This window comes from Caulobacter zeae (genome assembly GCF_002858925.1).
Lineage (GTDB): Bacteria > Pseudomonadota > Alphaproteobacteria > Caulobacterales > Caulobacteraceae > Caulobacter > Caulobacter zeae.
Genome location: NZ_PJRS01000042.1, coordinates 1 through 49,661, shown reverse-complemented (window position 1 = coordinate 49,661; position 49,661 = coordinate 1). Strand labels below are relative to the sequence as shown.

At 69.3% G+C, this 49,661-nt stretch carries 46 protein-coding genes, 1 pseudogene and 1 riboswitch; of the genes and pseudogenes, 26 read left to right on the top strand and 21 right to left on the bottom strand.

The window, feature by feature from the left end; genetic code table 11:
* Window positions 1-111, bottom strand: a 111-nt coding sequence (locus SGCZBJ_RS20665; protein WP_133149302.1) for a biotin carboxylase N-terminal domain-containing protein, incomplete at its 3' end; no start/stop codon positions are given.
* A 273-nt stretch (window positions 112-384) separates the two neighbouring features.
* On the opposite strand from SGCZBJ_RS20665, the gene SGCZBJ_RS20660 reads away from it, so the two are divergent.
* Together SGCZBJ_RS20660 and SGCZBJ_RS20655 are read left to right on the top strand one after the other, a co-directional pair.
* Complete coding sequence (locus tag SGCZBJ_RS20660) at window positions 385-4,170, top strand: LamG-like jellyroll fold domain-containing protein (protein WP_101719820.1); 3,786 nt, start codon at window positions 385-387, stop codon at window positions 4,168-4,170.
* The gene (locus SGCZBJ_RS20655) at window positions 4,167-4,625 is read left to right on the top strand and encodes a GlcG/HbpS family heme-binding protein (protein WP_101719819.1); all 459 of its coding nucleotides are present in this window, start codon (window positions 4,167-4,169) and stop codon (window positions 4,623-4,625) included. The genes SGCZBJ_RS20660 and SGCZBJ_RS20655 overlap by 4 nt, the downstream gene beginning before the upstream one ends.
* A 103-nt stretch (window positions 4,626-4,728) precedes the next feature.
* Here SGCZBJ_RS20655 and SGCZBJ_RS20650 read toward each other — a convergent pair whose 3' ends face one another.
* Entirely contained in the window at window positions 4,729-5,307 is a 579-nt protein-coding gene (locus SGCZBJ_RS20650; protein WP_101719818.1) for a type 1 glutamine amidotransferase family protein, read from the bottom strand.
* A complete protein-coding gene (locus SGCZBJ_RS20645; RefSeq protein WP_058349561.1) occupies window positions 5,307-5,627 on the bottom strand; it encodes a heavy metal-binding domain-containing protein in 321 nt (106 codons plus the stop codon). The genes SGCZBJ_RS20650 and SGCZBJ_RS20645 overlap by 1 nt, the downstream gene beginning before the upstream one ends.
* A gap of 66 nt (window positions 5,628-5,693) precedes the next feature.
* On the opposite strand from SGCZBJ_RS20645, the gene msrB reads away from it, so the two are divergent.
* On the top strand, window positions 5,694-6,173 hold the full coding sequence (gene msrB, locus SGCZBJ_RS20640) for a peptide-methionine (R)-S-oxide reductase MsrB (protein WP_101719817.1): 480 nt from the start codon (window positions 5,694-5,696) through the stop codon (window positions 6,171-6,173).
* A 266-nt stretch (window positions 6,174-6,439) separates the two neighbouring features.
* Here msrB and SGCZBJ_RS20635 read toward each other — a convergent pair whose 3' ends face one another.
* The 5 genes from SGCZBJ_RS20635 to thiC form a co-directional block, all read right to left on the bottom strand.
* The gene (locus SGCZBJ_RS20635; protein ID WP_101719816.1) at window positions 6,440-6,832 is read right to left on the bottom strand and encodes a hypothetical protein; all 393 of its coding nucleotides are present in this window, start codon (window positions 6,830-6,832) and stop codon (window positions 6,440-6,442) included.
* 69 nt (window positions 6,833-6,901) lie between these two features.
* The gene (locus SGCZBJ_RS20630; RefSeq protein WP_101719815.1) at window positions 6,902-7,303 is read right to left on the bottom strand and encodes a hypothetical protein; all 402 of its coding nucleotides are present in this window, start codon (window positions 7,301-7,303) and stop codon (window positions 6,902-6,904) included.
* Window positions 7,304-7,350: 47 nt separating this feature from the next.
* Window positions 7,351-7,704, bottom strand: coding sequence for a DUF1428 domain-containing protein (locus SGCZBJ_RS20625; protein WP_101719814.1), 354 nt, complete (start codon window positions 7,702-7,704; stop codon window positions 7,351-7,353).
* An 81-nt stretch (window positions 7,705-7,785) separates the two neighbouring features.
* Entirely contained in the window at window positions 7,786-9,132 is a 1,347-nt protein-coding gene (locus tag SGCZBJ_RS20620; RefSeq protein ID WP_101719813.1) for a S41 family peptidase, read from the bottom strand.
* 73 nt (window positions 9,133-9,205) lie between these two features.
* Entirely contained in the window at window positions 9,206-11,044 is a 1,839-nt protein-coding gene (thiC, locus tag SGCZBJ_RS20615) for a phosphomethylpyrimidine synthase ThiC (RefSeq protein ID WP_101719812.1), read from the bottom strand.
* A gap of 74 nt (window positions 11,045-11,118) precedes the next feature.
* Window positions 11,119-11,224, bottom strand: a riboswitch (TPP riboswitch).
* A 126-nt stretch (window positions 11,225-11,350) separates the two neighbouring features.
* Between thiC and SGCZBJ_RS20610 the strand changes: the two genes are divergently transcribed.
* Entirely contained in the window at window positions 11,351-12,109 is a 759-nt protein-coding gene (locus SGCZBJ_RS20610) for a hypothetical protein (protein WP_205685438.1), read from the top strand.
* A 3-nt stretch (window positions 12,110-12,112) separates the two neighbouring features.
* Here the strand turns inward: SGCZBJ_RS20610 and ypfJ are convergent, their stop codons facing one another.
* The 3 genes from ypfJ to SGCZBJ_RS20595 are packed head-to-tail and all read right to left on the bottom strand — an operon-like array spanning window position 12,113 to window position 14,026.
* The gene (gene ypfJ, locus SGCZBJ_RS20605; protein ID WP_101719810.1) at window positions 12,113-12,961 is read right to left on the bottom strand and encodes a KPN_02809 family neutral zinc metallopeptidase; all 849 of its coding nucleotides are present in this window, start codon (window positions 12,959-12,961) and stop codon (window positions 12,113-12,115) included.
* Window positions 12,962-12,975: 14 nt separating this feature from the next.
* On the bottom strand, window positions 12,976-13,365 hold the full coding sequence (locus SGCZBJ_RS20600) for a hypothetical protein (RefSeq protein WP_101719809.1): 390 nt from the start codon (window positions 13,363-13,365) through the stop codon (window positions 12,976-12,978).
* A gap of 43 nt (window positions 13,366-13,408) precedes the next feature.
* Window positions 13,409-14,026: a tetratricopeptide repeat protein gene (locus SGCZBJ_RS20595; protein WP_240621597.1), complete on the bottom strand. Its 618-nt coding sequence runs from the start codon at window positions 14,024-14,026 to the stop codon at window positions 13,409-13,411.
* A gap of 216 nt (window positions 14,027-14,242) precedes the next feature.
* Here SGCZBJ_RS20595 and cuyA point away from each other — a divergent pair, with 216 nt between their 5' ends.
* Entirely contained in the window at window positions 14,243-15,244 is a 1,002-nt protein-coding gene (gene cuyA / locus SGCZBJ_RS20590; protein WP_101719808.1) for a D-cysteate sulfo-lyase, read from the top strand.
* Window positions 15,245-15,373: 129 nt separating this feature from the next.
* Window positions 15,374-16,036 carry a cysteate racemase gene (cuyB, locus tag SGCZBJ_RS20585; RefSeq protein ID WP_101719807.1) on the top strand — a complete coding sequence of 221 codons (663 nt, stop codon included), beginning with the start codon at window positions 15,374-15,376 and terminating at the stop codon, window positions 16,034-16,036.
* Window positions 16,037-16,181: 145 nt separating this feature from the next.
* Here cuyB and SGCZBJ_RS20580 read toward each other — a convergent pair whose 3' ends face one another.
* Window positions 16,182-18,128, bottom strand: a complete 1,947-nt coding sequence (locus SGCZBJ_RS20580) for a transglycosylase domain-containing protein (RefSeq protein ID WP_240621596.1) — start codon at window positions 18,126-18,128, stop codon at window positions 16,182-16,184.
* Between the two features lie 97 nt (window positions 18,129-18,225).
* Here SGCZBJ_RS20580 and SGCZBJ_RS26585 point away from each other — a divergent pair.
* A pseudogene (locus SGCZBJ_RS26585) lies at window positions 18,226-18,367 on the top strand (hypothetical protein); the annotation flags it as partial.
* On the opposite strand, the gene SGCZBJ_RS20575 reads toward SGCZBJ_RS26585, so the two are convergent.
* Window positions 18,348-19,370, bottom strand: a complete 1,023-nt coding sequence (locus tag SGCZBJ_RS20575; RefSeq protein WP_101719806.1) for a sensor histidine kinase — start codon at window positions 19,368-19,370, stop codon at window positions 18,348-18,350. The pseudogene SGCZBJ_RS26585 and the gene SGCZBJ_RS20575 overlap by 20 nt on opposite strands.
* Window positions 19,371-19,454: 84 nt before the next feature.
* Window positions 19,455-19,634, bottom strand: coding sequence for a hypothetical protein (locus SGCZBJ_RS20570; RefSeq protein WP_101719805.1), 180 nt, complete (start codon window positions 19,632-19,634; stop codon window positions 19,455-19,457).
* 501 nt (window positions 19,635-20,135) lie between these two features.
* Here SGCZBJ_RS20570 and SGCZBJ_RS20565 point away from each other — a divergent pair.
* Window positions 20,136-21,773: a pectate lyase gene (locus SGCZBJ_RS20565; RefSeq protein ID WP_101719804.1), complete on the top strand. Its 1,638-nt coding sequence runs from the start codon at window positions 20,136-20,138 to the stop codon at window positions 21,771-21,773.
* Window positions 21,774-21,886: 113 nt separating this feature from the next.
* Here the strand turns inward: SGCZBJ_RS20565 and SGCZBJ_RS20560 are convergent, their stop codons facing one another.
* Window positions 21,887-23,395, bottom strand: coding sequence for a DUF885 domain-containing protein (locus tag SGCZBJ_RS20560; RefSeq protein WP_101719803.1), 1,509 nt, complete (start codon window positions 23,393-23,395; stop codon window positions 21,887-21,889).
* A gap of 57 nt (window positions 23,396-23,452) precedes the next feature.
* Window positions 23,453-23,773 carry an ArsR/SmtB family transcription factor gene (locus SGCZBJ_RS20555; protein ID WP_101719802.1) on the bottom strand — a complete coding sequence of 107 codons (321 nt, stop codon included), beginning with the start codon at window positions 23,771-23,773 and terminating at the stop codon, window positions 23,453-23,455.
* Window positions 23,774-23,857: 84 nt separating this feature from the next.
* Between SGCZBJ_RS20555 and SGCZBJ_RS20550 the strand changes: the two genes are divergently transcribed.
* The 3 genes from SGCZBJ_RS20550 to SGCZBJ_RS20540 all read left to right on the top strand — a co-directional run bounded on the left by SGCZBJ_RS20550 (window position 23,858) and on the right by SGCZBJ_RS20540 (window position 27,030).
* Window positions 23,858-24,205 carry a putative quinol monooxygenase gene (locus SGCZBJ_RS20550; protein ID WP_101719801.1) on the top strand — a complete coding sequence of 116 codons (348 nt, stop codon included), beginning with the start codon at window positions 23,858-23,860 and terminating at the stop codon, window positions 24,203-24,205.
* A gap of 284 nt (window positions 24,206-24,489) precedes the next feature.
* Complete coding sequence (locus SGCZBJ_RS20545) at window positions 24,490-25,068, top strand: hypothetical protein (RefSeq protein ID WP_101719800.1); 579 nt, start codon at window positions 24,490-24,492, stop codon at window positions 25,066-25,068.
* A gap of 132 nt (window positions 25,069-25,200) precedes the next feature.
* The gene (locus SGCZBJ_RS20540) at window positions 25,201-27,030 is read left to right on the top strand and encodes a glycoside hydrolase family 9 protein (protein WP_205685437.1); all 1,830 of its coding nucleotides are present in this window, start codon (window positions 25,201-25,203) and stop codon (window positions 27,028-27,030) included.
* Here the strand turns inward: SGCZBJ_RS20540 and SGCZBJ_RS20535 are convergent.
* On the bottom strand, window positions 27,027-27,428 hold the full coding sequence (locus SGCZBJ_RS20535) for a MerC domain-containing protein (protein ID WP_101719798.1): 402 nt from the start codon (window positions 27,426-27,428) through the stop codon (window positions 27,027-27,029). The two genes, SGCZBJ_RS20540 and SGCZBJ_RS20535, sit on opposite strands and share 4 nt — an antisense overlap.
* A gap of 293 nt (window positions 27,429-27,721) precedes the next feature.
* Between SGCZBJ_RS20535 and SGCZBJ_RS20530 the strand changes: the two genes are divergently transcribed.
* A complete protein-coding gene (locus SGCZBJ_RS20530; RefSeq protein WP_101719797.1) occupies window positions 27,722-29,185 on the top strand; it encodes a catalase in 1,464 nt (487 codons plus the stop codon).
* 70 nt (window positions 29,186-29,255) lie between these two features.
* Here SGCZBJ_RS20530 and efp read toward each other — a convergent pair whose 3' ends face one another.
* On the bottom strand, window positions 29,256-29,822 hold the full coding sequence (efp, locus tag SGCZBJ_RS20525) for an elongation factor P (protein WP_101719796.1): 567 nt from the start codon (window positions 29,820-29,822) through the stop codon (window positions 29,256-29,258).
* 135 nt (window positions 29,823-29,957) lie between these two features.
* Between efp and epmA the strand changes: the two genes are divergently transcribed.
* The 3 genes from epmA to SGCZBJ_RS20510 all read left to right on the top strand — a co-directional run bounded on the left by epmA (window position 29,958) and on the right by SGCZBJ_RS20510 (window position 31,896).
* Window positions 29,958-31,010: an EF-P lysine aminoacylase EpmA gene (epmA, locus tag SGCZBJ_RS20520; protein WP_101719795.1), complete on the top strand. Its 1,053-nt coding sequence runs from the start codon at window positions 29,958-29,960 to the stop codon at window positions 31,008-31,010.
* A gap of 4 nt (window positions 31,011-31,014) precedes the next feature.
* The gene (locus SGCZBJ_RS20515; RefSeq protein ID WP_101719794.1) at window positions 31,015-31,386 is read left to right on the top strand and encodes a hypothetical protein; all 372 of its coding nucleotides are present in this window, start codon (window positions 31,015-31,017) and stop codon (window positions 31,384-31,386) included.
* Between the two features lie 69 nt (window positions 31,387-31,455).
* Window positions 31,456-31,896 (top strand): VOC family protein, encoded by a 441-nt coding sequence (locus SGCZBJ_RS20510; protein ID WP_101719793.1) that lies wholly within the window; start codon window positions 31,456-31,458, stop codon window positions 31,894-31,896.
* A gap of 179 nt (window positions 31,897-32,075) precedes the next feature.
* On the opposite strand, the gene SGCZBJ_RS20505 is transcribed toward SGCZBJ_RS20510, so the two are convergent.
* Window positions 32,076-32,951, bottom strand: a complete 876-nt coding sequence (locus tag SGCZBJ_RS20505) for a LysR substrate-binding domain-containing protein (RefSeq protein ID WP_101719792.1) — start codon at window positions 32,949-32,951, stop codon at window positions 32,076-32,078.
* Between the two features lie 128 nt (window positions 32,952-33,079).
* On the opposite strand from SGCZBJ_RS20505, the gene SGCZBJ_RS26395 reads away from it, so the two are divergent.
* The 8 genes from SGCZBJ_RS26395 (at window position 33,080) to SGCZBJ_RS20470 (ending at window position 44,888) form a co-directional block, all read left to right on the top strand.
* Window positions 33,080-33,205, top strand: a complete 126-nt coding sequence (locus SGCZBJ_RS26395; RefSeq protein ID WP_276308972.1) for a hypothetical protein — start codon at window positions 33,080-33,082, stop codon at window positions 33,203-33,205.
* Window positions 33,206-33,335: 130 nt separating this feature from the next.
* Window positions 33,336-34,379 (top strand): lysine-2,3-aminomutase-like protein, encoded by a 1,044-nt coding sequence (locus tag SGCZBJ_RS20500; protein ID WP_420808182.1) that lies wholly within the window; start codon window positions 33,336-33,338, stop codon window positions 34,377-34,379.
* A gap of 4 nt (window positions 34,380-34,383) precedes the next feature.
* On the top strand, window positions 34,384-35,145 hold the full coding sequence (locus SGCZBJ_RS20495; RefSeq protein WP_101719791.1) for a pseudouridine synthase: 762 nt from the start codon (window positions 34,384-34,386) through the stop codon (window positions 35,143-35,145).
* A 276-nt stretch (window positions 35,146-35,421) separates the two neighbouring features.
* Window positions 35,422-35,658, top strand: coding sequence for a BA14K family protein (locus SGCZBJ_RS20490; RefSeq protein ID WP_101719790.1), 237 nt, complete (start codon window positions 35,422-35,424; stop codon window positions 35,656-35,658).
* Window positions 35,659-35,797: 139 nt separating this feature from the next.
* Entirely contained in the window at window positions 35,798-37,123 is a 1,326-nt protein-coding gene (locus tag SGCZBJ_RS20485) for an MdtA/MuxA family multidrug efflux RND transporter periplasmic adaptor subunit (RefSeq protein WP_101719789.1), read from the top strand.
* Window positions 37,124-37,138: 15 nt separating this feature from the next.
* Window positions 37,139-40,261 carry a multidrug efflux RND transporter permease subunit gene (locus SGCZBJ_RS20480; protein ID WP_101719788.1) on the top strand — a complete coding sequence of 1,041 codons (3,123 nt, stop codon included), beginning with the start codon at window positions 37,139-37,141 and terminating at the stop codon, window positions 40,259-40,261.
* Window positions 40,258-43,458, top strand: a complete 3,201-nt coding sequence (locus SGCZBJ_RS20475) for an efflux RND transporter permease subunit (protein WP_101719787.1) — start codon at window positions 40,258-40,260, stop codon at window positions 43,456-43,458. The genes SGCZBJ_RS20480 and SGCZBJ_RS20475 overlap by 4 nt, the downstream gene beginning before the upstream one ends.
* Window positions 43,455-44,888, top strand: coding sequence for an efflux transporter outer membrane subunit (locus tag SGCZBJ_RS20470; protein ID WP_101719786.1), 1,434 nt, complete (start codon window positions 43,455-43,457; stop codon window positions 44,886-44,888). The genes SGCZBJ_RS20475 and SGCZBJ_RS20470 overlap by 4 nt, the downstream gene beginning before the upstream one ends.
* A 114-nt stretch (window positions 44,889-45,002) precedes the next feature.
* On the opposite strand, the gene SGCZBJ_RS20465 is transcribed toward SGCZBJ_RS20470, so the two are convergent.
* Window positions 45,003-45,404 carry a CZB domain-containing protein gene (locus SGCZBJ_RS20465; RefSeq protein WP_240621595.1) on the bottom strand — a complete coding sequence of 134 codons (402 nt, stop codon included), beginning with the start codon at window positions 45,402-45,404 and terminating at the stop codon, window positions 45,003-45,005.
* A 184-nt stretch (window positions 45,405-45,588) separates the two neighbouring features.
* Here SGCZBJ_RS20465 and SGCZBJ_RS20460 point away from each other — a divergent pair, with 184 nt between their 5' ends.
* Window positions 45,589-45,855: a FecR/PupR family sigma factor regulator gene (locus SGCZBJ_RS20460; protein ID WP_101719785.1), complete on the top strand. Its 267-nt coding sequence runs from the start codon at window positions 45,589-45,591 to the stop codon at window positions 45,853-45,855.
* Between the two features lie 124 nt (window positions 45,856-45,979).
* On the opposite strand, the gene SGCZBJ_RS20455 is transcribed toward SGCZBJ_RS20460, so the two are convergent.
* Window positions 45,980-48,979, bottom strand: a complete 3,000-nt coding sequence (locus SGCZBJ_RS20455) for a TonB-dependent receptor domain-containing protein (RefSeq protein WP_101719784.1) — start codon at window positions 48,977-48,979, stop codon at window positions 45,980-45,982.
* 227 nt (window positions 48,980-49,206) lie between these two features.
* Here SGCZBJ_RS20455 and SGCZBJ_RS20450 point away from each other — a divergent pair, with 227 nt between their 5' ends.
* Entirely contained in the window at window positions 49,207-49,413 is a 207-nt protein-coding gene (locus SGCZBJ_RS20450) for a hypothetical protein (RefSeq protein WP_058346819.1), read from the top strand.
* A gap of 137 nt (window positions 49,414-49,550) precedes the next feature.
* Window positions 49,551-49,661, top strand: a 111-nt coding sequence (locus SGCZBJ_RS26245; RefSeq protein ID WP_240621511.1) for a hypothetical protein, incomplete at its 3' end; no start/stop codon positions are given.

The window sequence follows — 49,661 nt, the reverse complement described above, 5'->3', positions numbered from 1 at the left end:
GGCGTCGGCGTCCGAATAGACCACCACCGTGGCGATCCCCAGCCGACGGCACGTCTTGATCACCCGCACCGCGATCTCGCCCCGGTTGGCGATCAGGATCTTGTTGAACATGCGGTCCGTCCCCTGGTGATCTGTCTTTCTAAATCCTCCCCTTTTGGGGGAGGTGGCCTGGAAGGCCGGAGGGGGTCAGCACCGCCTTCGGCGGGCCCCCTCAGTCGGCTTCGTCGACAGCTCCCCCAAAGGGGGAGCATCTTCGCGCCGCGCACGCCCTTCCGTAAGGCGTATCAGGCCAAGGCCGGTTTGCAACGCGGGCCGCTCGCGCTAAAAGCGTCGCAGGAACCATGACACCGGTTTCCAATAAGAACGACTAGGGAGTGAAGCGTAGTGAAATCGGCGCTTTTTCTGGCTTCGGCCTTCTCGGTTCTCGCCGCCGCCGGCGCGGCCAGTGCGGCCGCCCCCGCCGAACCCGCCCTCCTCTTCCACGTTTCCGGCGACAAGGGCCTGAAGGCCGACTACGCCGCCGGCGACGCGATCCCCAACTTCGCCGACAAGGTGGCGGTGATCCCGGCCGGCAAGGCCGGCCCCGCCCTCTCGGCCCAGGACGACGGGATCCTGGCCTGGAACGCACCGGGCAACATCCAGGCCCAGCGCGGCACGCTGTCGTTCTTCTGGCGCTCGGGCTATCCGGTCGGCGTCGCGCCCTTCGTGATCTTCCGCGTTGGCTACGCCGACCACACCAGCTGGGACATGGCGTTCCTGCGCATCGACTGGAACGGCCACGGCTTCGACGCCTTCGTCACCGACAACGGCCTGGCCCGCACCCGCGTCTCGTTCAAGCTGGACAAGCCGCCGGCCGCCGACGCCTGGACGCACCTGGCCTTCACCTGGGACGAGCAGACCGGGGTGCAGCTGTTCGTCGACGGCAAGCCTGTGGCCAAGAAGGAGGCCAAGAGAGTCTATGACGCGGGCCTGGACCAGTTCGGCATCGCCGGCCGGGTGATCGCTCCGCACCAGGTGCAGAGCCGCTACAACTTCCTGCGCGGCGGCGACCTGGACGAGATCCGCGTCTACGACCGCGCTCTGGACGCCGCCGGCGTCGCCGCCCTGGCCCGCAACGAGGCGCTCCCCGCCGCCGCCCCGGCGCCGACGCTGGACGATCCTGCCACGCGCGCGGCCTGGCGCCTGCGCCATGGCTGGACGGGCGAGGCCCCGCCCCTGCTGACCGATCCGGCCACCCGCATCCGCAAGGTCGAGTTCACCGACGCCAAGGACATCAAGGAATGGATGTGGCGGGCCAATGACGGCATCCCCGAGACCACCTGGCCCGGCGTCTACAACCGCTCGCGCCTGGAAGGCCGCGACGACTATTTCCCGCTGCCGGACTGGAACACCTATGTCGAGGGCGGCAAGGCGCTGACCCTGGCCCTGCCTGACGAGCCGATCAGCCGCCTGGAGATCCAGGGCACGGCCTATGGCGACCTGACCTGGGCGGCGAAAGCCGGCGACAAGGGGACGAAGATCAGCGTGCGCCCCAAGGACCTGTATCGATCGGTGACCGCCCTGGCCCAGCCGCTGAAGGGCGGCGTGCTGACCTTCACCAACACCGACCAGGAAACCCCGATCCAAGAGCTCTGGGCCTATGACGTCAGCGCCGGCAAGGAGCCCGACGGCGTCTTCAAGATGAACTACACGGTCCGCGCCGAGGTGGCGCCGGACTATCTGAACCTCTCCGACCTCAACGCCTATGTCGCCGGACGCTTCCCGGCCGGCGAGCGGGCGACGGTGGTGGCGATCCCCGACGCGGCCCCGCAGCGCAAGCGCCCGGCCGCCGACCTTTCCGCGCCCGGCCTGCCGATCGTCCACGTGATGATCCCGTCGGGCTTCGGCGACGCCCCGGCCGCGCAAGCCCTGGCCCGCAACTGGGCCTATGGCTGGGAGAACGCCCGCGACGGCCTGGACGGGATCGCGCTGGACATCCCCGCCCTGCCGGGCGCGGCAGGCGCGGTCATCCCGCTGAACATCCAGGTCAAGGACCCGATCTGGCCGGGCCGCAACATGATCGACGTCTCGGTCTCGGTGAAGGCCGGGCAGGCCCGCACCCTGTGGCTCGACCTGCGCGACCGCACCCTGACCGCCGACAGCCTGTACCTGACCATCGCCGCCGACAGCGCCGAGTTCGGACCCAAGGCCCTGAACGGCGCCAAGGTGCGGCTGGTGTTCAAGGCCCGCGAGGAGGCCAGGGCCGAGCACGTGGCCGACCGCTTCAACCAGGTGAAGGACAACTGGGCCTTCCTGGTGGAGGAGCACACCACCTCCAAGCGCCAGGGTCTCTATCGCCGGCTCTACGCCGACATCTCCGACCTGCTGCGCGTGGATCCCGACCACAAGGAAGGCCGCGAATACTGGGGCGACATCACCTATGGCAGCCAGGGCTGGCCGGCCTTCGAGCAGCCCAAGGCGCCCGCGGGCGTCCCGCTGTGGGCCTTCCGGCAGACCGAAGACCTCAAGCGGGTGGCCAGGTTCATCAACTGGTGGATCGACGAGCGCCAGGTCCCCTACGGCGACTTCGGCGGCGGCCTGTCGGACGACACCGACCTTCTACAACAGTGGCCGGGCCTGGCCTTGATGGGCGTCGATCCCGACAAGGTGAAGGGCTCGCTGAACCTGCTGACCGACGCGGTCTATCGCAACGGCATGTTCACGAACGGCCTGTCGACCATCGCCACCGACGAGCTGCACGCCTACGAGGAGGGCATCAACTCCAACAGCGAGGCGATGTATCTCGACTACGGCGACCCGCTGGCCGTCGAGCGGCTGTTCACGACGGTCAAGGCCCTGCCGGGGATCATCGATCGCAACCCGGCCGGCCACATCCACTTCAACACCAACTGGTACAGTGGTTCGATCTCGTACCGCGAAGGCCCTTGGGAGTGGCAGAAGCCCTACTCGTTCGGCGTCGTGCACCCGGCGATCCTGATCGGCGACTACAACCGCGACCAGACCGCCCGCGACATCGTGCTGGGCCTGGCCGACGGCTACCTGGCGCACGTGAAGCCGGACGGCTCCTATCCCAACGAGATCAACTGGCGCACCGACGCCGAGCGCGGCGGCACGGTGCTGCAAGGCTCGGGCGCGGGCGGGCCGTTCCAGATCTTCTGGCAGGCCTGGCGCTGGACGGGCGACGCCAAATACCTGGCCCCGATCCAGTGGCGGATCGGCAAGAACGGGATCAAGTCGCTGAACGATCTCAACGACAACGCCCTGTCGATGCTGAACCTGGGCGACGCCAACAAGGACGCCATCGTCAAGTCGGCCGCCAAGGGCGGAGCGATGGAGCGCTTCGCCGCCTGGGGCCTGACCGGCGACAAGACCTGGCTCGAAAAGGCCTATGCCGACGAGATCCAGTGGGCCGACCAGCACATGTACATGCACACCGAGGGCCACTGGTGGTCGGACCGGGTGGAGATCCCGTCCGACGTGCTGCAACGCTCGCGCCTGGGCGGCATCGCCAACAAGCGCGGCCAGATGACGCCGGGCCACCTGGTCAGCTGGCGCTTCGAGAACGGGGCGAAAGGCGAGGACGTGGCGATCCTGGTCAAGGACGGAACGGCCAAGGGCTTCAAGGTCGTGGCCTACAACCTGTCGGACAAGCCGGTGAGCGCGACCATGACCGGCTGGATGGTCGCGCCGGGCCAGTGGACGCTGACGCAAGGCGTCGACACCACCGGCGACGACGCGATCGACGGCGCGGGCGAGACGCGGCAGGTGGCCTTCGAGCGCACCAAGGGCGTGACCGTCGTGTTGCAACCGGGCCAGACCATGATCATCGACATGGCCCTGGCGACGCCGGGCGACGATCCTGCCCAGCGCGCCGACCTGGGCATCGGTCGCGGCGACGTGACGGTGAAGGGCTCGGCGATCACGGCCAAGGTGCACAGCCTGGGCGCCCAGGACGCGACGGCCTCGAAGCTGGAGCTGGTCGACGGCTCGGGCAAGGTGCTGGCCAGCGCCGCCGTGCCGGCCCTGGCCGCGCCGAAGGACCTGCTGCCCAAGGTCCATACCGCCCGCCTGAAGATCCCGGCCGGCGCCAAGCCGTCGGAACTGCGGCTGCGCATCGTCAGCGACCAGCCGCAGATCACTGCTCTCAACGACGAGGTGAAGCTGCCATGATCCGTATCGCACTGATCGCCGCCAGCCTGCTGGCGGCCTCCACCGCCTGGGCGGCCGAGCCCTACGGCCGCAACGTCACGCTGAGGGAGGCGAAAGCCGTGGCCGCCGCCGCCGAGGCCGAGGCCCTGAAGACCGGCGTGGCCGTGACCATCACGGTGGTCGAGCCGAACGGGCAGCCGGTGCTGGTCTGGAAGATGGACGGGGCCTCGTACTCGGCTCCCGAGGTCTCGCGCCGCAAGGCTGAGACCGCCACCGCCTATCGCCGGCCGACCAAGGCGTTCCAGGACGCGGTGAAGGGCGGCAACCTCAACGCCATCTCCAACGGCGCCCTGGCCATCGAGGGCGGCGAGCTGCTGCTGGTCGATGGCAGGATCGTCGGAGCGGTCGGCGTGGCCGGCGCCACGCCCGAGCAGGACGGCGTCCTGGCCCGGGCGGGCGCGGCGGCGGTGAAGTGAATGAGTTCCTCGTCCTTCGACAAGCTCAGGATGAGGAACTCAAACCTGCCTCGGCAATCACCCTCATCCTGAGCCCGTCGAAGGACGAGGGTGACGCAGGGCCTCAGCCCTCGCCGAACTCGCGGGCGAACATCGCCACATAGCCGTCGAGGCGCTCCGAAGCCTCGGGCGCGATCAGCCGGGTGACCTCGGCCGAGAAGGTGACCGGCGCCGAGCCGGCGGCGGTGACGATCCTGCCGTCGACCACCGCGCGGGGGCTTTCGACATAGCCCTCGGCGCCGGCGTAGCCGGGGGCCTGCTCGGCCAGCCAGTACTTGCCGTTTGAGGTGTGGGCCTTGCCCGCCAGCAGGCCGGCCTTGGCCAGGGCGATGGTCGCCCCGCAGATGCCGGCGACGATCTTGCCGTCGGCATGGGCCTGACGCAGCAGGCTGAACACCGCGTCGTTCTCGTAACCCTGCCAGGCCTCCGAGCCGATCAGCAGATAGGCGTCGGCGTCCGACAGCACCGGATCGTCGAACCGGTAGTCGGCGGCGGCCAGGATCCCGCCGATCGAGGTCTCCGGATCACCGCCTGGGGTGGCGATCTCGATCTGGACGCCGAAATATTCACGCAAGGACGCCAGCACGGGACCGGCTTCCCAGTCGGCCCAGCCGGGCTGGAGGAAGGCGACGGCGATCGTCATCAGCGCAGCTTCACGGCGGTGCCGGCGGCGGTGACCATCAGCATGCCGTTGTCGGCGCCGAGTGCCTCGTAGTCGAGATCCACGCCCACCACGGCGTCGGCGCCCTGGCGGCGGGCCTCGTCGATCATTTCCTGCAGGGCGATGTCGCGGGCCTCGCGCAGGGCCTTCTCATAGCCCCCGGCGCGGCCGCCGATGATGTTGGTGATGCCGGCGAACAGGTCGCGGAAGATGTGCGCGCCGATGATCGCCTCGCCCGAGACGACGCCCAGGGTGGCCACGGTCTCGCGCTCGGCGACGTACGGAGTGGTCGAGGTGATCATGCGGTTCCCGTCCCTTGATGCGGCCTGCCCTACCGGCGGGCCGTGCGAGCCCCTAGATTGGCATGCATGACCCAAGCCGCCACCCTCTCTTCCACAGGTTTCGACCTGACCCCGCCCACCGAAGCCGAGCGCGAGCGCCTGGAAGGCGACCTGACCGCCGAGGAAGCGCGCGTGCTGCTGCACCATGGCACCGAGGCGCCGTTCTGCGGCGGCCTGCTGGGCGAGAAAAGCCCCGGCGTCTACGGCTGCCGGCTGTGCGGCCTGCCGCTGTTCAAGCACGAGACCAAGTTCGAGAGCGGCACCGGCTGGCCCAGCTTCTACGCGCCGTTCGACGAGGACCACGTCAAGGCCGTGCGCGACACCTCCTACGGCATGGTCCGCATCGAGACCCGCTGCGCCCGCTGCGACAGCCACCAGGGCCACGTCTTCCCCGACGGCCCGGCCCCGACGCGGCTGCGTTACTGCATCAACTCGGTGTCGTTGCAGTTCGTGAAGGCCGGCGATCCCCTGCCCGACCCTCTGCACCGCGGTGATCGCCTGCCCTGACGCACAGCAAAGCTTTCCCCGAAGGAAATTCGACCCTCGGTGGAAAAAATGGATTGCTCGACACAACTATAAAGAGCACATTCGATCCGACGCCGCAGGTGCGGCGACTCGCTCGGGCGACGTCCCCTAGGCGTATGTCCGAACCGCCTGCGCACAACCTCCGGCAGGGTTGCAGCGCTCCATGGCGGACGCGTCGGGAGGAGGCCCCTTCCCCCCAACCTTCTCCCGACGCGAACCCGTTTTCCTGAAATCGAAAACGCCGAAAGTCAGGACGAGACGGCGGGCCCGTAGGCGACATAGCCGCGCTCGACCATCCGGCGCAGGGCCTCATAGGCGGCGGAAAGCTCGTCATAGGCCAGACGCAGGGCCGCCAGCTTCTCGACCTCGGCGGCGTCGGGCGCGCGGCCCGACTGGCTGATAGCCAGCGCCATCGCTGCCCAGCGCGCCCGGGCCTGGGCCGTGGTCACGGCCAGCTTCTGGAAATGGCCGGCGTCGAGCCGCCCCAGGGCCTGGGCCATGATCTCACGATTGGAGATGAAGGCGGTGTAGTCGATCTGCTCGAGGTGGCCGCGCAGGCGGCGCTGCTCCTGAGGATCGATGTCCTGCGGTTCGAAGTGATCGCTGAACCGACGGGTGCTGGACGTGACGGTGGACGACATGACGGCCTCCCTGACCGCATCGCGCATGCCGGAGAGTCTGCGCCCGAGGCCTTAAGCGGACCTTACACCTCAATCGGGCGTCAGCAGACCCTGCAACCCGACGATCATGGCGATGATCCCGAAGACCGCCAGGACGAGGCCCGCGCCCTGCGCGCCGCTGGCCGGCAGCTCGCCGGTTCCGCCCAACCTACGGGCCAATGCGCCGGCCCGCAGGCGGTCCCACAATAGCAGGACGCCGACGGCGATACCGACGATCTCGAAGTGGAAGACGTGCGGCCCCGAGACCAAGTGCACGATCAGGAAATAGCCGCCGCAGACCAGGGCCGCGATCCCGACGATCCAGCCGAACGGCGCCAGGCGCGCGGCGAACCGTCCCAGGTCGTCGCCCGCCCTGGGCAGCAGTGCCAGCAGGCCGATCGCCAGCAGGAAGCCGCCGACGAGATTGCAGAGGTCGAGGATCAGTTCGAGCATGGGCGTGGAATGCCGGCCGGGTCGCCGGCGTTCCACGGCCGGGGGTTTCAGCGCTCGACGATGGCCTCGAAGCCGCCGAAGATCATGCGCTTTCCGTCGAAGGGCATGTCGTTCATGTACGGCTTGAGACGCTCGTCCTCCATGACCTTGGCCATCACCTCGTCGCGCTTGGCCTTGCTGTCGTAGGTGATCCACGAGAACACGGTGACCTCGTCGTCTTTCAGCTGGACGGCGCGGGGGAACGAGGTCAGCTCGCCGTAGGGCACGTCGTCGGCGATGGCCTCGACGTAGGACAGCGCGCCGAGCTCCATCCAGATCGTGCCGGCCAGCGTGGCCATCTCCTTGTAGCGCTCGACATTGGCCTTGGGCACGGCGACCACGAAACCGTCGACATAGGTCATGGGATCCTCCCTTGGATCGTTGTTGCGCCCCTTAGGACGTTTCAACGCGGCAGGAGCCGACAGGGGCGCCGCGAAAAAGTTTCAGCGCCCGCCGATCAGACCCAGCAGGCGGTCCAGCCCCCTGGCGTGGCCTTGCGGGTCATTGGGCGGAAAGACCGGCAGCGGAACCTGCGGGGCGATCCCCTGCCCTTCCACCACCTGGCCGCCGGCGTCGCGATGCAGCTCGGCCGGCAGGGCAAAGCGCCAGCCGTTCGGCAGCGGCTTCTGCAACTGGTCCGACAGCGCCCCGCGCGTCGTCTCGCCCGCCTGTCGCACATTGGGCAGGGCCCGCATCGACAGCGTGAAGGTCTCGCCGGCGCTGACCGTGACCTGGCTGGTCAGCAGCCAGACAGGGCCGAGATAGCGCGGCCGCTCGGACGGCGTGATCAGCAGCGGCTGCGCTACGCCGTCGCCGCCGACCACGACCTTCGAGCCGACCTCGCGCCGACGATCGGCGAAGCGTGCGGCGATCCGGCGGGCGATCACGTCATAGCCGCCGCGATTGTCGCTGACGTCGACGATCACCGCCCTGGCGCCGGCGAAGGCGACCACGGCCTCGTCCAGCGTGGCGTCGAGCAGCGCCGTGTCGTCGTCGCCGGCCAGGGGATCGAAGCCGCCCATGGAGGTCAGGGCCAGATAGCCGACCTCGCCCTTGCGGCCCCACAGGATCCGCCCGCCGGCCGCCTCGCGCACGCCCGGCTGCGCGGCCAGCACCTGCGCCCGCCAGGCCCTTGTCCAGGCCGCCTCGCCGCCCGGAGCGGCCTTGGCCCGCATCACCGCCGCCGCCTCGCCGAACCGTCGGGTGCGCATTTGGCCGTCGACGACGCCGTCGAGCTCCACATGGGCGTCGTCGATCCCGCGCAGCAGCACGGCCAACGCCTTCCACAGCGCCGCGTCGTCCGGCGCGTCGCCCAAGACGGCGAAGGCGTCGCGCCGCCGAGCGGTCCAGTCGAGACCGCGTTCCTGGGAGAGCGGGTAATAGGCGGCGAAGGTGTTAGCGACCGCGGCCAGGGTCCGTTGCGGCGTCCACGGTCGGACGTCGGCGCAAGCGGCCGGCAGGGCCTTCAGCCGATCGAACCGATAGACCGTGCCGTCGGCCTCTCCGGCCGTCTCGATGGCGGCGCCGACTGGCCGCCACAGCTTCAGCACGCCGTCGGGATCAGCCTCGGCGCGGGGGTCGCGCCAGCAATCCTCGCCGGCCAGATGGTATAGGCTGGGTCCAGAAGCGTCGAACCGCACGACCCAGCCATAGCCGCGTGAGCGCCAGACGCCTTGAAGGGGTTTGGCGACGACCTCTTCCGTCATCGTAGGTCGCATGGCCGGCTCGGCCCGGACGGGCGAAGCCGGCGATGCGGCGGCCAAGGCGGCGGCGAACAGGAACGACCTCATTCGCCCACCTTGAGTCGACCGCAGCTTCAGCATCAAGACGGCCGGCGAGAACAAGCCTCGCCGGCCGCGATCATCACTCCGTCTTCAGGTAGATCTCAGACCCCCGTTCTCGGAACTTCTCGCTCATTTCGGCCATGCCCAGTTCGGCCGTGTTCGGCGCCTGGGCGGCGGCGAAGTCGCGGACTTCCTGGCTGATCTTCATCGAGCAGAACTTCGGGCCGCACATCGAGCAGAAGTGCGCGGTCTTGTGCGCCTCCTTGGGCAGGGTCTCGTCGTGGAAGGCCTGGGCGGTCTCGGGGTCGAGGCCGAGGTTGAACTGGTCTTCCCAGCGGAACTCGAACCGCGCCCGGCTGATGGCGTCGTCGCGCATCGAGGCGCCCGGGTGCCCCTTGGCCAGGTCGGCGGCGTGGGCGGCCAGCTTGTAGGTGACCACGCCGACCTTGACGTCGTTGCGGTCGGGCAGGCCCAGGTGCTCCTTGGGCGTGACGTAGCAGAGCATCGCCGTGCCGAACCAGCCGATCATGGCCGCCCCGATCGCCGAGGTGATGTGGTCGTAGCCAGGGGCGATGTCCGTCGTCAACGGACCGAGGGTGTAGAAGGGGGCCTCGTGGCAGTGCTTGAGCTGCTCTTCCATATTGGCCTTGATCTTGTGCATGGCCACGTGGCCCGGCCCTTCGATCATCACCTGCACGCCGTGGTTCCAGGCCACCTTGGTCAGTTCGCCCAGGGTGCGCAGTTCGGAGAACTGGGCCTCGTCGTTGGCGTCGGCGGTCGAGCCCGGACGCAGGCCGTCGCCGAGGCTGAACGACACGTCGTAGGCGCGCATGATCTCGCAGATCTCGTCGAAGCGCTCGTAGAGGAAGTTCTCCTTGTGGTGGGCCAGGCACCACTTGGCCATGATCGAGCCGCCGCGCGAGACGATGCCGGTCACGCGCTTGGCGGTCATCGGGACGAACGGGAGGCGCACGCCGGCGTGGATCGTGAAGTAGTCGACGCCCTGCTCGGCCTGCTCGATCAGGGTGTCGCGGAAGACTTCCCAGTTCAGGTCCTCGGCGACGCCGCCGACCTTCTCCAGCGCCTGGTAGATCGGCACGGTGCCGATCGGCACGGCGCTGTTGCGGATGATCCAGTCGCGGATGTTGTGGATGTTGCGGCCCGTCGACAGGTCCATGACCGTGTCGGCGCCCCAGCGGGTGGCCCAGACCATCTTGTCGACTTCCTCGGCGACGGTGCCGAGCACGGCCGAGTTGCCGATGTTGGCGTTGATCTTGACCAGGAAGTTGCGGCCGATGGCCATCGGCTCCAGTTCGCCGTGGTTGATGTTGGCCGGGATGATGGCGCGGCCGCGGGCCACTTCCTGGCGCACGAACTCGGGCGTCACGAAGTCGGGGATGCTGGCGCCGAAGTCCTCGCCGTCGCGCACGCAGGGGCGGGTCTGTTCGCGGCGCAGGTTCTCGCGGATGGCGACGTATTCCATCTCGGCGGTGATGATCCCGGCCCGGGCGTATTCCAGCTGGGTGACCAGCTTGCCTTGCGTTCCGCGGAAGATCTTGCGGCCGTTGTCGGGGAACTGCGGGGCCAGGTGCTTGCCCTGGGCGAAGCCGTTGTCCTCGGGCTTCACCTCGCGCGGGTTGGCCACCACCTCGACGTCGCCGCGGGCGACGACCCAGGCGTCGCGGGCGCGGTCCAGGCCCTTGGCGATGTCGATGGTCGCGTTCGGGTCGGTGTAGGGACCGGACGGATCATAGATCGTCACCGGCGGCTCGTTGGCCGACGGGTGGACGGCCACCTCGCGGAACGGCACGCGGATGTCGGGGAAGATCTCGCCGGCCTGGTAGACCTTCCGCGATCCCGGCACGGGGCCGGTGGCGACGTCGCCGGTCGCCGGAAGGATGGGGGTTTGGGCGTTCATGTTGCGGGCTCCTCAAGCACTGAAGAGACCCGGACGTGTCGAGCTAAGTCGGTCTTACGGCCTGGACTGTACGCTTCCGGACCGCGTTCCCTCCCTTCGCCGGCATGACCCGGATCAGGTTCGACGGGTCAGGGCTCAAGCCCAATCTCAGCCGCGACAGCGACCCCCCGGTGAACAGGGCGGACACTAGGAGGATTGACGCGCGGGTCAAGAGCGCGTGCGAAACGACGGTTTGTAAGGCGCTGCTCGGGCCGTATCTTCCGGCTGGGCGGGGGAATCATGGACGATCGCTTTTCGATCCGGCGCGTGCTCGGCGCGCTCGGTCGCATCCTGAAGGCTCACTGGGCCGGCCTGCTGGCCGTGCTCGTGGCGCTGGCCCTGGGTCGCACGGGGCTGGAACAGCTTTTCGACCTGGCCCCTCGAGGCTTCCATGCCGACGAGGTCATCTGGCCGACAGCGACCTCGTTCATGCGCGTGGCCCTGACCGCCCTGCTGACCAGCGCTTTTCTTCGGTGCGTGCTCGTTGGGGTTCGCAACTGGAAAACTTCCACGCGCGCCGCGCTGACAAGCTTTCCGGCCGTATATGGCGTGCTGCTGCTAGTCACCCTGCCCAACATGGTCGGCGAGGCATTGTCGACGGCGGCGGTGGCCATGTCGGTGGCGGCCGACGCCCCGATGCAGGACGTGGCCTGGATCAAGCTGAAGATCGGCCTGACGGCCAGCCTGGTCAGCTTGTCTCTTTACGCCCTGATCAGCCCCGGGGTCGCGATCGCGGTCAAGGAAACCCCTTCGCTCGCGACCGCCCTGGCCAGCGCCCTACGCCTGACACGCAAGCGGCGCTTCCGGATTGTGCTCATCGAGTTCACCTCGATCGTGCTGACCGCCGTGATACTCGCGGCGGCGATGTCCCTGCCCTTGCTGACGCTCGAAGCTCCGCGCGCCTTGAACATCATTCCGCTGATCCGCGCGGTCCTGGACTCGCTGTTCATCGGCCTGGAGATGCTGATGATGGCGGCGATCTACCAGGAACTGCGGCGGACCCGGCCGCTCCAGGCGACCGCCTGACCCCTACAGATCGTCCGTGGCGAAGGTGTCGCAGGCGGCGGGCTTGCCGGCGTCGTAGCCCTTGCCGAACCAGCGCATGCGCTGCTCGCTGGTGCCGTGGGTGAAGCTGTCGGGCATCACCTGCCCTTGCGCCTTGGACTGAATGGCGTCGTCGCCGACGGCGGCCGCCGCGCCCAGGCCGTCCTCGATGTCGGCGCGGGTGATGCGGATGCTCGAGACCTCGGGCGCGTGGCGGGCCCAAACCCCGGCGTAGCAGTCGGCCTGTAGCTCCAGCCGCACCGAGCCGCTCTCGGCGCCGCGACGGCCCAGGCGATCGGCCTGGCGGGTGGCGCCCAGCTGGTTCTGGATGTGATGGCCGATCTCGTGGCTGATCACATAGGCGCGGGCGAACTCGCCCTTGGCCCCGAAGCGGCTCTCCAGCTCGTTCCAGAAGCTGAGGTCGAGATAGACCTTGAGGTCGGCGGGGCAATAGAACGGCCCCATCGCCGACTGACCCAGGCCGCAGCCGGTGCCGGTCTGGTCGTCATAAAGCACGACCGAGGTCGGCGGGACGTAGCGGCCGCCCGAACGAGCGAAGATCGGACCCCAGACGTCGGTGTTCGAGGTCTCGATGACGTCGACGAAGCGGCCGCCCTCGTCCTGCACCGAACCACGCCGGCCTTCCTGCTGCTGGGCCGCCGGCGCCTGCGCGCCTTCGACGGCGTTCAGCGTGGTCTGCGGATCGACGCCGAACACGAAGTAGCCCACCGCCGCCAGCACCAGGGCTCCGATGCCGCCGCCCGCCGCCGCCACAGGTCCGAGACCGCGCCGGTCCTCGATGTTGCCGGACTGCCGGCCGCCTTCCCATTCCATGCGCGCAAGACCCTCTAGCGATCCGAAGCGGGCTTGATGGCCCGCAGCACCTCATTGCTCCGCGCCAGCCGCGCGTCGGTCAAGCGGTCCAGTTCGTCCAGCCGCAGCGACAGCCCCGCCGACGGATCGCCCCGCTCGGGCAGGACCTCGGCCGGCGGCGGCCGGTAGGGCTGACCCGTGCTCGCCCCCTGCGCCTGCAACGAGCGCAGGGTCTGGGCCGCCGCCGCGCGGTCGCGGGCGGCCTGGGCTTCCTGGCCCTGCGCCATCTGCTGCTGGCGCAGGGCCTCGATCTCCATCCGCGCGGCCGCGCGCTGCTGGGCCAGGCCGGCATCCGTCTGGGCGCTCGCCGCACTCGCCGCCAGCGCCAGGCCCGTCGAGACCGCTCCCGCCAACAACAGCTTCATGGCACGCCTCCGTCGCCGCCCCGCGCGCCGGAAAGGCGCGGCCTCAGCGGCTCTTGAACGAGAAACGCGCCAGCTCTTCCTTCGGCGCCGTCCATTTCGGATCGAGCTCGGCCGCGCGCTGGAAGTCGTAATAGGCCGCCTTGACGTCGCCGAGGTTCTCGTGGGCCAGGGCGCGGTTGTAGTAGGCGCGCTCGGGCTGCTTTACGCCCAGGGCAAGGCCCCGGTCGATCTCGCTCAGTCCCTCGGCGAAGCGATCCTCGGCCACCAGGGCCGCGCCCCGGTTGACATAGACCTCGCCCAGCTTCGGCTCGATGCGGCCGGCCGCGTCGAAGTCCGCGCGCGCCTCGACATAGGCCTGGCGCCGCAGCTGGATCACGCCGCGATTGACCAGGGTGCGGGCCCGGTCGCCCATAGAGAGGGTCTCGACCTCCAGCGCCGTGGTGCACAGCCGCATGGTGTCGTCGTCGTAGCGTCCCCGGATCACGGCTTCGGAGCAGTCCTTGGCGATGCCGCCGCCGATGATCAGCACCGAACCCGCCGCGTTCGCGGCCGGGGGCAGCATCGCCAGCACGGCGACGCCGAGGATCCAGCCGCGCAGCATCCTGGCGCCGGAGCGGCCGATGCGCGGCGGCGGCCGAGACTTGAGGATCTTGGCTTTCATGCGTTTTCTCCCAACGTCCGCCCGGCCTTCCGACAGGCCCGCGGGATGGGGAAAACCAAGCCGCGGGTACGCGGGGACAGGCTTTTTGCGCCCGGCGACGTCGAGGCCGCCAGGCGAGCGCCAGCATAGCACCGTTTGGGCCCGACGCCTCGCCGAAACGCTTTGCCAGCCGCCCTCGCGCAGCCTATCTCCAGGCGTCCGGATCGGAGTTCCCGCATGCACCTGGCCCGCTTTCCCCGCGCCCGCTTCGCCCACTTGCCGACGCCGCTCGAGCCCCTGCCCCGCCTCGGCGCGGAACTGGGGATCGACCTCTGGGTCAAGCGCGACGACTGCACGGGCCTGGCCGGCGGCGGCAACAAGACCCGCAAGCTGGAATTCCTGCTCGGCGAGGCCCTGGCCCTGGGCGCCGACACCCTGGTGACGCAAGGCGCGGTGCAGTCCAACCACGTGCGCCAGACCATCGCGGCCGGCGCCCGCCATGGACTTTCGACCGAGGTGATCCTCGAGGAGCGCACGGGCTCCAAGGCCAGCGACTACATGGGCAATGGCAACGTGCTGCTCGACCGGCTGATGGGCGCTTCGATCCGCTTCGTGCCGGGCGGAACCGACATGAACGAAGAACTGGAAGCCAGCGCCGAGATCGTCCGCCGGCGGGGCGGCAAGCCCTATGTGATCCCCGGCGGCGGCTCCAACACGGTCGGCGCCCTGGGCTATGTCGACTGCGCCCGCGAGCTGGTCGTGCAGGCCGACGGCCTCGACTTGAAGATCGACCGCCTGGTCACCGCCACCGGCAGCGCCGGCACCCATGCGGGCCTGGTGGCCGGCTTCGCGGCGCTGTCGGTCGACATCCCCATCCTCGGCTTCGGCGTGCGCGCGCCCAAGGCCAAGCAGGAAGAGAACGTCTTCAACCTGGCGGTCGCCACCGCCGAGACGATCGGCGCGGCCGGTCGGGTGCGCCGCGAGGCGGTCGTGGCCGACTGCGACTATGTGGGCGAAGGCTACGGCCTGGTCGACCAGGGCGTGATCGACGCCCTGGCGCTAGCCGCGCGGACGGCAGGCCTGCTGCTGGATCCGGTCTACTCGGGCAAGGCGATGAAGGGGCTGATCGACCAGGCCCGCAAGGGAACGTTCAAGGGCGAGCGGGTGGTGTTCCTGCACACCGGCGGCGCGCAAGGGCTGTTCGGCTACCAGTCGGTGCTGGAGCCGGCGCTGGGCTGAGGAGCCGAAAACCTTGTCCTTCGACAAGCTCAGGATGAGGTTTTCTACTGATCATGGCGTTGGATCTGGTCCTCATCCTGAGCCTGTCGAAGGACGAGGACCACGCAAGGTGTTGGCAAAGGAAACCCGATGAGCAAGGTCCTCGGCGTGCTGGGCGGCATGGGTCCGGCCGCCACCCTCGACTTCCTGGCCAAGCTGCAGGCCGCCACACCGGTGGTGCGCGAGCAGGACCACATCCGGGTGCTGGTCGACATCAATCCCAAGATCCCCGACCGCAACACCGACGGCGACGCGGCCGGCCCGGTGCTGGCGGCCATGGCCGCGGGGCTGCGCGACGCGGGCGCGCAGGTGCTGGCCATCGCCTGCAACACCGCCCACGCCTTCGCCAATGAAGTGAAGTCCAGCGGCCTGCCGCTGATCGACCTGCCGGAAACTGCGGTCGAGGCCGCCCGCATCGCCGGCGCGACCCGCATCGGCGTGCTGGGCACGGCCGGCGGCCTTTCGATCTACCGCGACCGGCTTTCGCACCTGGGGCTGGAGGCCGTGACGCTGGGCGACCACGAGCAGGTCGAGTTCATGGCCCTGCTCTATCGCATCAAGCGCGGCGACCTGTCGGCGGCCTCGCGCCAGACCATGGCGGCGCTGGCCCATCGGCTGGTGGGCCTGGGGGCCCAGGCCGTGGTGGCGGGTTGCACAGAAGTGCCGCTGGTCATGGGCCAGGACGACCTGACCGTGCCGTTCGTCGATGCGACGCAGGCCTTGGCCAAACGGTGCGTGGAGGTTTGCCGGTAACTGGCCAAGGGACCTCCCCCTATGGGCGAGGCGATCGCGCAGCGATCGGTTGGGGGTGTGGTTGCGAACTCACACATCGTCCCGGAGGCTGAAAACCTCCCCCTCCGGCCTTCGGCCGCCTCCCCCACGGGGGGAGGTTCCTAGATCACCCCCCGAAGATCCGCCGCAGCCAGCGCGGGATGCCGCCGAGATCCTGCTCCAGCTCACGCTCCAGACCCTCTTCCTCGGACGGCGGCTGCACGCGGGGAACCGGGGCGCGGTCGCGGGCGATCAGGCCGGCCTTGAGGCCCTGGCCGACGAAGTCGCGCCAGATCTGGGCCGGCAGGCCGCCGCCGGTGACGCCATTCATCGGCGAGTGATCGTCGTTGCCGACCCACACCCCGACCACCAGGTCGCCGGTGAAGCCGACGAAGACGGCGTCGCGGTGCTCCTGGGTGGTGCCGGTCTTGCCATAGGTCAGCTGGCCGGTGCGCGCGGCGCGGCCGGTACCTTCCTCGACCACCGCGCCGAGCAGTTCGTAGAGCGCCGCGCGCTGGGCGGTGTCGAGCGGCCGGCTGGGCGGAGCAGCCTCGCCCTCCTTGCGCGGCCGGCCGTAGGGCGCGACCGGCATGTGGCCCGAGGCGACGGCGGCGTAGGCGCTGGTCAGCTCCAGCAACGTGGTCTCGGCCGCGCCCAGCGACAGGCTGGCGTCGGTGGCCTTCAGCGGCGAGTTGATGCCGAGATCACGCGCGGCCTGCACCACCGCCTCGCCGCCGGCCGTCTGCCAGATGCGGGCGGCGATGATGTTGTTGGACTGGGCGAAGGCGTCGCGCAGGGTCAGGTCGCTGCCCACGCCGCCCTCGTAGTTCCTGGGCGTCCAGCCGTTGATGGTCACCGGATCGCCGACCACCCGCATGTCGGGCCGGGCCCCGTCGCGCAGGGCCGCTAGATAGACGAACAGCTTGAAGGCGCTGCCTGGCTGGCGCTTGGCCTGGACCGCGCGGTTGAACTGGCTCTTGGCGTACGAGCGGCCGCCGACCATGGCCACCACCTTGCCGTCGGGGCGCATGGCGACCAGCGCCGCCTGCCCCGCCTTCAGCCGGGTTCCCGACCGGGCCAGGGCGTTGTTGACCGCCTGCTCGGCGCGGCGCTGCAGGCGGCCGTCGAGCGTGGTGGGCACGCGGACCTCGCCGTAGCGGGCGGTCTCGAAGGCGTCGGCGATCTGCGGCGAGACCCAGTCGGCGAAATAGCCGCCGACCGGCAGGCTGGCGCGCGTGGCCCGGGCCCGGGCGCCGCGGGCGTTGGCGGCCTGCTCGGGGGTGATGAACTTGACCTCGACCATGTCGGCCAGCACCCGGTCGGCGCGGGCGGCGGCGGCCTTGGGATTGTCGACCGGGTCCAGGCGACTGGGGGCGTTGACCATACCGGCCAGGATCGCGGCCTGGCCCAGGGTCAGCTTCTCCGGCGGACGGCCGAAGTAATGACGCGAGGCCGCACCCAGGCCATAGACCCCGTCGCCGAAATAGATGCTCGACAGATAGCGGGCGAGGATCTCGTCCTTCGACAGGCGCAGCTCCAGCCACACCGCGATCACCGCTTCCTGCGCCTTGCGGCGAAGCGTGCGCTCATTGCTGAGGAAGGCGTTCTTGGCCAGTTGCTGGGTGATGGTGCTGGCGCCCTCGCGGGCCTTGCCGGCCTTGATGTTGACCGCCGCCGCCCGGCCCATGCCCCAGATATCCAGGCCGAAGTGGCGGCGGAAGCGGCGATCCTCGATGGCGATGAAGGCGTCGGGCACGTACTTGGGCAGGTCGGCGACGACGACGGGCGCCTCCTTGTAGGCCCCGCGCCGGGCGAAGGCCTTGCCCTGGGCGTCCAGCAGCACGACGGCCGGGCTGTCGAGCGGCTCCAGCGAGCGCGACAGCGGCAGGCTGACGCCTATCCAGACGAAGGCGGCCAGCAGGGCGGCGAAGACCAGGCCGAAGAAGCCCATCCAGCGCGGATGGCGGCGAACGAAGGCGATGGTTCCACGGGCTCTCGCGGCGACGAAAGCGGCCACGGCCAGCGCGCCATGCCGCGCCCTCACCGTCCAGGATCGCCAGTCGAAATCGGCCACTCGGCCCCCGTTTCCTGTTTGAGCCCTCGCCTGAATGGCAAGAACTTGCGGCAGGAAAGCGTCACAGCAGGGCGGAGGTTTCCGGCTCGGTGCGTGGCCCTCGTCCTTCGACAAGCTCAGGATGAGGACCACTCATCGGCTTAGGGGGGGCGAAAAACCTCATCCTGAGCCTGTCGAAGGACGAGGTTTTCGTCTCAGGCGCGGGCAGACGATTCCCCCTCAGGCCTGCAGCGCCATGAAGGCGTCCACCCGGTCGAGCGCCGCCAAGGGCGCGCGCAGGGTGCAGACCAGGCCCTCGGGCCGGTAGTCGAGCTCGACCTCTCCGTCCAGCTCGCTGGCCAGGGCCAGTTCGATGATCCGTGAGCCGAAGCCCCGCCGCGAGGGCCGCGCGACAGGCGGGCCGCCGCGCTCGGTCCAGGTGACCAGGAGGCGCGCGCCGGGCTGCGAGGTCCAGCGCACCTCGACCTTGCCGCCGGGAACCGACAGGGCGCCGTACTTCAGGGCGTTGATCGCCAGTTCGTGGAAGGCCAGGGCCATGACCACCGCCGGCTTGGGCGAGACCATCAGGTCAGGCCCGTCGACCCGCACCGCATGGTCGGCGTTGCGATAGGGCCGCAGCGAGCCCTCGACGATCTGGCGCAGGCTGGCGGCGGCCCAGTTCTCGTCGGTCAGCACGTTGTGGGTGGCGGCGATCGCCATCAGCCGGCCCTCGAAGGCCCGGCGCACGGCCGGATCGACCCCGGCGTTGCGCAGCGACTGGGCGGCGATCGACTGGACGATGGCCAGGGTGTTCTTGACCCGGTGATTGAGCTCGTTGACCAGCAGCTGGCGGTGACGCTCGGCCAGCATGGCGGCGGTGACGTCGCGCGAAGCGGCCAGCACCCGCACCACCCTGCCCGCCTCGTCCAGCACCGGCGAGACCGTGGTGTCCCACCAGCGGACATTGCCCTTGGCGGTCGGGCACAGGGCGCGGAACGACGAGGAGCCCCCGGCCAGGGCCTTGTTCAGGGCGTCCTCGACGGCGGGGCGGCTTTCGGGCGGCCACATGTCGGGCCAGTAGCGGTCGCGATTGCGGCCGTCGAAATCGTCGATCTCGAACAGCTCGCGGCCGCGCAGGTTCATGTATTCGATCAGACCGGCGCGGCTGATGACGCGGATGCAGTCCTGGCTGGCTTCCAGCACGCTGTGGAAATAGGCGCCGGCGCTGGCCAGCACGCCATCGTCCATGAGCTCCTGCCCCATGCCCCCTCCGTCGCCCGGCCCCATGTGGAGCCCGCGTTGCGCGAGGCCGCGGCGATCGTCAGGAACACGTTGAACGGCGTCGCCTCAGCAGGCGCCGGCGGGCGCGTCCTCGGCGCAGGCTTCCATCAGTCCGACCATCGCGGCGGTGATCCGCGAGGTCTGGGCCATGCGGCGAAGGGCTTCGCGGGCGTGGGCGCTGTCGGCGATCTCGGCCTGACGCTCCAGCCGTTCGGCTTCCCTGAGATGATCGTTTTGGCTCGGCATGGTTTGATTCTTTACTGCGAATGAACGTCGTTCTCCATGCGACCGCGCGACGCAGGCCGAAGGGTTTCGTTAACGCTCTCAGCCATTTAAGTGCGACAGCACATATGAAAACACCCCCGGGCCATACGACCCGGGGGTGTCGTCCTGTTCCCCAACAGGACGGCGTCGCCCGCTGCCTTTCCGGCGCGGCGGCGTCGCCTCATGAACCGATGGTGGTCATTTGTTGGATATCGCCTCCTGAGACAACGCGGCGGCCTGTCGCACACGTCTCAGGGGAAATTCGGCGTCGCCTCGCCAACAAGGCGCTTGCCAATCATGACACCGGTGGACATTGTGTCGTCCAAACGCACGCCGAGCCAACGGCGGCAAGGATTCGAGGCTTTGCGCCTCGACGGGGAAGGAAACCAAGGCGCAGCTTGGAAACAGGCGTCGCGACCAGCCTCCGGACCCTGCCGCCTGCGTCCCCGCGTCGCGCCCGCCCGCTCTGGAGTTATCGCGTCGATGCCGCTCAGCCCCCTCTCCCGCCGCCGCCTGCTGGCGACCACCGCGGCCGCCTTCGCCGCCGCCGCGGGCCTGGCGCCCTTCAAGGCCCTGGCGGCCGAGGCGCCGAGCAAGGAAGCGGCGCTGGCGACGATGAAGCGGGCCACCACCTTCATGGTCGAGAAGGTCGCCTACCAGGGCGGCTATGTCTGGAGCTACCTGCCCGACTTCTCGCGCCGCTGGGGCGAGATGGAGGCCTATCCGACGATGATCTGGGTGCAGCCGCCGGGCACGGCGACCATGGGCCACCTGTTCCTCGACGCCTATCACGCCACCGGCGACGAATATTACTACGAGGCCGCCAAGCAGGTGGCCGGCGCCCTGATCAAGATCCAGCACCCGGCCGGCGGCTGGAACTATCTGGGCGACCTGGCCGGCGAGCAGTCGATCAGGAAGTGGTACGACACCATCGGCAAGAACGGCTGGCGGCTCGAGGAATTCCAGCACTACTACGGCAACGCCACCTTCGACGACGCCGGCACGGCCGAAAGCTCGCAGTTCCTGCTGCGGCTCTATGTCGAGAAGAAGGATCCGACCTTCAAGCCGGCCCTGGACAAGGCCATCCAGTTCGTCCTCGACAGCCAGTACCCGGTCGGCGGCTGGCCCCAGCGCTTCCCGCTGAAGGACGAGTTCCACCACCACGGCCGTCCCGACTACACCGGCTACATCACCTTCAACGACGACGTGGCCGGCGAGAACATCGAGTTCCTGATCATGGTCTGGCAGGCGCTGGGCGACCCGCGCGTGCTGCCGGCGGTGAAGAAGGCCATGGACTGCTTCGTCGCCTGCCAGCAGCCCCTGCCCCAGGCCGGCTGGGGCCTGCAGCACAAGGTTTCCGACCTCAAGCCGTCGGGCGCGCGCACCTACGAACCCGAGGCCTTCGCCACCCACACCACCGCGGCCAACATCACCGCCTGCATGGGCTTCTACGAGCTGACGGGCGATCCGAAGTACCTGGCCCGCCTCTCCGAGGCGCTGGACTGGCTGGAGACCACCAGGCTGCCGGTCGAATACCAGAAGGGTCGCCAGTTCCCGACCTTCGTCGAGATCGGCACCAACAAGCCGCTCTTCGTGCACCGCACCGGCAGCAACGTCGTCAACGGCCGCTACTATGCCGATGGAAATCCCGAGAACACGGTGGCGCACTACTCGTCGTTCCGGGGCGTCAACATTCCAGCCCTGCGCAAGCGGCTGGAGACGCTGAAGGCCACCCCGCCCGAGGTCGCCAGCAAGGCCTCGCCGCTGAAGGGCGGCCGTCAGGCGCTGCCGAAATACTACACGCTCAAGGACGTCTCGGTGTCCGACCTGAACGTCGGCGCCCTGAAGGGCGATGCGACCGCCGGCGCGCCGGACAAGGCCGCCGGCCTGATCGCGGCGCTGAACGAGGCCGGCTGGTGGCCGACCGAGCTGAAGGCGACCAGCAACCCCTATATCGGCGACGGCTCGCCCACCCCGGCCCCGGGCGACTTCAGCCGCACCCACGTGGGCGACGCGTCGGACACCTCCCCGTACGTGACCGACAAGCCGAAGATCGGGATTTCGACGGGCAGCTACATCGAGAACATGGTGACGCTGCTGAAGTACATCGGGGCGGCGTAACCCGCCTTCGGCGCCCCCCTCAGTCGGCTTTGCCGACAGCTCCCCCAAGGGGGGAGCATCTGGAGCGATAAATCCTCCCCCTCTGGGGAGGTGGCCCGGAGGGCCGGAGAGGGTCAGCGCGGCGCCAGCATCGCCAGCGGCAGCGTCCCGCGATCCAGCACCCGGCCGTGGAACTCGCGCAGGGTCCCGCCCCAGGCGCGACGCAGGCGCGCCAGTTCCAGCCAGTACATCCCCTGCCCGGCCGCCGCGCCCGGGGCGATGGCGGTGCGTTCGACCTCCTGGGCGAAGGGCGCGAAGATCACCGGCGATCCCTGCACCTCGGCCAGGAAGGCCATGGCCCGCTCGGGCGTCCAGCCCTCCAGGTGGATCCCGATGTCCATGCGGGCGCGGGCGGCGCGGAACAGGATCCAGTAGAGGCCGCCGATCTCGGCCAGCGGCTCGCCCTCGAAGGCGCCCGTCTCCCAGGCCAGGTGCTCGGCATAGACGGCCCAGCCCTCCATGGCCGCCGGGCAGGCCACGCGCGAACGGTAGGAATGCGCGCCCGACAGCTCCTCCTTGGGGATTTGCAGCATATGGCCGGGCAGCACCTCGTGGTGCACCACGGCCGGCAGGCTCCAGCTGGGCCGATCGCGGATGCGCTTGAGGTCGACATAATAGGCGCCCGGCTTCGTCCCGTCCGCTGACGGCAGGTCGCGATAGCCCTGACGGCCGGCGGCCTCGTCGGCGGGCGACATGCGGCGTACGGACACCGCGTCGACCGCGCCGGGCAAATCACCAAAGGCCAGGGGCAGACGGGCGCGGGCCTTGGCCAGCCAAGGCGCCATGTCGGCGATGGCGCGGTCACGGCCGACGTCGTCGTCCGTATAGAGGAAGCGCTCGTCGGCCATCAGCGCCCGCAGGCGCTCGCCCACCCCGCCCTGGGTCAGCCCCTGGGCCTTCAGCAGCACGTCGGCGCGGACGTGCAGGCCCTTGATGGCCTCGTCCAGCCGGCGGCGGGCCTCGACTGGGGCCAAGGGCGCGCCCAGTTGGGTCTTCAGCATGGCGGCGTAATAGGCCTCGCGATCCTTGAAGCGCACGCCGGCGGCGGTCCCGGCGCGAGGCTTCAATGCCAGCAAGGCGTTGCGCTGGCCGTTCAGCGCGCCCCCCACCGACGGCGAGGATTTCGACCGCGCCTCGACCAGGGCCTTGTCCAGGCGATCGATCAGGAAGGCGGGCGGGACGACGCCGGCGGCGGCGTCCTTGCGGATGCGGTCGGTCTCGGCCTGGATGCGCGCGACCATCGTCGGCGCGGCGTCGCCCCAGGCCTCCGGGGCCTTTTGCCAGGCGCCCGAGCGGGTGGTGACGACATACGGCCCCGCCGCGCCCGCGCCGAACGGAAAGCGGCGCACCAGTTCGGCTTCGGCCGTCGTCGCGATGCGCACGGCGTCGTAGTCGAGGCGGGCCTTGGGCGACAGGGCCTGGGGATCGAGGGCGGCCAGGGCCTTCAGCTTGTCGTCGGCCGTTCCGCCCTTGGCGAAGCCGTCCAGCAACGTTTTCAGCACCGCATCGCCAGATTGGGCCAGGGCCGGACCGGCGGCCAGGCACGCGCCGGTCAGCAGCATCATCGCGCGACGATCGATCATCCGGCCGCCTCCCTGTTGTCTCGTTATTCCCTGTCGTAGCGGGAAAGACACCGGTGTCTAGAGGGCGCGGTCCTCGGCCGCGACCAGGGCCAGCAGGCCGGGAAAGCGGGCCTCGATCTCGTCGCGGCGCAGCTGGGCGGCGCGGCTGTTGCCGCGGTCGACCTGGCGGATCAGGCCCGCCTCGCGCAGCACCCGGAAATGGTGGGTCAGCGAAGCCTTGCTGACCGGCAAGCCGAACGAGACGCAGGTGCGCTCGGTCAGCGGCTCGGCGCGCACCAGCTCGGCGATCACGCGGCGGCGCAGCGGATCGGCCAGGGCCGCCAGCAAGGCGCCCAGCTGCATTTCCTCGGGTTCGGGGTGGCCGTCGGCGTCGGGCATCGGGTCTCCAGGCCAAAGGTAAGGATTGAACCATACCTCTGAAGCATTTTAGGTAAGCACATATCCTTACCTATGAGGCCCAGCATGTCCAACACCCCCTTCGGCCCGCCCCTGCCCGACGCCGGCGAGACAGGTCCCTACGCCCTGGTCGGCACGGCTCGCGCCCGTCCCGGCATGGCCGACCAGCTGGAGGCGCGGCTGGTGTCGCTGGTCGCGCCGACGCGCCGCGAGGCCGGCTGCGTGGCCTATCACGTGCATCGCGATCGCGCCGACCGCGACCTCTTCGTCTTCTACGAGGCCTGGAGCGACCGCGCCGCCCTGCTGAAGCACTTCGACGAGCCCTACATCCTGGGCTTCCTGGCCGACCGCGCCGATTACCTTGATGGCGAACTCGACGTGCGCTGGCTGCGGATGAGCAGCTCTCAGGCCTGACGGCGGGCGGCTGGGTGCATCCGCGCGCAATACATTCATAGATTGCAAAATCGGCGAATTCTCCCGAAGGTGCCGGCGGAGCCTTCGGGGGGCGACCACCATGTCACGCCGGCGCCGTCGCGCTCGTTCCCGGACGGGCGGCGCGGCCGCTCTCCCCATGGCGCCAGCCTGTCTTCCAGGGACGCCCTTCGCGCCCGAAAGACCCAGTAGCCAGTCAGCGTCCGCGTCCAGCCCATCGCGCGCGGTCCATGTCGGCCGCCGCTGTCCAACGGAGGTACGACCCGATGACCGTGACCACCCGCCGCTTCCTGATCGCCTCGACGCTCGCCCTGGCCGCCGTAACGGCCTCGCCCGCTGCCGGCCTCGCCCAGCCGATAACCCCGCGCGTCTCCGAAGCCGAGGTCATCGCCGCGACCGAGGCCTGGGGCAAGGGCCTGGTGTCGATCTCGGTCGCCTACGACGGCAACGAGGCCAACTTCGAGAAGGCCAAGGCCGTCGCCAGCGACTTCATCGACAAGGCCTATGGCTATCAACTGGGTCCCGTGCTGTTCAAGCCGACCCTGACCCGCCAGCCGCAGACCTTCCGCACGACCAAGACCGGCGCCATGGCCTATTTCGTCGGTCACGACAAAGCCTATCCCTATGACGACGGCTTCGCCCTGCTGCCCTGGCGCAGCGTGAGCTACAAGCCGGTCGGCATCCAGATCAACGGCGCGGTCGCCAGCACCATGGGCCGGCTGGAGCTTCGCGACGCCGACGGCAATCCGACCGTGGTCGACAAGACCTGGGTGTTCAAGAAGGACGAGCGCGGCGCGCTGCGGATCATCGTCCACCACTCCTCGCTGCCGTTCGTGGGCTACTAGGGCCGACGGCGGGCTCGGATCGCCCGAAGTCCGTCGCGCCACACCAGCGCGTGACAACGCTGTCAGATATCGCCTAGGGTCTCGCCGGGGCGCGAAAAGACGCCCATCTGTTTCGCGTCCCGGAGGAAGCCCTTGCCGCACCGTTCGATGCTCGCCCTGCTGGCGGCGACCGCCCTGGCCGCCCTCGCCTCGCCCAGCCTCGCGGCCGAACCGATCGCGCCGATCCGCCTGAACCAGGTCGGCGTACTGGAAAGCGCAGGCAAGCTGGCGGTGCTGCCGGAGACCTCGACGACGCCCCTGGCCTGGACGCTGGAAGACAAGGACGGCCGGGTCGTCGCCAAGGGCCAGACCCGCGTGGTCGGCCCCGACGCGGCCTCGGGCGAAAGCCTGCACCAGATCGATTTCTCGGCCGCCCCGGCCGGCTACGGCTATCGGCTGAAGCTCGGCCAGCGGACCAGCCGGCCGTTCGCCGTCGACGCCCATCCCTATGCGCGGCTCAAGCGAGACGCTCTCGCCTTCTTCTACCAGAACCGCAGCGGCGTCGCGATCGAGGCCAGGAACGGCGACGATCCCAAGCTGGCGCGTCCGGCCGCCCACGCGCCCGACCGCGCCACCTGCTTCAACGGCCAGGACCACCGCGGCCAGGTCTGGGCCGGCTGCGGCTACGAGCTGAACGCCAGCAAGGGCTGGTACGACGCCGGCGACCACGGCAAATACGTGGTCAACGGAGGCATCGCCGTCTGGACGCTGGTGAACTATCACGAGCGCCTGGCCGCCCGGGGCAAGACGCCCGACTTCGCCGACGGCGTCCAGCGCATCCCCGAAGCCGGCAACGGCGTCTCCGACCTGCTGGACGAGGCCCGCTGGGAGCTGGAGTTCCTGCTGCGTATGCAGGTCCCGCCCGGAACGACCATGGCCCTGCCGATCGGCAAGCAGGACAAGGGACAGCTGGCGCTGACCAATGTCGACGCCTCGGGCATGGCCCACCAGAAGCTGACCGACGCCTATTGGACCGGCGTGCCGACCGCGCCGCACGAGGACCCGGCCCCGCGCTACCTGTTCCATCCGACCACCGGCGCGACCCTGAACCTGGCCGCCGTCGCCGCCCAGTGCGCGCGGGTGTGGAAGGACGTCGACCCGGCCTTCTCGGCCCGCTGCCTGAAGGTGGCCCGGTCCGCCTTCGACGCGGCCCGGCGCAATCCGGAGATCTACGCCCACAGCCAGTTCAACGGCGGGGGCGGCTATGGCGACGGCGAACTGGGCGACGAACTGTTCTGGGCCGCGGCCGAACTGTGGGCGACCACTGGCGAGGCGTCTTACGGCGAGGTCGTGCAGGGCTCGCCCTACATGCCGGCCGCCGGCAAGCCGGCCGAGGCGCCCGGCTGGGGCTCGACCTCGACGCTGGGGGTGATCTCGCTGGCCCTGTCGGACAAGGTTCCAGCGTCCGTGCGCGAGGCCGCCCGCGCCGGCGTTGTCGCCGCCGCCGACAGGTACGCCGCCGAGGATCTTCAGGCCGGCTATCGCCTGCCGGACGCCGGGACGCGCTATGTCTGGGGCTCGAACGGCGTGATCATGAACCGCGCCATGGTGCTGGGCCTGGCCTTCGACTTCACCGGCAAGACCGCCTATCGCCAGGCCGCCGCCGACGCCATGGACTACGTGCTGGGCCGCAACCCGCTGGACCAGTCCTATGTGACAGGTTGGGGCGCGCGACCGATGAAGCATCCGCACCACCGCTTCTGGGTGGGCAAGGGCAAGTACCCCGCCCCGCCGCCCGGGGTGATCTCGGGCGGGCCCAACAACACCGCCTTCAGCGACGAGGTCGCCAAGACGATGGAAGGCAAGTGCGCGGCCCAGACCTGCTGGACCGACAGCATCGACGCCTTCACGCAGAACGAGGTGGCGGTGAACTGGAACGCGCCGTTCTTCTGGGTGGCGGCGTTCCTGGATGAGGCCCCTTAAGCCGCCGGCTCCAGCTTGCCCTGCTCGGCGCACGAACAGATCCGGGCGTTGAGCAGGTGGACGCCGGCCAGGGCCAGGCCGCCCAGGCTGGTCAGGGCGGCTTCGGCCCAGTCGGCCATTGGCGCGAAGGCGCCGGCCGCCATCAGCGACAGGCCGGCGACCGCCAGGGCCACCATGCCCGGACGCCGCCAGTTGCCCGAGCGCGCCAGAGCGAAGACCGAGACCGGCGCGGCCATGGCCAGGAACAGCGGGTGCAGCCACTCGGCATGCGACAGGTTCGCGGCCAGCGGCAACAGGGCGGCCATGGCCGGCAGGGCAAGGCAGTGCACCAGGCACAGGCCTGAAAGGCCGATCGCAGCGCCGTCGAGACCCCGTTGCAGGTGGTTGTGGCGAGCCATGGGGTACTCCGGATGCGAACGGTCGAGGCGACTTAAATGTTATTACGTAACACCAGGTCAAGAGTGAGGCGGCGAATTTTGTGAAGGCCCCCTCCGGCCCTCCGGGCCACCTCCCCCAGAGGGGGAGGATCTGGAAGGGTCGCGCCAAGAAGATGCTCCCCCCCTGTGGGAGCTGTCGGCAAAGCCGACTGAGGGGGCTCCCCGCTTGCACCTTCTGAACGACGCGATCGTTCAAGCCCGCAACCGGCGCCATCGGCGAGTCTTGCCGCCACGCAACACCGTCGGAGGCCGCCATGTCGGACGCCCGTTTTTCCCGCGCCAACGGCGCGCCCGTGCATGACAACGTCAATATCGAGACCGCCGGCCCGCGCGGTCCGGCCCTGCTGCAGGACATCTGGCTGCTGGAGAAGCTGGCCCATTTCGACCGCGAGGTGATCCCCGAGCGGCGCATGCACGCCAAGGGCTCGGGCGCCTACGGGACCTTCACGGTGACCGGCGACATCACCCGCTTCACCAAGGCCAGGCTGTTCTCGGAAGTGGGCAAGGAGACGCCGGTGTTCCTGCGCTTCTCGACCGTGGCCGGCGAGCGCGGGGCGGCCGACGCCGAGCGCGACATCCGCGGCTTCGCGGTGAAGTTCTACACCGAGGAAGGCAACTGGGACCTGGTGGGAAACAACACCCCGGTGTTCTTCTTCCGCGACCCACTGCGCTTCCCCGACCTCAACCACGCGGTCAAGCGCGACCCGCGCACGGGCATGCGCAGCGCCCAGAACAACTGGGACTTCTGGACCCTGCTGCCCGAGGCGCTGCACCAGGTGACGATCGTGATGAGCGAGCGCGGCCTGCCGCGCGGCTATCGCCACATGCACGGCTTCGGCAGCCACACCTTCAGCTTCATCGACGCGGCCAATGAGCGGGTGTGGGTGAAGTTCCACTTCCGCAGCCAGCAGCCGATCGAGAACCTGACCGACTCGGAGGCCGAGGTCCTGGTCGGCAAGGACCGCGAGAGCAGCCAGCGCGACCTCTTCGAGGCCATCGAGCGCGGCGAGTTCCCGCGCTGGACCCTCTACGTCCAGATCATGACCGATGCGCAGGCCAAGGCCTTCCGCTTCAACCCGTTCGACCTGACCAAGGTCTGGCCCAAGGGCGAGTTCCCGCTGATCGAGGCCGGCGTGCTCGAGCTAAACCGCAATCCCCAGAACGTCTTCGCCGAGGTCGAGCAGGCCGCCTTCACGCCGGCCAACATCGTGCCCGGCATCGGCTTCTCGCCCGACAAGATGCTGCAGGCGCGCCTCTTTTCGTACGGCGACGCCCAGCGCTATCGGCTGGGGGTGAACCACGTGCACATCCCGGTGAACGCGCCCAAGTGCCCCTATCACAGCTATCACCGCGACGGGGCGATGCGGGTCGACGGCAATCTCGGCGCCACGCCGACCTACTGGCCCAACAGCCGCGGCGAGTGGGTCGACCATCCGCACATGGCCGAGCCGCCGCTGGCCATCGAAGGCGCCGCCGCCCACTGGGACCACCGCGTCGACGACGACCACTACCAGCAGCCGGGCGACCTCTTCCGGCTGATGGACGCCGGGCAGCAGCAGGCCCTGTTCGAAAACACCGCCCGTTCACTGGGCGGCGCCAGCGCCGACATCCAGCAGCGCCACATCGCCAACTGCGCCAAGGCCGACCCGGCCTATGGCGCGGGCGTGGCCGAGGCCCTCTCGCGCCTGGCCCCGCCCCAGGTCGCGGCGGCCGAGTAGCGCCCAAGAAAAATCCCGGCGACCTCGCGGTCGCCGGGATCATCTGTTTTCGGAAGCGATCGAAGGACGATCAGTCCTTGGCGCGTTCCTGATAGCTGTTGTCTTCCGTCAGGATGATCACGCGGGTGCCCACGGTGATGTAGGGCGGCACGGTCGTCTTGACGCCGTTGCTGAGCACGGCCGGCTTGTACGACGACGAAGCGGTCTGGCCCTTCACTGACGGTTCGGTCTCGACGATCTCGAGAACCACGGTGCGCGGCAGTTCGATGGCGATCGGCACGTCATTGTGGGTCGACAGCTGGACCGTCATGTTCTCCTGCAGGTAGGGCGCGGCGTCGCCGATCACGTCCTCGGTGGCCACGAGCTGGTCGTAGCTTTCCGGGTTCATGAAGTGGAAGCCCTCGCCGTCCTGGTACAGGAAGGTGTGGTTGCGCTGGTCGACGAAGGCGCGCTCGACCTGCTCGGTGGTGCGGTAGCGTTCCGACACCTTCACGCCGTCGCTGATGCGGCGCATGTTGAGCTGGGTCACCGGGGTGCCCTTGCCCGGGTGGATGTTGTCGACGGTCAGGACGACATAGAGCTTGCCTTCCATGTCGACGACGGCGCCCTTGCGGAGCGAGCTGGCGGCTACCTTCACGTGAGAGTCCTCGAAGATCGGGCGACGGCGCGTTGACCGCGCGCGCGTATATTGCAGATGAATCCGTGTGCCCCTCTATAGCGAACGGGGCTAGATCGCCAGCCCTTCCGTCGTTTCGAGCCGCCGAGAGCCAAAGTGTCAGCCCCCTCTCCTTCTCCCTGGTGGAGCCCCGGCAAGCACCAGGACCGTCGTCCGTTCCTGCTGGCCCGCAATCGGATCACGGCGGCGGTGCGGAGCTGGTTCGCAAGTCGCGACTTCCTGGAGATCGACGCGGCCTGCCTTCAGGTCTCGCCCGGCAACGAGGCGCACCTTCACGCCTTCTCGACGGAAGCGATCAGCCTGACGGGCCAGCGCGCGCCGTTGCACCTGCACACCTCGCCGGAGTTCGCCTGCAAGAAGCTGCTGGCCGCGGGCGAGCAGCGGATCTTCAGCCTGGGCAAGGTGTGGCGCAACCGCGAGCGCGGGCCGCTGCACCATCCGGAGTTCACCATGCTGGAATGGTACCGGGTCGGCGAGCCCTACGAGACCCTGATGGACGACTGCGCGGCCCTGATGGCCCTGGCGGCGGAGACGGCCGGGACGAAGCTCTTCTCCTTCCGGGGCCAGGACTGCGATCCCTTCGCCGCGCCCGAGCGGCTGACGGTGGCCGACGCCTTCGTGCGCCACGCCGGCGTGGATTTGCTGGCCAGCCTCGGCGAGGGCGGCCGGACCGATCGCGACGCCCTGGCGGCCTCGGCTGCGGCGGCGGGGATCCGGGTCTCGGCCGACGACACCTGGGCCGACGTCTTCAGCCGCGTCATCGTCGAGAAGGTCGAACCCAATCTGGGCATCGGCCGCCCCACCGTGCTGTGCGAGTACCCCACGGCCGAGGCGGCCCTGGCGCGGCCCAAGCCGTCGGACCCGCGCGTGGCCGAACGCTTCGAGCTCTATGCCTGCGGGGTGGAGCTGGCCAACGCCTTCGGCGAACTGACCGACGCGGCCGAGCAGCGCCGCCGGTTCGTGGCCGAGATGGACGAGAAGCAGCGCGTCTACGGCGAGCGCTATCCCGTCGATGACGACTTCCTGGCCGCCCTGGAGCACATGCCGGCCGCCGCCGGCTCGGCCCTGGGCTTCGACCGCCTGGCGCTGCTGGCCACCGGCGCGCGGCGCATCGACGAGGTGCTGTGGGTTCCCGTGGCCGAGGTTTGAGACGATGAAGGCGCTCGCCCTGTCCGTCCTCGTTCTGGTCGCCTTCACCGTCCAGGCATGCGGTCCCGACACCCAGGATCGCCGGCGAACCCAGGCGCGCGAAGCCGTTCGCGCCGCGGGCTTCACGGACGCCCAATTCCAGCGCGGCCAATCCCCCTCTCTGCTGAGCCTCTGCAAGGTCGGCCAGACCCGCAACCGCGGCTTGGCCTTCCACTGGCGGACCGAGGAAGCCTCGGGCCTCTACTGCGCCCGCGACGACGGAAGGGCCGACGAGATCCTCCTGCTTGAAGGCGCCCGGCCCGCCGTCCCGGCGGGCGAGATACCGATCGTCGACGCCTCGGCCGCCGCGCGAAGGCTGGCCAGGACGGTGCGCTGACGCGCTGTCGACAGATCGTCGTTCTCCTGCGCTAGTTTCCCCAAAGGAGACATGTCCAGGGAGGACGCCATGAAGATCGTCACCAGCCTGAGCTTCCAGGGCGAATGCCGCCAGGCCTTCGACTTCTACGCCAAGGTGCTGGGCGGCAAGGTCACCGCCGCCTTTCCGTTCGGCGAAGGCCCCGCCGACATGCCGGTCGACGCGAAATACAAGGACTGGCTGATGCACGCCTGGCTCGACGTCGGCGACCAGTCGCTGATGGGCGCCGACATGCCGCCCGAGTTCGCCCCCAACATCGACAAGCCCAAGAACGGCTTCGACGTCACCTTCCACACCGAGGACGCCGCCGAGGCCAAGCGGGTGTTCGAGGCCCTTTCCGAAGGCGGCAAGGTCGGCATGCCGTTCGCGCCCACCTTCTGGTCGCCCGGATACGGCAGCCTCACCGACAGGTTCGGCATCCCATGGATGGTCAATACGATCCCTGGCGCGGACTGGGCGCCGGGGCAGTAAGGTCGGCGCCCCTGAAATTCGTCATCCCGGAAAGCCCGCAGGGCTTATCCGGGACCGAGGGGACTGGGCGAAGCATCGGGTTCACCTCCGGGCGGCCGCCCGCGCATTGCGGCTGCCCCTGGGTCCCGGCTCTCCGCGCTGCGCGCTACGGCCGGGATGACGATGGTGGGGATAGACGCCTAAGCCTCGCGCCCCACCTCGGCCAGCAGCCAGTCGCGCACCTTGAGAATCCGCGCCAGCCGGGGCGCGTCGGCGCGCCAGACGACGTGGTGGCCGGTCTCAACCTCGACCTCGCCGGCGAAGGGCCGCACCAGCCGGCCGTCGCGCAGGTCGCGTTCGGAAAGACCTTCGCGGGCCAGGGCGACGCCGATGCCTTGGGCGGCGGCGTCGAGCATCACCGAGGTGTCGTCGAAGGCGATGCCGGTGATCATTTCCGGCGGCTCCAGGCCCATGCCCCGGAACCAGACCGCCCAGTGCACGCCGGTGTGGCGCAGCAGCGGCACGGTCAGCAGATCGGCCGGACCGCTCATCGGGTGGGTCTCAAGAAAGCCCGGCGAGCAGACCGGGAACAGCCGCTCGCCCAGCAACGGGATCGACTCCAGCCCCTCCCAGGGCCCCCGCCCGAAGCGCAGGGCGATGTCGACGCCGTCGGTGCGCAGGTCGGCCTTGCGGTCCTCGATGCGCAGTTGCAGGTCGGCCTCGCCGGTGTCGGCCGCCAGGCGGGCCAGGCGCGTCACCAGCCAGCGGCTGGCGAAGGCCGAGGTGGCGCTGACCACCAGCGGCCCCGCCAGGGTCTGGCGCGCGGTCTGCACGCCGGCCTTGAGGATCGCCAGCGCCTCGGCCACGTGCTCGGCCAGCCGCCGGGCGGTGGGCGTAGGGAGCATGTCGTTGCCCTCGCGCCGGAACAGGACCGCGCCCAGTTCCTCCTCCAGCTTGCGGATCTGCTGGCTGACCGCGCCGTGGGTGACGTGCAGTTCGTCGGCGGCGCGGCTGTAGCCGCGATGACGATAAGCCGCCTCCAGGGCGACCAGGGAGCCGAAGGGCGGAAGCCGCACGCGCGCCTCGCTTGTTAGCCAGACTCACAACTTGGCGCAGAAGGCATCGTTCGTAAAGCGCGCCGCGATTTGAGATCGTCTTCCTACGGCCGCCCTCCTCTTCGACCGCATCTAACAGGAACAAGACGATGAAACTGCTGCTCGTCGGCGGCGCCCTGGCGCTCGCCCTGATGGGCGCGCTCGACCGCGCGCCCTCCTCGCCCTTCAGCCCCGAGCCCTGGCCCGGCAGCGTGCCGATCCACAGCCCGCGGTGACGCGCTCACCTCTATATCTCCCGTCATTCCCGCCCTTGAGGCGGGAATGACGGGAGATAAAGGGGATCGTAGCGTTCCCCACACCGAGATTTGCCAACCACGCCCGTTCGGCGCATATCCCGCAGCGATCATGATCGCCGCCAAGAAGACCCTTCGCAGCGCCGGCGCCCTGGCCGAGGCCGGGCTCGTCGCCGCCGACCGCCTGCCGGCGCTGGAGCGCGTGGCCGCCCAGTACGCGGTGGCCATCACGCCGGACATGGCGCAGCTGATCGACGAGGCCGATCCGTTCGATCCGATCGCGCGCCAATTCGTGGCCGACGAAGCCGAGCTGACGACCCTGCCCGCCGAGTCCGAGGACCCGATCGGCGACTTCGCCCACAGCCCGGTCGAGGGGATCGTCCACCGCTATCCCGACCGCGTGCTGCTGAAGCCCACCCACACCTGCGCGGTCTATTGCCGGTTCTGCTTCCGCCGCGAGATGGTCGGTCCCGAGGGCCTGAAAACCCTGTCGCCCGACGAGCTGGACGCGGCCTTCGCCTATATCGCCGCCCGCCCGCAGATCTGGGAGGTGATCGTCACCGGCGGCGACCCACTGGTGCTATCGCCGCGCCGCATCGCCGACCTGATGGACCGCCTGGAAGCGATCGAGCACGTCAAGGTCGTGCGCTTCCACACCCGTATTCCTTCCGTGGATCCAGCGGCGGTGACGCCCGAACTGGTCGCGGCGCTGAAGCGCGGCTCCAAGGCGGTCTATGTCGCCCTGCACGCCAACCACGCCCGCGAACTGACCCGCGCCGCCCGCGCCGCCTGCGCGAAGCTGGTCGACGCCGGCGTGCCGATGATCGGCCAGACCGTGCTCCTGAAGGGCGTCAACGACGATCCCGAAAGCCTGGGCGCGCTGATGCGGGCGCTCGTGGAGACGCGGGTGAAGCCCTACTACCTGCACCAGGGGGATCTCGCCCCCGGCACCAGCCACCTGCGCACCTCGGTCGAGGAAGGCCAGGCGCTGATGAAGGCCATCCGCGGCCGCTATTCGGGCCTGTGCCAGCCGACCTACGTGCTCGACATCCCCGACGGCCACGGCAAGGTTCCGATCGGCCCCACCTATCTCGACGACGGCGCGGTGGAAGACCCGCGCGGCCAGACCCACGCCTATCCCCCGAAAGCCGACTGATCCCATGGCCTGGACCCGCACCTACGACGAGGCCGAGCCTCAGCGCGTCAACAAGTGGCTGGCCCAGAGCGGGGTCTGCTCGCGCCGCGAGGCCGAGGGCCTGATCGGCCAGGGCCTGGTGACCATCGACGGCGAGGTGGTGGAAGACGCCGGCCGCAAGATCCAGCCCGGCCAGACCCTGGTGCTGAACGACGGCGCGACCCAGAAGCTGGGCGCGGCCATGACGGTGATGATCCACAAGCCGGTGGGCATCGTCTCGTCCCAGCCGGAGGGAGAACAGATCCCGGCCGTGCGCCTCCTGACCAAGGCCGCCCAGTTCGGCCAGCCCGGTCCCGTCCCCGGCCGCGACAGCAAGCTGGCGCCGGTCGGTCGCCTGGACATGGACTCCCGCGGCCTCTTGATCCTCTCGGAGGACGGCGTGGTGGCCAAGGCGGTGATCGGACCGGAGTCGACGCTGGAGAAGGAATACCGCGTCCGGGTTCGGGGCGAGCTGACCCGCGAGAAGATCGACTGGCTGCGCCACGGCCTGGAGCTGGATGGCCGCAAGCTCAAGCGCGCCGTCGTCGACCGCCTGGGCCAGGAGACCCTGCGCTTCGTGCTGACCGAAGGCCGCAATCGCCAGATCCGCCGCATGTGCGATCTCGTTGAACTGGACGTCATCGACCTCTTCCGCCACCGCGTCGGCCCGATCGAGCTGGGCGACCTGCCCGAAGGCCGCTGGCGTCCCCTAACGCCCGCCGAGCGCGAGGCGCTGATCCGGGGGTAATTCCCCCTTCCCCGCCCGTCATTCCCGCCCCTGTGGCGGGAACCCCTCTGTCAGCCGCAGGCGCAGTAGTGGCGGATCGCCAGCGATCCGCTTGCGCTCCACGTGCGAGCGGAGCCAGGGGTTCCCGCCACGAGGGCGGGAATGACGGGAGTAAAAGCACCACCGCCCAACTCCCGCCACGGCGTGTTGCAAGTTCGCCGAAAGCCGTTTCAAAGCCGCAACATCGTCGCGACGTGACGTTGTTAGCCAGTCGATCCCAATACACTGGAGATCGACATGAAAGTCGTCGTCACCGCGCTCGCCCTCGGCGCCCTCGCCCTGTCCACCCCCGTCCTGGCGCAAGGTCACGACCGCCACGAGGCGCCCGCGCCGCGTCACGAGCAGGCCAAGCCGGGCAAGGAAACCAAGCAACAGCGCCACGTGCGCGCCTGCAAGGCCAAGTACCGCAGCTACGACGTCAAGCGCGACGCGTACCGCGGCCAGGGCGGCCGATGGATCAAATGCCGCCTCTAGCAGTTTAGCTTGAGCGTCGGGTCGCCAGGGTCGGCGACCCGACTTTTCGTGCATCGCTTAAGCTTCCGCCGGGGTCCCTGAAGGGCGACGGCGTTTTCGACCATCTTCGTCGCCGCCCGTTCGCGCCCAGAGGCCGTCCATGACCGAACCCCGCCCGTCCCTCGCCGTCCGCAAGCCCAGCCGCCGGGCGCGGATCATCGGCGGCGCCGTCGCCCTGGCCGCCCTAGCGGGCGTGGGCGTCCTGGCCTGGACGCTGCTGAACGGCGGCGGCGGCGACACGGGTCCGGGCGGGCCCGGCGGTCCCGGAGGCCCTCCGGGCGGCGGCGGCCGTCGCGGCGGTCCGGCCAGCACCGTGGCGGTGGCTGCGGCGGCCAAGGCCGACCTGCCGGTGGTGATCGAGGCGCTGGGCACCGTCACGCCGGCGGCGACCGTCACCGTCAAGCCGCAGGTCTCGGGCGTCATCACCCAGGTGCTGTTCCGCGAGGGCCAGATGGTCCAGGCCGGCCAGACCCTGGTGCAGATCGACCAGCGGCAGTTCCAGATGGCGCTGATGGAGGCGCAGGGCAACCTGACCCGCGACGAGGCCCAGCTGGCCGTCGCCCGCCTGACCCTCAAGCGCTACCAGACCCTGCTGGAGCAGGACTCCATCGCCCGCCAGGAGGTCGACACACAGGCCGCCACCGTCAAGCAGCTGGAAGGCACGGTGATGAGCGACCGCGCCGCGGTCGGTACGGCCCGCCTGAACGTGGGCTTCTCGCGCATCACCGCCCCGGTCAGCGGCCGCGTGGGCCTGCGCGTCGTCGACGTCGGCAACTACGTCGCCTCGGGCGACGCCAGCGGCGTGGCGGTGATCACCACCCTGTCGCCGATCGACGTCGAGTTCACCGTCCCGCAGGACGACGTGCCGCGCATCTCGCAGCGGGTGTTCGGCGGCGCGACGCTGCCGGTCACGGTGCTGGACCGCACGCGCACCAACACCCTGGACCAGGGGACCTTCTCGACCCTGGACAACCTCGTGGACACCGGCACCGGCACGGTGAAGGGCAAGGCCCGCTTCCCCAACAGCGGCGGCAAGCTGTTCCCCAGCCAGTTCGTCAACGTCCGCATCCAGCTCGACACCCTCAAGGACGCCGTGGTCGTGCCGGCCACCGCCGTGCGCCAGGGCTCGGACGGCGCCTTCGTCTGGAAGCTGAAGGACGACCAGACCGTCACCAAGACCAAGGTCACGACCGGCCAGTCGACCACCACCCAGGTGGCGATCACGCAAGGGCTCGCCGTCGGCGACAAGGTCATCACCGAGGGCGGCGACCGCCTGACCGAGGGCGGCAAGGTGCAGCTGCCGGGCCAGGCGGCCCAGCGCCAGGGCGGACAGCGCGGCGAGAAAGGCCAGCGCGGCAAGCGTCCTGAAGGCGCGCCTCCCGGCGGCGGCGCCCAAGACGGCGAACGTCGTCGGCGTCCCGAGTAAGCCGGCGGACGGTCGATGAACCCCTCGCGCCCCTTCATCCAGCGGCCGGTCGCCACGGCCCTGTTCATGGCGGCCATCGTGCTGGCCGGCCTGGTCGGCTTTCGGCTGCTGCCGCTGTCGGCCCTGCCGCAGGTCGACTACCCCACCATCCAGGTCCAGACCCTCTATCCGGGGGCCAGCCCCGAGGTGATGAGCCAGACCGTCACCGCCCCGCTGGAGCGCCAGCTGGGCGAGATGTCGGGCCTGGCGCGCATGAGCTCGGTCAGCACGGCCGGCGCCAGCGTCATCACCTTGCAGTTCAACCTGGGTGAAACCCTCGACGTCGCCGAGCAGGAAGTGCAGGCGGCGATGAACGCGGCCAATTCGCTGCTGCCGGCCGACCTGCCCGCCCCGCCGGTCTACGCCAAGGTCAATCCGGCCGACGCGCCGGTGCTGACCCTGTCGATCACCTCCGACACCCTGCCGCTGACCGAGGTGCAGAACCTGGTCAACACGCGCCTGGCCCAGAAGATCAGCCAGGTCTCGGGCGTGGGCCTGGTCTCGCTCAGCGGCGGCCAGAAGCCGGCGATCCGCATCCAGGCCGACACCCAGGCCATGGCCTCCTACGGCCTGACGCTGGCAGAGCTGCAAAGCGCCATCGACAACTCGAACGCCAACAGCGCCAAGGGCAGCTTCGACGGCCCCACCCGCACCTACACGATCAACGCCAACGACCAGCTGCTGACGGTCGACGACTATCTGAACCTGATCGTCACCTACAAGAACGAGGCCCCGATCCGCATCCGCGACGTGGCCAGCGTCGTGCAGAGCGCCGAGAACACCCGCCTGGGCGCCTGGGCCGGCAAGACCCCGGCGATCATCGTCAACGTCCAGCGCCAGCCGGGCGCCAACGTCATCAAGACCGTCGACGCCATCAAGGCCAAGCTGCCCGAGCTGCAAGCCGGCCTGCCGGCGACGCTGAAGGTCGAGGTGCTGGCCGACCGCACCACCGGCATCCGCGCCTCGGTGCACCACGTGGAGATGGAGCTGATCCTGGCCGTGGTGATGGTCGTGCTGGTGATCTTCTTCTTCCTGCACTCCATGCGGGCGACGATCATCGCCAGCCTGGCCGTGCCGATCTCGCTGATCGGCTCGTGCGGGGTGATGTACCTGCTGGGCTACTCGCTCAACAACCTCTCCCTGATGGCCCTGACCATCGCCACGGGCTTCGTCGTCGACGACGCCATCGTGATGATCGAGAACATCATCCGCCACATGGAGAAGGGCGAAAAGCCGATGCAGGCGGCGCTGAAGGGCGCGCGCGAGATCGGCTTCACCATCATCTCGCTGACCATCTCGCTGATCGCGGTGCTGATCCCGCTGCTGTTCATGGGCGACGTGGTCGGGCGCCTCTTCCGCGAGTTCGCCGTCAGCCTGGCCATCACCATCCTGATCTCGGCCGTGGTGTCGCTGACCCTGACGCCGATGCTGTCGGCCCGCTGGCTGAAGAGCCACGAGGAGGACAAGCCCGGCCGCGTCGGCCGCAAGGCCCAGGAGGTCTTCGAGAAGATCGAGGCCCGCTACGAGACGGCGCTGGCCTGGGTCATGGCCCGCCAGAAGGCCACCCTGGTCGTGGCCGTCGCCACCCTGGTGCTGACCGGCGTGCTCTACATGGTCATCCCCAAGGGCCTGTTCCCCACCCAGGACACCGGCCAGCTGCAGGCCCGCACCGAGGTCGAGCAGTCGGTGTCCTACGAGCGTATGGCCGGCCTGCAGCAGCAGGCTGCCGCGGCGATCCTCCAGGACCCGGCCGTGGCCAGCGTGGCGTCGTTCATCGGCGTCGACGGGGCCAACAACAGCATGCTCCACACCGGCCAGATGCAGATCAACCTGAAGGGCGACCGCAAGGGCTCGCAGGAAAAGATCATGCAGCGGCTGCGCGATCGCGTGGCGGGCGTGCCCGGCGTCACCCTCTATCTCCAGCCGACCCAGGACCTGACCATCGACGCCGAGAGCGGTCCGACCCAGTACCGCCTGTCGCTGGAAGGCGCCGACACCGCTACCGTCAAGGAATGGGCCGGCAAGCTCTCCGAAAAGCTGGCCAGCGTGAAGGCCGTCCGCAATATCTACAGCGACGCCTCGGCCACCGGCGCGGCCGCCTATATCGACATCGACCGCGACACCGCCGCCCGGCTTTCGATCACCGCCTCGGACGTCGACGACGCCCTCTACAGTGCGTTTGGCCAGCGGATCGTCTCGACCATCTTCACCGAGACCAACCAGTACCGCGTGATCCTGGAGGCCAAGCCCGGCCTGCTGACCGACCCGGCCTCGCTGGGGAACCTCAACCTGCGCACCGGCGGCGGTTCGCCTGCGCCGCTGGCGGCCTTCTCGACCATCAAGGAGCAGCAGTCTCCGCTGCAGGTGACCCACGTGGCCCAGTTCCCGGCCACCACGATCGGCTTCGACACCGCCCCGGGCGTCTCGCTGGGCCACGCCGTAGACGAGATCCGCGCGGCGATGAAGGACATCGCCATGCCCTCGTCGGTGACCCACACCTTCCTGGGCGCGGCCGGGGCGTACGAGAACTCGCTCTCCAACCAGCTGTGGCTGATCCTGGCGGCCGTGGTCTGCGTCTACATCGTGCTGGGCGTGCTCTACGAGAGCTACATCCACCCGCTGACCATCCTCTCGACCCTGCCCTCGGCCGGCGTCGGCGCCCTCCTGGCGCTGTGGCTGACCGGCCATGACCTGGGCGTGATCGGGATCATCGGCATCATCCTCCTGATCGGCATCGTCAAGAAGAACGCGATCATGATGATCGACTTCGCCATCGAGGCCGAGCGCAACGAGGGCAAGTCGCCGGAGGAGGCCATCTTCCAGGCCGCCATCCTGCGGTTCCGCCCGATCCTGATGACCACGCTGGCGGCCCTGTTCGCCGCCGTGCCGCTGATGCTGGGCTTTGGCGAAGGCGCCGAGCTGCGCCGTCCGCTGGGCATCGCCATCTTCGGCGGCCTCCTGGTCAGCCAGCTCCTGACCATGTTCACGACGCCCGTCGTCTACCTCGCCTTCGACCGCATCGCGCCCTCGGGCAAGAAGCGCCGCGACAAGGGGGATGAAGATCGCGTCGACCAGCCGCTGCCGGGGCTGCCGTCATGAACCTGTCGGCGCCCTTCATCCGCCGGCCGGTGGCCACGGTCCTCCTGACCATCGGCCTGGCCCTGGCCGGCGTCTTCGCCTTCTTCGTGCTGCCGGTCTCGCCCCTGCCGCAGGTGGACTATCCGACCATCTCGGTGTCGGCCAGCCTGTCGGGGGCCAGCCCCGAGACCATGGCCTCCAGCGTCGCCACACCGCTGGAACGGCGCCTGGGCGTCATCTCCGGCGTCAACGAGATGACCTCGCAGAGCTCGTCGGGCTCGTCCCGGGTGACCTTGCAGTTCGACCTCAACCGCAAGATCGACGGCGCCGCCCGCGAGGTGCAGGCGGCCATCAACGCCGCCCGCGCCGACCTGCCCGCCACGCTGCGCAGCAACCCGACCTATCGCAAGATGAACCCGTCGGACTCGCCGGTGATCATCCTGGCCCTGACGTCCGACACCAAGACCCCCGGCCAGATCTACGACGCGGTGTCGAACATCGTCTCGCAGCGGGTCTCGCAGGTGCAGGGCGTAGGCGACGTCGAGATCGGCGGCGGCTCGCTGCCGGCCGTGCGGATCTCAGTCAATCCGTTCCTGCTCAACAAGTACGGGGTCAGCCTGGAGGACGTTCGCGCGTCCATCCAGTCGGCCAACGCCAACCGCCCCAAGGGCGCGGTCGAGGGCGACGGCAAGCGCTTCCAGATCTACACCTCAAGCAGCGGCCGCAAGGCGGCCGACTACGCGGGCCTGCTGGTCGCCTGGCGGGGCGACGCGGGCGTCAAGCTGTCGGACGTCGCCAGCGTCACCGACAGCGTCGCCGACACCCGCACGCTGGGCCTGTTCAACGGCAAGCCGGCGATCATCGTGCTGATCACCCGCCAGCCGGGCGCCAACATCATCCAGACCGTCGACAGCGTGCGCGCCGCTCTGCCCGAACTGCGCGAGCAGTTGCCCGCCGACATCAAGGTGCAGGTGGCCAGCGACAGCACCAACTCGATCCGCGCCTCGCTACACGAGATCGAGGTCACCCTGCTGATTTCGATCGTGCTGGTGGTGCTGGTGGTCAGCGCCTTCCTGCGCAGCGCCCGGGCGACCTTCATCCCGACGGCCGCGACCATCGTCTCGCTGCTGGGCACCTTCGGCGTGATGTACCTGATGGGCTTCTCGCTGAACAATCTCTCCCTGATGGCCATCACGGTCGCGACCGGCTTCGTCGTCGACGACGCCATCGTGGTGCTGGAGAACACCCAGCGCCACATCGAGGCGGGCATGGATCGCTTCAAGGCGGCCGTGCTGGGCGCGCGCGAGGTCGGCTTCACCGTGCTGTCGATCAGCGTCTCGCTGGTGGCGGTGTTCATCCCGCTGCTGTTCATGGGCGGCCAGGTGGGACGCCTCTTCCGCGAGTTCGCCGTCACCCTGTCGGCGGCGGTGCTGATCTCGCTGGTCATCAGCCTGACGACCACGCCGATGATGTGCGCCTACATGCTGAAGGCCCGTCCGGAGGGCCACAAAGAAGGACCCGTCGCCCGCTTCTTCGAGCGGATGTTCGACAGGATCCAGGCGATCTACGCCCGCACGCTGGACTGGGCCCTGCACGCCAAGCCGCTGGTGATGGTCATGCTGGTCGCCGTCATCGGCATGACCGTCTGGCTCTACATCGCCGTGCCCAAGGGCTTCTTCCCGCAGCAGGACAGCGGCCAGCTGATGGCCGGCATGCGGGCCGACGAAAGCGTCTCTTCCAAGGCCATGCAGGCCAAGCTGCGGACCGTCGTCGACATCATCCGCAAGGACCCCGCCGTCGACACCGTGGTCGGCTTCACCGGCGGCAATCGCGCGGGCGGCGGCTTCATGTTCGTCAATCTGAAGCCGATCAAGCAGCGCAAGGAGAAGGGCAGCGCCGTCATCGCCCGCCTGCGGCCGCAGCTGCAGAAGGTCACCGGCCTGTCGATCTTCCTCAACCCCGTGCAGGACGTGCGCATGGGCGGCCGGTCGAGCAACTCGACCTACCAGTACACCCTGACCAGCGACTCCAGCGCCGCCCTCAAGGAATGGGCGCCGAAGCTGGCCGAGGCGATGAAGACCCATTCCGACGTCATGACCGACGTCGACAGCGACCAGTCGGAGAACGGCGTCGAGACCCTGGTGACGATCGACCGCGACAGCGCCTCGCGCATGGGGGTCACGCCCCGGGCGGTGGACAACGCGCTCTACAACGCCTTCGGCCAGCGCCAGGTCGGGACCATCTACGAGGACGTCAACCAGTACGGCGTGATCCTGGAGTGGGACCAGAAATTCGCCCAGGGCCCCGAGGCGCTGAACGACGTCTATGTGCCGACCTCGACCAGCGGCACGACCACGGCGGCCAGCACCAGCGGGGCGTCGGTCAATCCCTCGCAGCGCGACGCTTCGACCGGCTCGACGCTGAACACCTCGGCCACGCCGATGACGCCGCTGACGGCGATCGCCAGCGTCAGCCAGAACGCCACCCCGACCAGCGTCAACCACCAGAACGGCGAGCTGGCGACCACCGTGTCGTTCAACCTGCCGGACGGGGTTTCGCTGTCTCAGGCCCAGGCGGCGATCACCCAGGCCGAGGCCGACATCGGCCTGCCGACCAGCGTGCGCGGCAGCTTCCAGGGCAGCGCCCGCAGCTACAACGAGCAGATGAAGCAGCAGCCGTTCCTGATCGCGGCGGCCATCGTGGCGATCTATATCGTGCTGGGCATCCTCTACGAGAGCTACGTCCACCCGGTGACGGTGCTGTCGACCCTGCCCGCCGCCGGCGTCGGGGCGGTGCTGGCGCTCCTGCTGTTTGGCATGGAGTTCTCGATCATCGCCCTGATCGGAGTGTTCCTGCTGCTGGGCATCGTCAAGAAGAACGCCATCCTGATCATCGACTTCGCCCTGGAGGCCCAGCGCGGCCGGGGCCTGACGGCGATCGAGGCCGTTCGCGAAGCCAGCCTGCTGCGCTTCCGCCCGATCCTGATGACCACCCTGGCCGCCGCCCTGGGCGCCCTGCCCCTGGCCATCGGTTTCGGCGAAGGCGCCGAGCTGCGCCGGCCGCTGGGCATCACCATCATCGGCGGCCTGATCGCCAGCCAGCTTCTGACCCTCATCACCACCCCCGTGGTCTACGTCTATCTCGACCGCCTGCGCGGCAAGCGGCGCGACGAGCGCGACCTGACCCACATGCCCTCCGCGCCGGAGCTCGCCCGATGACCGCCCGCCTCCTGACCGCCCTGCCCCTCGTCGCCCTGATGGCCGCCTGCTCGACGACGCCGGCCTACGAGACGCCCAAGCTGGCCTCGCCGACGCCCGCTGCGTGGAAGGCGATGGACGGCTGGAAGGCCGCCACGCCCTCCGACCATCTCGATCGCGGCGACTGGTGGACCCTGCTGGGCGACGCCCAGCTGAACGCCCTGGCCGAGCGGGTGAAGGTGGACAACCAGACCATCGCCGCCGCCGAGGCCGCATATCGCCAGGCCCGCGCCCTGGTCCGCGAGCAGCGCGCCTCGCTGTTCCCCAGCGTCGACCTGTCGGCCTCGGGCACGCGCTCGGGCGGCGGCGGGACCAGTAGCGCGCCGGGCGCCGGCGGGGCCACCAGCTCGGGCGACACCAAGCGCTACGCCGCTAGCATCGGCGCCAGCTGGGAGCCTGACGTCTGGGGCCGCATCCGCGCCTCGATCGGCAACGCCGACGCCAGCGCCCAGGCCAGCGCCGCCGACCTGGCGGCCGCCCAGCTGTCGGCCCAGGGCGAGTTGGCGACCAATTATCTGGGCCTGCGCCAGAGCGACATCGAGATCGCCCTCGTCCAGGCCACGGTCGACGGCTACCAGCGCAGCCTGAAGATCACCCAAAACCGCTACGACGCCGGCATCGCCCCGCGCTCGGACGTGCTGCAGGCCCAGACCACCCTGGCCAACGCCCAATCCAGCCTGGAGGGCCTGACCCAGACCCGCGCCACCTACGAGAACGCCATCGCCGTGCTGGTCGGCCAGCCGGCCAGCGGTTTCCGCATCGCCGCCGATCCGAACTGGACCGCGAGCGTGCCGGAAATCCCGACCGGCCTGCCCTCGACCCTGCTGGAGCGCCGTCCCGACGTCGCCGCCGCCGAACGTCGCGTCGCCGCCGCCAACGCCCAGATCGGCGTGGCCCGCGCGGCCTATTTCCCGAGCTTCACCCTCAGCGGATCGGGCAGCTCGACCGCCAGCGTCTTGGGCGACCTCTTCTCGGCCTCGGCCAACACCTGGTCGCTGGGCCTGTCGGCGGCCCAGACCCTGTTCGACGCCGGCGCCCGCAAGGCCCAGGTCGCCCAGGCCCGCGCCTCGTATGATGCGGCCGCCGCCAACTACCGCCAGACCGCCTTGACCGCCTTCCAGGACGTCGAGAACCAGCTGACGGCAGTGCGGGTGCTCGAGCGCCAGTACGCCCTGCTGGAAACCGCCTCCAAGGCCGCCGACCAGACCGAGCAGATGCTGCTGAACCAGTATCGCGCCGGCCAGGTGGCCTATACCGACGTCGTCACCGCCCAGGCCTCGGCCCTCTCGGCCCGCCGGGACCTGGCCTCGGCCCGCGTCTCGCGCCAGACCGCGGCCGTGGCCCTGGTGCAGGCGATCGGCGGCGGCTGGACGGGGCTGGAGGGCAAATAGAAGCTGAAAGCAATGGGTGGTCCTCGTCCTTCAACAAGCTCAGGAAGAGGACCATTCAAGCGCCGGCGATGAAAAACCTCATCCTGAGCTTGTCGAAGGACGAGGTTTCGCCCCTTACCCCGCCGACGTTTCCATCGCCACGCGCAGCTTGCGGAAGGCGGCGGCAAGGTCGGCCTTGGCGCCGGCCAGGGCTCCGCCGTTGCGGACCGCCCGGCGGGCGTCGGCGACCGCGCCGCGGTTGATCTGGTCGGCCACCTGGCCCGCTATGCGGTGGAAATCGCGGTGGGCTTCGAGGCAGTGCAGGTGCAGGTGACTGCCGGGCATGCGCCGATGGCCCTCGCCATGCAGCCACTGGCCGGCGGCGCAGGTCCGCTCGGCCCGCACGGCGGCGGCGTCGACCGTGCGTCCGTCCGCCATCGCCGTCTCCAGCGTGTCGCAGATGCGGTTGTGAAACTGGGTCTGTTCCAGGAAGTCCATGAGCACGCCCCCGCGCTTAGCCAGCTGAAACCGGGGCATGGCGGCTCTCGGTTTCGCCAGTGTTGCGGCAAGGTTGCGGTTTGACGAAACCGCCATCGCAGCCTGGCAGCGCATCTGTTTAGGGAGCAGAGGGTCGCAGGACGGCCGGCGATATCCGGGCGCGTCCCGCGCGAAACACGCACGCAACACCAGCCCGCATGATCGCGGTCAGGAGTGAGTGTGCATGACCCGAACCGAAGACGACCTCCGCGAAGCCGCCGCCTGGCTGGAGCGCCTGCGGTCGCCCGAAGCCGGGCAAGGCGACCAGGAAGAATTCGAGACCTGGGCGGCTCACCCCCGCCGCCGCGACGCCTTCGAGGCGGTGAGCGCCGTCGACGCCGAGATCACGAGCTGGGACCCGCCCGCTCCAGCCTCGCCCTGGCCAATCCTCGGGGCGCTCGCCCTGGGCGCCGGCGGCTTGATGGCCGCGGCGGGACTGCTGATCCACTGAACGCGAAAAGGGCGCCGGTCCGCCAAGACCGGCGCCCTTCCTCGCCGCCGCCGGGGCTGACTGGGCGGCGAGCGCCGGGCGCGCAAAGGGGGAGAAGCGCGCCCGGGTTGGCTTCAGGCTTCGACTAGAAGCGCTTGCGGATGCCCACGTAGTAGGAGCGGCCGAGCACGTCGTAGTTCTGCGGGTCGTAGTTGCCCTCGGTGTCGCCCACCTGCGGCGGAGCCTTGTCGAACAGGTTGTTGACGCCGAAGCGCAGGGCGGTGTCCCAGGGCAGCTCGACGCGGCCGTTCAGGTCGAAGGCGTTGTAGGCCTTCACGCCGCGCGAGGTGCTGGTCGGGGTGACGACCTTGGCCGAGTTCTCCATGGCCTCGATCCAGCGCCAGCGCAGGCCCAGGCTCGCCGGACCCCAGGTGTAGGTGCCCGAGGTGACCGACTTCCACTTCGGGTGAGCCGTGCCGGCGGTGCTTTCCACGCCCGTGCCGATGGTGCCGACATAGTCGTAGACCGGCGCGCCCGGCAGGTTCTGGATCTTGAACTTGTCGGTGTAGCCCAGGGCCACGTTCAGGGCGAACGAGCCCGGGATCATGTCGAGCGCGCTGTCGGCGAAGTCGAAGCTCCAGTCGACCTGCACGTCGACGCCGGTGGTCTGGAACTGGCCCAGGTTCAGCAGCGGCTGGACGGGGTTGGTCGGCACGCCGCTGGCCGAGTTACGGGTCAGCAGCGAGCAGTAGTAGTTGCTGGGGTCGTAGGACGGGTTGGAGCCGCCCGAGTTGAAGCAGAACTGGAAGGCGTTGACGATCGACAGGCTGCCGATCGCATCCTTCACCTTGATGTCGTACCAGTCGATCGAGGCCGTCAGACGGCTCAGCAGCGGGTTCTCGAACGGCGAGCGCAGGACGGCGCCGAACGAATAGGTGTCGGCGGTTTCTTCCTGCAGGTCAGGGTTGCCGCCGGTGAGGGCGAACACCTGGGCCGTGCCCAGCTGGTAGCTGTCGATGATCGCGGTCGGCACGCCCTGCGCCAGGCAGAGGCTGCGGACGGCCGCGGCGTTGGCGCCGGTGCGGTACGACGAGCGCACGTCGCAGGGGTCGCCGTTAGTGGTGGTCGACGAGGCCGTGCCGATGGCCACCGAACCGGTCGAGACCGGGGCGTAGAGCTCGCCGACACTCGGGGCGCGGATGGCGCGGTTGTAGCCGCCGCGCAGGCGGACGGGCTCGATGATCTTCCAGTCGAAGTCGGCCTTGTAGGTCTGCACCCCGCCCACCGAGCTGTAGTCGGAATAGCGGTAGCCGAGGTCGAGGTTGAACTCCTGCACCAAGGGCAGGTCCTTGACGATCGGCACCAGCAGTTCGCCGTAGACCTCGTAGGTGTCGACCGAGCCGGCGGCGTCGCGCAGCACGCTGTAGCCCAGGATGTCGCTGGTGCCGTCGGGCTGGTTCAGCTGGCTGTCAGGGGTGAAGGTGTATTCGTTCGAGCGATAGTCCGTACCGGCGGCGAACTTCACCGTGCCGGCCGGCAGGTCGAACAGCGAACCGGAGACGTTCACCTCGACCATGCGCTGCTCGAGGGTGTTCTGGTTCAGGGTGCGGCGCGACATGTAGCGGGCGCACTCGGCCGACGGCGTCAGGTTGCCGAAGGGGTTCCAGCCGCCGGCGCAGTATTCGGTGCCGCCCGTCGGGCTGTTGAGCAGGCGCGAGATGGCGCTGGCGCTGGCGCCGCCGGTCTGCTCGTTGTCGAACTTGGCGCGGCTGAACGAGACGTAGCCGTCCCAGGTCCAGTCCTTGAAGCCGGTCTCGCCCGACAGGCCGTTGGTGAACTGGAAGACGTCGTAGCTGTATTTCTGGATGCGCGGACCCAGGATATCGAGCGCCTTGTAGAAGGTGAAGGCGGCGTTCGGGGTCGGGCGCGAGGCCAGGATCGGACGGAAGTCGGTCGGGATGAACGGGTTGGAGACCGGCACCGTCAGGCCGTAGACGTTCGAGGCCAGGGTCGGGTTCGAGACGCCCACCGAGGTGTAGTCGGTGAAGGTGAACTGCGAGAAGAACTTGATGCTGTCGGTCAGGTCGTAGTCGACCTTGGCGAACACGGCGTAGCGATCGAGGTCCGACTGCATCGAGCTGCCGTTGTAGCCGAAGTTCACCTGCTGCGAGGTGCCCGAGGCGTTGGCGTTGACGATATAGGCGTTGTCGGTCTGCGGGTCGCGGAAGTTCAGGACCGGCACGCCCGAGGTCGAGAACAGGGTCTGGTCGGTGTTGAAGCCGATCTGGCCGGTGTAGCGGCCGGCGGCGTTGCCGGTCAGGGCGGCGGTGCCGTAGCTGCCTTGGAACAGGCTGTTGATCGAGGCCAGGGTCGGCAGGTTGGCGCCGAACAGCACCGTGCCCTGCGGGATGGTCGACAGGCCCGGCGCCGAGGTGCGGAAGATGTAGTAGTCGCGGGCGCTCTGCAGGGCGCGGTCACGGTTGGTGTAGTCGAACGACAGCACCGCCCGGCCCTTGCCCTCGGCGAAGTCCGAGCCGCCGGTGATCGAGAACCGGAACGACTCTGCGTCACCCTTTTCCGAGATGCCGTACTGGGCGTCGGCAGTAAGGCCGTTGAAGGTGCGCTTGAGCTTGAAGTTGACGACGCCGGCGGTGGCGTCCGAACCGTAGGCGGTGGAGGCGCCGCCGGTGATGACTTCGACGTTCTCGATCAGGGCTTCGGGGATGATGTTGAGGTCGACCGAACCGTCGGGGTTGGAGGGCTGCAGGCGGCGGCCGTCGAGCAGGATCAGAGTCCGCTTGGCGCCCAGGCCCCGGAGGCTGGCATAGGACTGGCCGCCGTTCAGGCCCGTGCTGGTCGAGCCGGTGTTGCCCTGGCCGAACGAGCCGGTGAACTGCGGCATCTGCGACAGGGCCTTTTCGACCGTCACCTGGCCGGTGGCCTCGATGGCGGCGGCGCCGACGGTCTGGATCGGGCTATTGGCCACATAGTCCTGGCGGGCGATGCGCGAGCCGGTGACGACCACGGCCTCGACGGCCTGGGGCTCTTCGGGGGCGGCCGCCTCCTGGGCGTGGGCGACGCCGAGCATCAGCGCGCCATACGCGCAGCCGCCGGCCATCATCCGCTTCAAGGTCCTCGATCGCATACTTGCATCCCCTTTGGATTTGGGTCGCGCCCCTCGCGCTTCCGATCCTCAAGACGCAGCCTGTTTCCGAACCCACACCTTCCCGACAACTTTTTGCCGTGAAGCCAAGTCACGGATCGGTAAGGGGAAAAATTTTTGCTTTCGGACGTGAGGAAACGCCGATGGCCTGCGTCTTGATAGATGCGGGCCGCTCATGTCGGCCTCCTGAACAGAGCTACGGGACCGCCATGCCGGACGTGATCCAGATCCCCGCCGAACATTTCGAGCGATTGAAGAGCCGCCTGCCCGCCATCACCCGCGAGCACCTCAACAACGTCTACGGCATCAGCGAGACGACCTGGACCAAGCTGCGTCGCGGCGAGCCGATCAAGCGCGTCACCTGGGAGCGGCTGCTCAGCCGCTACGAGCGCCTGCAGAAGGCCGCGGCATCCTGATCTTCGCGCTCTAGCGCTCCCGACACCGCCGGGCCGGCCTCGCCGCGCCCGCTGCCTGCCCCTTTCCCAAAATCCACGCGCTTCACGGACGCCCAGGCGGCGCCCGGCGCGTTCGCCGCGTGCGCAAAGGCTCCTTCATGAACAAACGCTTCGCCTATCTGATCGTCGGCGCGATGGTGCTGGGGGTGCTCGTCGGCTGGGGGTGCAACCAGTTCCTGGACGCCGAGGGGGCCAAGTCGGCCGCTTCG

Coding starts and splice junctions, on each gene's coding strand:
- SGCZBJ_RS20630 (WP_101719815.1), bottom strand. CDS start 7,303: ATGCTCGAACTGATCCTCGACCTCTGCAATCTCGTCGGCGGCTTCCTG.
- SGCZBJ_RS20475 (WP_101719787.1), top strand. CDS start 40,258: ATGAACCTGTCGGCGCCCTTCATCCGCCGGCCGGTGGCCACGGTCCTC.
- SGCZBJ_RS26395 (WP_276308972.1), top strand. CDS start 33,080: ATGAAACTGCTGCTCGTCGGCGGCGCCCTGGCGCTCGCCCTGATGGGC.
- SGCZBJ_RS20655 (WP_101719819.1), top strand. CDS start 4,167: ATGATCCGTATCGCACTGATCGCCGCCAGCCTGCTGGCGGCCTCCACC.
- SGCZBJ_RS20465 (WP_240621595.1), bottom strand. CDS start 45,404: ATGCCCCGGTTTCAGCTGGCTAAGCGCGGGGGCGTGCTCATGGACTTC.
- cuyA (WP_101719808.1), top strand. CDS start 14,243: ATGCACCTGGCCCGCTTTCCCCGCGCCCGCTTCGCCCACTTGCCGACG.
- SGCZBJ_RS20480 (WP_101719788.1), top strand. CDS start 37,139: ATGAACCCCTCGCGCCCCTTCATCCAGCGGCCGGTCGCCACGGCCCTG.
- SGCZBJ_RS20500 (WP_420808182.1), top strand. CDS start 33,336: ATGATCGCCGCCAAGAAGACCCTTCGCAGCGCCGGCGCCCTGGCCGAG.
- SGCZBJ_RS20550 (WP_101719801.1), top strand. CDS start 23,858: ATGTCCAACACCCCCTTCGGCCCGCCCCTGCCCGACGCCGGCGAGACA.
- SGCZBJ_RS20625 (WP_101719814.1), bottom strand. CDS start 7,704: ATGACCTATGTCGACGGTTTCGTGGTCGCCGTGCCCAAGGCCAATGTC.
- SGCZBJ_RS20490 (WP_101719790.1), top strand. CDS start 35,422: ATGAAAGTCGTCGTCACCGCGCTCGCCCTCGGCGCCCTCGCCCTGTCC.
- SGCZBJ_RS20515 (WP_101719794.1), top strand. CDS start 31,015: ATGAAGGCGCTCGCCCTGTCCGTCCTCGTTCTGGTCGCCTTCACCGTC.
- SGCZBJ_RS20495 (WP_101719791.1), top strand. CDS start 34,384: ATGGCCTGGACCCGCACCTACGACGAGGCCGAGCCTCAGCGCGTCAAC.
- SGCZBJ_RS20470 (WP_101719786.1), top strand. CDS start 43,455: ATGACCGCCCGCCTCCTGACCGCCCTGCCCCTCGTCGCCCTGATGGCC.
- SGCZBJ_RS20450 (WP_058346819.1), top strand. CDS start 49,207: ATGCCGGACGTGATCCAGATCCCCGCCGAACATTTCGAGCGATTGAAG.
- SGCZBJ_RS20460 (WP_101719785.1), top strand. CDS start 45,589: ATGACCCGAACCGAAGACGACCTCCGCGAAGCCGCCGCCTGGCTGGAG.
- SGCZBJ_RS20510 (WP_101719793.1), top strand. CDS start 31,456: ATGAAGATCGTCACCAGCCTGAGCTTCCAGGGCGAATGCCGCCAGGCC.
- SGCZBJ_RS20635 (WP_101719816.1), bottom strand. CDS start 6,832: ATGTCGTCCACCGTCACGTCCAGCACCCGTCGGTTCAGCGATCACTTC.
- SGCZBJ_RS20575 (WP_101719806.1), bottom strand. CDS start 19,370: ATGGGGCAGGAGCTCATGGACGATGGCGTGCTGGCCAGCGCCGGCGCC.
- cuyB (WP_101719807.1), top strand. CDS start 15,374: ATGAGCAAGGTCCTCGGCGTGCTGGGCGGCATGGGTCCGGCCGCCACC.
- SGCZBJ_RS20555 (WP_101719802.1), bottom strand. CDS start 23,773: ATGCCCGACGCCGACGGCCACCCCGAACCCGAGGAAATGCAGCTGGGC.
- SGCZBJ_RS20455 (WP_101719784.1), bottom strand. CDS start 48,979: ATGCGATCGAGGACCTTGAAGCGGATGATGGCCGGCGGCTGCGCGTAT.
- msrB (WP_101719817.1), top strand. CDS start 5,694: ATGACCCAAGCCGCCACCCTCTCTTCCACAGGTTTCGACCTGACCCCG.
- SGCZBJ_RS20530 (WP_101719797.1), top strand. CDS start 27,722: ATGTCGGACGCCCGTTTTTCCCGCGCCAACGGCGCGCCCGTGCATGAC.
- SGCZBJ_RS20645 (WP_058349561.1), bottom strand. CDS start 5,627: ATGATCACCTCGACCACTCCGTACGTCGCCGAGCGCGAGACCGTGGCC.
- SGCZBJ_RS20620 (WP_101719813.1), bottom strand. CDS start 9,132: ATGAGGTCGTTCCTGTTCGCCGCCGCCTTGGCCGCCGCATCGCCGGCT.
- SGCZBJ_RS20565 (WP_101719804.1), top strand. CDS start 20,136: ATGCCGCTCAGCCCCCTCTCCCGCCGCCGCCTGCTGGCGACCACCGCG.
- thiC (WP_101719812.1), bottom strand. CDS start 11,044: ATGAACGCCCAAACCCCCATCCTTCCGGCGACCGGCGACGTCGCCACC.
- SGCZBJ_RS20570 (WP_101719805.1), bottom strand. CDS start 19,634: ATGCCGAGCCAAAACGATCATCTCAGGGAAGCCGAACGGCTGGAGCGT.
- SGCZBJ_RS20545 (WP_101719800.1), top strand. CDS start 24,490: ATGACCGTGACCACCCGCCGCTTCCTGATCGCCTCGACGCTCGCCCTG.
- ypfJ (WP_101719810.1), bottom strand. CDS start 12,961: ATGGAATGGGAAGGCGGCCGGCAGTCCGGCAACATCGAGGACCGGCGC.
- SGCZBJ_RS20650 (WP_101719818.1), bottom strand. CDS start 5,307: ATGACGATCGCCGTCGCCTTCCTCCAGCCCGGCTGGGCCGACTGGGAA.
- SGCZBJ_RS20535 (WP_101719798.1), bottom strand. CDS start 27,428: ATGGCTCGCCACAACCACCTGCAACGGGGTCTCGACGGCGCTGCGATC.
- SGCZBJ_RS20595 (WP_240621597.1), bottom strand. CDS start 14,026: ATGAAAGCCAAGATCCTCAAGTCTCGGCCGCCGCCGCGCATCGGCCGC.
- SGCZBJ_RS20600 (WP_101719809.1), bottom strand. CDS start 13,365: ATGAAGCTGTTGTTGGCGGGAGCGGTCTCGACGGGCCTGGCGCTGGCG.
- SGCZBJ_RS20485 (WP_101719789.1), top strand. CDS start 35,798: ATGACCGAACCCCGCCCGTCCCTCGCCGTCCGCAAGCCCAGCCGCCGG.
- SGCZBJ_RS20560 (WP_101719803.1), bottom strand. CDS start 23,395: ATGATCGATCGTCGCGCGATGATGCTGCTGACCGGCGCGTGCCTGGCC.